We start from the raw sequence: 56287 nt of genomic DNA, 5'->3' as shown, positions 1-56287 counted from the left end.
CGCGTGCTGCCTGGGTGCGGCACACCCAGGCAGCGCACCGGGCCGCCGCCTAGCCTGAACACATGGACGACAACCACCTGGGAGAATTCCTGCGCGCACGCCGCGACGGCCTGCGGCCGGAGGACGTCGGCATGGCGAGCTACGGGGCCCGCAGAGTCGCCGGACTGCGCCGCGAGGAGGTCGCCGTCCTGGCCGGCGTGAACGCCGACTACTACACCCGCCTGGAACAAGGCCGCGAGCGCAACCCCTCACCCCAGGTGGTCGACGCGCTCAGCCGCGCGCTGCGCCTCGACGACGCCCGCAGCCGCTCAACGATCTTCCGCCGAACCCCGGCGCCAGACCGATCACCTGTGCTAGACGCCCATGATCACTGGCTTAGCGTTAACCGCTGTACCGCTGTTCCCCAAGGCCGTCCACCTGCGGCGATCATGTTTCATGAGTTGTTGCAAAAGGCTGGACTCCTGAAACACCCTCATGAAACAGTCCGGGGTCGTGAGCGACGACTTCAAGCGCGTGGAATCGCACGACTGCCCGATGTCCACCTGCGCCGCCCCCGCGGGCTCTCCATGCCGGACCGGGAAGGGCAAGGTGGCCATCCAGTACCACACCGCCCGCTTCCGCCTTCGGCCCCAACTCACCAAGGCCCTGAGCGTGCCGACCCCCGCCGTACGCAAGCCGGGCTCGGCGTGAACCGAGCTGCCCCGGCCCGTGCGCGCCGGCGCCGAACCGGTCGGACACGTCCGCCTCGGCTACGCCCGCGCATCGACCGCCCGGCAGTCCCTCGACGCACAGCTCGACTCGCTCGGCGAGGCCGGGGTCACCCGGGTCTTCTCGGAGAAGATCTCCACCCGCGCCACCAAGCGCCCCGAGTTGGAGGCCGCCGTCAAGCTCGCCGGGGAGATCCGCTCCTCCGGTGTCGCCGTCACCCTCGTCGTCCACGAACACAAGCGGCTCGGCCGCGGCATCGAACTCGCCATGCTCGCAGAGGAGCTGAAGGCGAGCGACGTCGGCCTGGAATTCCTCACTGGAGAACTGAAGGGCTCACATGACCCGTCCGGCATCGTGTTCACCGTGCTCGCGGCGATGTCCGGCATGGAGCGCGAGTACATCCGCGACCGCACTCTCGAAGGCCACGAGTCCGCGCGGAAGCGTGGCAAGACCATCGGCGGCGCCGGGGTCACTGACGACGACATGCTGTCCATGGCCCTTCACCTGCGCCACCAGGAGATGAGCCTGCGCGACATCGCCAAGCGCCTCGTCATCACCACCGGCGCGAACATCATCGCTCAGCTCAACTCCATCGAATCCACCCTCGATCTCGTCGTCTCTGCCTGACCATCACGAGCGGTCCGCCCGGTCTCAGTCCGGGCGGACCGCTCACCAATGAACGGAGGGAGAGCCGCCGCCATGCGTCAGCGCCACTATCCCTCCGACACCACCCATGCCGAATGGGCCCTGATCAAACCGCTGTTGCCCGAGCCAGCATGCGAGACCAGAGCCGGTGGCCGGCCGGAGAAGCACCCTCGCCGCGAGATCGTTGACGCGATCCGATACGTCGTGGACACCGGCTGCAAATGGAGGGCTCTGCCTGCGGATTTCCCGCCCTGGCGGACCGTTTGGGGCTTCATGGCCCGCTGGGCCGCTGCCGGCGTGATCGGACAGATCCGCAATCACCTCTCAGGCCGGATCCGCCGTGAGATGGGCAAAGGCCCACGAGCGGTCGCGACCGTGATCGACTCCCAGAGCGTCAGGGCCGCCGAGACCGTCGGCAGGGACTCGCGCGGCTATGACGCGGGAAAAAAGATCAATGGCCGCAAACGGCACATGGTGGTCGACACCCGCGGCCTGCCCCTGCTGGTCATGGTCACCCCGGCGTCGCTCACCGACCGCGACGCCGCCAAGGAACTCCTCTTCCGCCTTCGCCTGATGCATCCCGAGATCACCATCGTCTGGGCGGACTCCGCCTATGCCGGAAAGCTCGTGACCTGGGCGAAGAAGTACCTCAGCCTCACGATCAAGACTGTGAGCCGCCCCAAGGACGCCTCCGGGTTCATCGTGCTGCCCCGCCGCTGGGTCGTCGAACGAACATGGGCCTGGATGATGCACGCCCGCCGGCACGCCCGCGACTACGAACGCCTCGTCCAACACTCCGAAACCTTGATCACTTGGGCGGCCATCACTCTCATGACCAGGCGCCTCACCCGGAAAAACTCCGCAGCAACCTGCTCGTGACCTCTGGGTGCACTACTTCTCAGCCGGACTGAACGCGCTGCATAAATAGCGCCGCCCGCCTCTCAGCCCAGAAACGGTAGACAGCCCAGCCGGCACCGAGCACAGCGGCCGCCCAGACGATGACCTCGGCGAGAATAATTGCCGGGGTCAAGGTGAGGTGCGGTCGAGGCGGCATCACGACCATCTGCACGGCCGCACCCACCGGAACCGTCAACGCCGCAAGCAAGCCAACCAATCCAGGCTGCCTGATGGCTGCACCTACGACACCAAGGACGAGTCCGAACGGGAGACCCACCATCAACCAGGTGACCATATCCGTGCCGGCTCCCGAGACGAAGACATCCGTCACGTAGTACGCCACCGTGGCAGCGACCAGCGCCAGGGCCCCGACCAGCGCACCTCGGACCCATGTCCCGGCCAGCCAGCCCATAGCCACCGCAAGCGCGGCCCAGGACCAGCCCGCGTCCATCAGCAGGCTGAGCACCTTGGCAGCCTTGGCCCAGACGGTGCCCGTAAACGACATCCCTAGCTCCACATACGGCGACGAAAGCGCGTTGACGAGCGAGGTAACCGCCCCAAAGCCCATCCCGGCAACGACGCCTCCCACCATGATTTTCATACCGAGAGGGTATCCAGTGCGCTGTGACGTCTCTCCGAGCTGTCACTGACCACTCGCAGTGAGCGCTGTCCGGACACGTGACTTCGCCTCAATCTGATTGCTGCCCACGGAGCTGCACCTCTTTTGCCGTTCGGGGAGACGAAACCCGAGTGGTCCAGGGGCACGTCCACCGAGTAGGGATCAGAAACAGGTACTGATGAAGGACTGAGGGCAGCGATGGGTTGCCGGGACGCGGTGAAGTCCGCCTGCTCGCTAGGAGAAGGGGGAGTAGTCGAAGAGGTCCATCACGTCGGTTTTCGGGGGCTCAACATTCAGCGGGGTGTCGAAGTCGCTGAATGTCGTGACGTTGCGGAAGTCGGGGCTCTTGTACACCACCCGGTAGATGTAGGGCTTGCCCTCGGCCGCCACGTGGAAGGTGTAGGTGGCACCCTCGTCCGTCGCGTCGGTGACGATCAGACTGGTCGTCGGCACTCCGTCGATCTTGCCTGCTTTCCCCTTGGCGGCGTTCCCGAACGAGGCGAAGGTGCGGGTGCAGTCGGTGAGTCCGTCCTCGTCGGCAGGTGTGGCCGGATCGACGGTCGTCTTAACCCAGTCCTTCTGATCCTTCCGGCCCTTGGTGTCTATCCCCGACACTTGCATGTGCTTCAGGTTCGGGCGGATGTAATCGGTGTCGCCGATACGGATCTGTTCGAGCTTCTCGCCTGTACTGCCAGCTGACCTGAAGGAACACGTGCCCTTCAGGTCGGTCCTCATCCAGGTGGTACCCCAGCGCCCGTCCTCCTTGGTCAGGCGCGCTGCGATCGTCACCGCCCTGAGGGACTTCATCGTCTTGTTCGCCTCGCCGAGCAACTGCGCAGCCGACAGTTGCCGTGGCTCCGCGCCCTCAGAGCATCCAGAGAGCGCAATGGTCAGCGCGATGCACGCAGCGCCGGACGCCGTAGTGCCAGATGGTATTCGCACGATCGTTCCCCCCAGGTTTGAATCGATCACGATAGCGGCAACGGCGACCCCGCCCGACCAGATGGCCGCAAGGAGCTTAGGCCGGGAAAAACGCCGACGGCGATGAACGGCACTCGCTGGTTGCACGGGACCGGAGTCGATGCCGACCGCCCGTACTGACTGTCGGGGCCTGCATCAGATTGATGCGCCACCACCCAGCCCTGTGGCTGTTCGCCCTACGGTCGGCTGGCGCCGTCACCTACGAGCACGACGCAGCCGGCCGAGTCGTCGTACGGCGCCGGTCCCGCCTCTCGCGCAAGCCGGACGTCTGGCAGTACGCGTATGACGCCGAGGACCGTCTGACGGCCTGCATCACGCCCGACGGCACCCGGTGGACCTACGCCTACGACCCGCTCGGCCGGCGCATCGCGAAGCACCGCATGGCCGCGGACGGCACCACGGTTGTCGAGACGGCCCGTTTCACATGGGACGGGCCGCTCCTCGTCGAGCAGTACGACGAAGGAGCCGGAACAATCCTCACCTGGGAGTACGAGGGCCACCGTCCTCTGTCCCAGTACGAGCGCCGGTCACTGGGAGACGACGAGGTCGACGCCCGGTTCTTCGCAGTCGTCACCGATCTGGTGGGCACGCCCACCGAACTCCTCTCCCCGGAGGGGAAGACGGCTTGGCGCAGCCGCTCCACGTGCTGGGGCACCACCGGGTGGAACACCTCGGCCACCGCCTACACGCCACTTCGCTTCCCAGGACAGTACGCCGACCCTGAGACCGGTCTGCACTACAACTACTTCCGCCATTACGACCCGGACACCGCCCGTTTCACCAGCACGGACCCCATGGGGCTCGCGCCGGCGCCGAACCCCTCCACTTACGTTGTCAACCCTTGGTATGGACCGACCCCCTGGGGCTCGCGCCGAAGCGTTGCCAGATGGATGCCTACGACTGGGGCGGATCCATCCGCTACGGACGTCTGGACCATCTGGGGCGGCCGACAGGCGTCTACGCATGTCTGCGCCCCGAGATCATCGACGCGGACAAGGGGACGCGAGCGGGCAAGCTCAGACCACCGGGCTGGCGTGGTGACGGCAAGGCTTTCAACGAGGCCCGCGGCCACCTCCTCGCCGCCCGTTTGGGTGGCCCGGGCACAGGTCCCCTGGCGTGGCACAACCTCGTCACGGAGACCCAGACCCCCACAAACTCACCGGACCAGCGCGATCAGGTGGAAGACAAGATTTTCGACCAGGTGAAGACGCACAAAGAAGTCGTCCAGTACAGCATCAGGCCGGTCTACGAGGGGGCGAACCCGATCCCGATCAGATTGGAGTTCACGGCTTTCGGAAACAAGGGCTACACCTTCACCCACAGCCTGGAGAACCCCGCCGCTGGTGTCCGGACCGCTGTATAACATCGCCACCGACCGTACCTGGAAGGCTCCCCCATGACCCGCACCACCCCGCCACGTCCCCTCGACGTAGAAGCGGTTTTCCCTGCCCTGGCAGCCCACCGGCGCACAACCACACGGCTCCACCCTCGCCACGGCTCCCCCAGGCCCCAGGAAAGCTCAGTGGCGGGCCCTCTGCTGTGGCCGGCCGACGAACCGTGGCCGGTGTGCACAGCCGTACACCCGAAGGGCACGGGCCACCTTCTCTCCGACGTACGGCTGAGCCGCAGGATTCTGGAGGACTCCCGCGGGCGGGAGTACACCGCCGAGGAACAGCGCCTGATCGATGGAATGACCGAGAGTAATCACCTCCCGGATCTTCAGGACGACGCCCCGCTGCCGATGCTGGCCGTTGCCCAGCTGTACGCACACGAGATTCCCGATCTCGTGGGACCCGAGGACCACGACCTGCTGCAGGTCTTCTGGTGCCCCTTTGAGGTGCACGGCACCGACCGTACGATCGACGTCGTACTGAAGTGGCGACGGTCCACCGATGTCGGCGCCGTACTCATGCCCCAGCCCGAACCTCCCGTGGTCGGCCGGAAGGAATGCGTGCCGAACACGTGCGTCGTACACCCCGAGCGCGTCGTGGAGCACGAGTACCTCGGCCTGTTGGAGGAGGAACTCCAGGAGGCGATCGACGAGTGGGAGGAGGCGCGCCTCGACGAGGACGATGCGGACGACGAATACAACTCCGCTCCACCTGCCAGCTACGCAACGTATGAGGAGTACGAAGAGGCGATGGCCGCAGCCGAAGCTGTCGAGCCCGAGGAGATCAACTACATGAGCGATCTGTCGATCGCCCCTGGCTGGAAGGTCGGCGGCTTTGCTTCATGGCACTTGACCGACCCCGCTCCGGTCGACTGCGAGGTGTGCGGGGCAGCGATGCCGCCCCTGCTCACCGTGGACATGTGGGAATGTGACGGCGCCTCACGCAGCTGGCTGCCGATCGAGGACCAGGACTCCCACGACCCACACGCGACCAACCCGACTGACGTCTACCTCGGCCGCGGCCTGATGCGCGTACACACCTGCCCCTCCGATCCGGCTCACCCTCACCGTCTCAGCTTCCAGTAGCCGGAAAGCCTTCGTCCTTGCCGGCCTCGGTGGCCAACCCAGCGGTGCTGGAGAAATCCTTCCTGTGTGGCCGAAGCCGGCGTCCCGGACAAGGCACCTTGCTTCACGTGCCGTCCCCGGCGTGGAACCGACCACGTCATCTTCCTGGGCGCTGCCTGTTCAACATCAAAGCTAGCGGCCCCGGTCAGGGTCTGCGCCTCCTTCCGGGCTGCGGTCCGCTCGACGTCGGCGGGCAGCACGTAGCGGTCGGTTTGGCCCGGGTGCCAGCGCGGGTCCACGTTACGCATGCGGCGGCGTCGTGCCGGCCCGCGGGCAGTGACGGCCACCAAGCCGCGAGTAGGCACGTCAGACGGATTCACGCGGTGACGGCCGTCGCTGTTCTGCCCGCCAAGGCTGCTATCTGCGCCAGGAGGCCGGGAGGGGGGTTCGTTCAGGTTCAGGGCGTGGGCGGTGATCGTGACGGGGGAACAGCGGATCACGTGGTCGGTGGGGGTCGTGCCTGGGCTGGTCGCCGCGTAGATGAGATGGCCGTGGGTGATGCCCAGGGCGGTGCAGTACGCCAGGAGTTGATAGAGGTGGTCCACGGGTGGGGCCGCGACCTTGAGGAACGTGTACTTCGCGTCCATCACCGAGATTGGACGGCCCCCGCGGTACAGGACCAGGTCGGGGCGGAAAGTGGCCCGGCGCGCCTCGTCCAGGCGGTGGACGTCCTGGGGAGCGCAGCGGATGCCGTGGCGGGCCAGGGCTTCGCCGAGTGTCATCGTCACAAAGCGTTCGAAGACCTTCGGCAGGTCCAGCAGGAAGCCGTCCGCCGGGATCGGGGCGCCTCCTTCCTGACGTTACTCGCGGCGGCCGCCGCGGTGGTGGGGTGGGTGGTCGGCTCGCTGACGAACTGGTAGCTCGGCATGGTCGCCGCGCTGGTCGTGGGCGGGCTCGGCGTACGGCGGCTGTACCGCCGGAGCCACAACAGCTGGGCGGTGGGCGCCGCCGGGGAGGCGCGGACGGCCAAGCTCCTGGCTCCGCTCGTCCGCCGGAGCCACGCCGTGGTGCTCCACGATCGGGCGATCCCCGGGAGTCGCGCGAACCTCGACCATCTCGCCTTCACGGCCGCCGGCGCCCTGTACGTCGATACGAAGAACTGGACGTCGGGCAAGTCCCGGCTGACCGTGCAGGGCGGCATCCTGCGGTTCGGCCGGTATGACCAGACCCGCGCTCTGCAGACGGTGGTGTGGGAGGCGGAACAGGCGGCCCGCGCGCTCGGCGTCCCGGTCCGCCCGGTGGTCGCCGTGCACGGCGCGAAGGTCCCGGCGCCGCGCGGGCGCCTCGAACTGGGCGGCGTGACCGTGGTGGAGGCGAAGCGACTTTCGGGGCCTCCTCCGGAGCCTTCCTCCCGAATCTGGGTGGGACTCGGCTCGGATGTCGGCGGTCGGGCAACTGGCGGAGCGGACGTTGCCCCCGGCTTCCTGACGAGGAAGAGACAGCAGAGCCCGGCCGCCCTGGCCGGGCCCTGCGTCGTTCCCTAGGCGGTGCGCTCGCGTCGGCGCAGGGTCGGCGGCTGGTCTCCGGGTGCCAGTGGTCCCCACGCTTCGGGCGGAGCCCTTCGGTCTCCAGCGCGGCCGCGATCTCGCGCAACGACAGCTCGTCCTCGTCCCGGAGCTGGCGGGCGCGGGCCCGGCCTGCGGAGCGCGGCCGACGCTTCCGCCTGCGCAGAGTGCGGGGCTACGGCCGACCTCGGACCAGTGCTCGCACGGCCCTGAGCTGCGGGTTTATTGGGCAAGTCCTGTTTCTGCCCGTCAAAAGCGCTGTTACGTATATCGCTTATTGATCAGAAACTCATGGGGTTCTCGTTCAGGACGTAGCGGACGTGTGGGCCACCGAAGTAGCCGCGGACGATGTGCGGTTGGCGCTGGCGTCTGCGGAAGAAACGACGGGTCTCCGCGGCGAGTTCGGTCTGATCGCGGGCCCGGTGCTGCTTGGGGAGGCTGTGCTTGAGGTCGGCGTTGACCAGCTCGTCCGGGTTCAGCTCGGGCGAGTAGGCGGGGAGGAAGTGCAGCTCGACGGCGTCGGGGTGGGCGGCGAGCCAGTCGCGGACCTTCTTCGAGCGGTGGGCGGAGTGCCCGTCGACCACGAGGTGGATCTTGTGGTCGAAGTGGCCGGCGAGCCGGTCCAAGAAGCGACACATCACCTCGGCGGTGAAGCTCTCGGTGAAGAACATGAAGTGCATCCGGCCCTTGGTACTGATCGCGGACATCGCGTTCACGGAGAACCGGTTGCCGCTCCGCCGCACGATCGGGGTTCGGCCCTTCTCCCCCCCCAGGTCCGGCCGGTGACCTGGTCGGAGCGGATCCCGACCTGGTCGGCGAAGAGGACCTCACCGCCGTCGGCCCTCGCCCTCGCACGGATCCTTGGCCAGGTCTCGGCATGCCACTGCGCGACGGCCTCGGGGTCCTGCTCTACGGCCCGCTTGTCCGGGCGCTGGAAAGAGAGCCCCCAGCGCTTGAGGCACTTGCCCACTCCAGGCTCGGTGAGCTTCACCCGGTACAGCTCCGCGATCAGCTCACCGATCAGCCGACGCGTCCACAGTTGCCCGCCCAGGCCCACCTCGCTGGGCCGGTGGTCGAGGACGGCCTGCCGCACGGCGGCCTGTTCAGCCTCCCCGAGCACTTGATGCACCCCGACCGGCTTGCCGCGAGGGCGCATCACCAGCGCTTCCCGGCCGCCTGCCTGCCACTTCGCCCACCACTTGTCGACGGTCTTCAGCGACACCCCGAAGACTGCCGCCACGTCCTCACGGTCCCGGCCCGCCGCCAACGCGGCCACCGCCCGCAACCGCAGGGCCTCCTGCGCCGATTTTCGTGGTCCCGCTAGCGTGGGGGGGTGATCACCCTGCTGAGGGCCGGGGCGGCCCACGGCGGCCCGGACTGCCCGTGGCTCCAGCTGGGCGAGGACGGCGAGGAGCACCCCGGGCAGATGCGGCAGGGCTATACCTGCGTGCTCGACTACAACTACCACGGCGGCGATTCGACCGGCACGGCCACGACACGAAGGGCATGCCGTGCCCGATCGTCGTGCGCAGGGTGCGCGTGCCGTCCGACCAGTAGGGGGTGACCGTCCAGTCGGACCAGTCGTCGGCCTTGGTGTCCGGGGAGTTCAGACCGCTGAGGCCGACCGTGAGGTCCGCCTTGTGCGCGTACTCGTACTGGCGGCCCTCGCCCACGACCACGGGCGTGGTCGGGTAGCCGACCTCCAGTCCGCCGGAGGTCGCCTGATAGGTCAGCGGGTGCCCGTACATCGGGGTGGAGTACGGGTTGTCGCCATAGCGTTGGTAAGCGATGGAGGACCACCAGCCGTTGGTCGGCACCGGTTTGTCCTTGGCTGCCGCCGTGAGCTTGGGGGTGACCGGGGCGCCGGTGTTGGTGGTGGGGCCGGAGGTACCGGCGGGGCGGCTGTCGGTGTAGCTGCCGGAACCTGCTGGGATGGTGGCGGCTGCCGCGGGGGACGCGGCAGGTCCCAGACCCCCAGCGGCCAGAGCGAGGGCCAGGACCGTCGTCGCTACGGGTCTGGAGAGGGAGGCTTGCATGGGCAGCACCTCGTCACGTGGGGACAGAGAGTGCGTGAGAGCGCTCTCATGTGTCACGGAACGTAAAACCTTTGAAACGTAAGTGTCAATAGCGCTGACGTACTGGGCGCTGGGTGTCAACCAGCAGCGTCGTACGTTCGAGACTTGACCGGGGGAGGGAGCTTGGAGACTCTCAGCGCACAGGTCGTGAGGGCGCGGGGTACCGGTACGTGCTACCCCTTCGATGAGGTGCGGGGGTGTGACGGCGGGCGCCGGCGTGAGTGGCGTGCACTTCGATCCCTGAGGACCATGGGTACAGGGCTGCCGGTTCCGTCTCGGCTGCATGAGCCCGGCCGGCACGCTTCAGAGCCCTGAGGAGCGTCGATGGTCGTTCTATCGGGCGCGCTCGACGCGTTGCGTGAGCGCGCCGGCGAGCTATTGTTCGAGCGGGTCGCGGGTCCGGAGGGCCCCCGGAACAGGGACGCGATCCACAACACGCCTGGCCCCCGCTGGTTCCCGCAGGACAGTCCGGTACGCCGTGTTCACGGGGACAGCGCCATGTTCATCGGCGGACTGTCCGCACTGCTTCTGCAGTCTCTCCATCCCGCAGCCATGGCCGCGGTGTCCGCCCATTCAGGGTTCAGGGGAGACCCCTGGGGGCGGCTGCAGCGCACCAGTACCTTCCTGGCCACCACGACGTACGGCACGGCCGAGGACGCGCAGTCCGCCTGCGAGCGGGTCAAGGGCGTGCATGCGCGGATCCGGGGCGTCACCGACGAGGGCGTGCCGTACCGCGCCTCCGATCCCCACCTGCTGGAGTGGGTGCACGTGGCCGAGACCGAGAGCTTCCTCAGAGCGCACCAGAGGTTCGGGGCGCGGCCCCTGACGGAAGACGAATGCTCCCGGTACGTCGCGGAAATGGCCCGCGTTGCCGAGGCGCTGGGTGTCATCTCCCCGCCTCGGTCGACCCAGGCTCTGAGCGCACGCCTGGAGGAGTACCGAGCGGAGCTGCGGTGTACGCCGCAGGCGCGGGAGACCAGTCGGTATTTGCTGCTGCGGCCACCGATACCTGTTCTCGCGCTGCCGTTCTACGCAGCCCTGGCGACCAACGCTGTCGCCCTCCTGCCCCGCTGGGCGACCGGCGAACTAGGCCTTCCGCGTTGGGGGCCGGGGGAGCGATGGGTGCTGATGCCGGCAGGGCGAGCAGCTACAGGTCTGATCGGATGGGCGATGCGCGGGCTCGAGGACGGAAAACGGTCCTGAGTGACTCGGAGTCGCCCGAGCGTGCCCTGGCTCCGGGGCCGACCCCTCCGCCGGCCGTCCGTGCAACGCCGGGCAGCAGGAGCCCGGGTCCGTCCGGCCTGCCACGGCACCGAGCTGCCACGTCCACGTTACGGAGAACTCTTCCGGCCCGGGTGAGGCAGGCGCCACCAGTCGGGGCCTTCCCGTGCGTGCGCACTGCCCGCTCGGCCGTAGCGGTTGACGAGGGCGTCCAGGACGAAGCCGGAAACGGCCCGGGCGAGGCCGCGGCCGCGGGCGGACGGGTGGGAGAGCACCCCACCCATGAACCCGCACCCGGCCGCGGACCACGCACCCCCCCGCGACCGCGAGCGGCTCCACCCCGACGCCGCCGTCCATCTCGCCCAGGGCCCGGGCCCAGCGGCGCACGCTCGCGCGCCCCGGCTGCGCATACGGAGTCGGGGAAGGCAGGGACAACCTGCTGCCCTACGGGAACATGGCCTTCGACGTGGCGCGCCGGTCTCGAGTGGCGGCCGGTCATGTCCATCGCATGGACGCCGCGTTGCCTCGCACGCTGCCCGCCACGGCCGGATACGGTCGGTGCTGCCGCTGTCAGTCCATGGCTGCGTGCCCACAACGAGGGAGTTCTCCGATGATTGATGAGCCGATCCTGGTGCTTGCCGCAACCGGCGGACAGGGCAGGGCCGTGACCGACGCGCTGTTGGGTCGCGGGGCCAGGGTGCGGGCGTTGGTTCGTGACCCCGAGCAGAAGGCCGCGCGCCAACTGGCCGATCGGGGCGTCGACGTTGTGGCGGGTTCCCTGAGTGATCGCGGATCCCTCGCCGCAGCGATGGACGGGGTGGCGGGGGTCTTCGCTTTCACCACTCCCTTCGAGGCCGGCGTGGACGCCGAGGTGGCTCAGGGGCAGGCAATCCTGACTGCTGCCCGCGAGAAGCGTGTACCGCATCTGGTGTTCAGCTCGGTGGCCGGGGCCGACCAGGGGAGCGGCGTACCGCATTTCGACAGTAAGGCCCGCGTCGAGGCCGAGCTGGCCTCTGGCGATGTGCCGTATACGGTCCTGGGACCGGCGTATTTCTTCGACAACGCCCTTGGCGGAGCGGAGCGCATCCTCGGCGGGGTGCTCGACCTGCCGCTACCCTCCGACAGGCCGTTGCAGCAGCTTGCCCGACCCGACCTCGGTGTGTTCGCGGCCGGGGTGCTGCTCAACCCCGCCCCTTACGTGGGGCAGCGTATTGAGCTGGCCAGCGATGCACCCACCCCGGCACAGATGGCAGCCGCGCTGAGCGCGGCCCTGGGAAGGGAAGTCCGGCATGAGTACGTACCGCTGAAGGCGATCGGCAATCCGGACATGCAGGCAATGTGGACGTTCCTCGACGGACCTGGTTACCGCGTCGACATCCCGGCGCTGCATGCGGCCCATCCGGACATCGCCTGGACCAGCTTCTCCGAATGGGCGCAACGCGCGTTCGCTGCTTCCCACTGAAGCAGGCTGGAACCGGTCGGCCACGGCCGATGGACAAGCACGCGAAGCCGTGGCAGGCAAGACGCCGCTGATGGTGTTCGCCGCCTCGCTGATGCTGGCCGATACCCGCACTGAGCCCAGGATCATCCTGCGCTCGGACCGGGCCCAGCTCGTGGGCCGGGCCTGCGGGGTGTTCGCTGCTGGGCGACGGCGTGCGCGGCGTTTCACCGCCATCCACAAGCCCACGCCGGAGACGGCTGTGCGTTTCGCGACGTGGCCGAATCGGTCGCGCCGGGCGCCTTTCCGGCCTCGGCCGGCTGACCGGCATCCCGGCGGTACTCCAGAACATGCTTGAGCGTCGGTCACTGTCCGAGGCGTCTGGCCGCCCGACGCTCACGAGCAGGTGATGCCGGCCCGGTTCAGGCGGAACCGGGCCGGCTCGGTCACCTGCGTATGGTGAATCGACCGGTCAGCGGGCCGAGCCCGATGGTGTACGTCCCGGCGGCCTTGCGGCGGACGGTGAACTGCACGCGTACCTCCTCGCCGGTGCGGACCATGACGGAACGCTGCTGCTCGGACTCTCCCGCCACCAACAGGGCAGCAGAGTATGTTCCCGTCTTCTCGCCGACGTTCTTGATACGTGCCGTCACATGGACCGGCGTGCCGGGCCGCGCCCGGGACGGGGTCACAGACAGATCGCTCAGCGCGAAGAGCGGCTCGGGACCGGCGACCATGTCGTGGACGAAGACATCCGAGTGACGGTTGGTGTCGTCACCGACGAGGTTGGCCGAGGTGCTCTCGAAGGCGACGTACCGGCCGTTGCCGCTGAGGGCGGGAAGGTCGGAGATGCCGTCCGCTTCGGCGTCCTCCAGGCCGCCCGAGACCCGGGTCGTGGTGCCGGCGGTCCGGTCGCGTACGAAGACGTCCGGCCTGCCATTGGTGTCGCCGGGGGAGAGGTTGGCCGCGTAGCTGAAGAAGGCGACCTTCGTGCCGTCCGTGCTCAGGGAGGGTGCGAAGGCCCAATCGTCGGCCGTCTCGCCGCCCCCGGTGACGGAGACCTGCTCGTTCTCGCCGGTGCGCAGGTCGTGGGCGTAGAGCTGCCAGCCGTTGCTGAACGTGATCGTGTGACTGTCGCCGCTGATCTGCGGACCGGTGTTCTCGCCGTCGGGGCCGTCGACCAGCGTCGTGGTGCCGGTCACACGGTCGTGCACGAAGACGTCGGTCACGGCGTCGGTGTCGCCCGGCGCGAGGTTGTCGGCCGCGCTCTGGAAGGCCACGTAGCGGCCGTCGGCGCTGATCGACTGTTCACGGGAGGAGCCGTTCGCCGGTGTGCCGTCCTCGGCCTGTGAGATGCGGACGGTCGTGCCCGCCTGACGGTCGTGGAGGAACACGTCCGTGGCGTGGTTGGTGTCGCCGGACACGAGGTTGTCCGCGTCGCTGTTGAACACGGCGTAGCTGCCGTCGGCGCTGAGCGAAGGTGCCGACGACAGGCCGTTGGCCGGTGTGCCGTCCGAGGCCACCGACACCCGTTCCGTGGCGCCGGTCGTCCGGTCGTGGACGAAGGCGTCGGTCTGCCGGTTGGTGTCGCCGGGGACGAGGTTGGCGGCGCCACTGCTGAAGCCGACGTAGCGTCCGTCCGAGCTGAGGGTCGGGGTGAGGGAGAAGTCGTCGCCCTGGGCCCCGTCCGAGGAGACCGACACCCTTTCAGTGGTCTGCGTGCCCCGGTCGGTCACGAAGATGTCGAGGCTACCGTTGGTGTCCTCGGCGACGAGGTTCGATGCGGGGCTGGCGAAGGCGATCACCTGCCCGTCGTCGCTCACCCTGGGCCACCAGGCGTCGTTGTTGGCCTGGCCGCCCTGTGCCGTGAGGGACACGCGATCGGTGGCGGACGGGCGTGGCAGCACCAGGCGGGTGTTCCGGGCCGCGCCGGACCGGCCGTCCACCTTCACGGCCATGGGCTTGGACCGGGAGATGCCGGGCGCGGACGCCCTGACCTGGTATGCGCCCACGGGCACGTCCCGGATGGTGTAGCGGCCGTTGTGGTCCGTCACCGCGGTCAGGTCGTCAGGTACGTCCAGGACGGTGACGGTCGCCCCCGGCACGGTCGTGCCGGTCGGTTCGAACGTCACCGTGCCGGTGACCGTCCCCCGCCGGGTCTGTGCCAGTTTCAGGCGGACGTCGGTGTAGCGGTCGGCGCTGACCCGCTGCCGGGTCTGCGTGTCCACGTACCCGAAACGGGACAGAGTCAGGTCGTGGGCGCCGGGCGCGAGCCGGATCGAGAAGCGCCCCTCCTCGTCCGTGGTCACGTTGCGGCCGGTGTCCGTGTGCGTGACCGAGACACCCGCCAGCGGTTTCCCGGTCCTGCCGTCGGTGACCGTGCCCCGCACGCCGCTGCGCAGGGACGCCTCCTTCACCGCCGCGTAGGCGTCGATGCGACCGTAGCCGAAGCGGGGATTGGGGCGCTCGCCGTAACGGTCGTCGAAGAAGGACGTACCGGTGAGGATGGACAGGGTCTCGTCGACGGAGAGCTCCGGTTGCGCCTGGAGCATGAGGGCGACGGTGCCGGACACGTGCGGAGTGGCCATCGAGGTGCCGTCGAGCGTGCCGTAGCCGCCGTCCGGCATGCTCGACAGGACCTCGACCCCGGGTGCGGAGACGTCGGGTACGACGTAGGAGTCGGGCCACTCGCCGGGCGGGGCGCTCCAACTGCTCTTCCTGACCACCTCTCCGCAGGAGAAGTCCGGAACGTTGTCCGCGGAGTCGGTCGCGCCGACGGAGACGGACTCGTAGACGTTGCCCGGGCTCGCCGACCCCTGGAGGCACTGGTTGCCGATGGCGAAGGACGGGAAGATGCCGGCGCGCAGGATGTTGCGGGCCGGCTCGACGAGTTCGTCGGTGTAGCCGTCGGAGCCGAGTGACATGCTGACGACGTCCGCGGGCTTCCCGGCGGGTTTGCCGTCGGCGGCGTACGGGGCGATGGCCCACTGCATGCCGGCGATCACCTGCGCGAGGCTTCCGCTGCCGCCGGGAATGACCATTCCACCCATCAGGTCCACCTCGGGGGCGACACCGATCTGCGTGCCGGAGGCGTCTCCGCCGGCGATGGTGCCCGCGACGTGGGTGCCGTGGTAACTGCTGTCGTGCGGTACGGAACCCGGTACCGGGTTGCCGTCGGTGTCGAACTCGATCCAGCCGCCGGGATGGGTGGCGTCGTCGGGGTCGTCACCGGCCAGCTTGCCCGCCAGGTCCGGGTGGTTGATGTCGATGCCGGTGTCGAGGACGGCCACGCGGACACCGTCGCCGGTGATCTTCTCTTCACTGTGCACCTTGTCGGCGCCGATCTTGGCCAGACCCCAGGTGGTCGCCTGCGTGGTGGCGCGGGCGAGGGCCGACTTGCTCTTGTCCACGGTTTCGCCGGGCGGCGCCTTGAGGGTGAAATTGGGGATGACGCGGTCGACCGGGGCCAACGAGGTCAGTTCGGCCAAGGTGTCCGGAGTGGCTTCGACCAGAACCATGTTCTTGAGCCAGAACGTGTTGAGCACGCGGTCGCCGCGGGCCTCCACCAGGTCCACGATCGGGGCCTGGCCGGACTCTGCGTCGTCGGCCAGTTCGCGGTGGACCTCCGCCGTGGTGTCACCCGGCGCCGGGTCTCCGGCGCTCTGCTGGAGGACGACGGCCGCCTCGATGCGGCCGTCACCGCGTGCCTCGGCGGTGTCCATCCGCTTGAGTAGACTGGGGTCGATCTTTGATCGTACGGCCGTCGATGAGGACGGACCGGGTCCGGTGCCCTGCGCCATCGCAGGAGCGGCTGTCAGCAGGGTGGTGCATATGCCCAGGGCGGACAACAAGGCTCTGTAGCGATGTTGCCCGCGCGGCGGACGGGCCGGGAGCGGCATGGGGCACTCCTTCTGCGACGTGTGTCCACGTCGTGTTGTCGAGCCGATCTTGTAGCTGGTTGAACGCTGACATCCGCTGCGAGCTCCTGACAAGATCAACCGGCGGCGACTTCCCGTCAACTGGCATGAAGACGACAGGCGCACACACCATGGGACTGAGGTGACACTCCATGCTGGAAGCGATCGGCCTGGACGAGCGCGACGAAGCCGTATACGACGCCCTGATACGAAGAACACAAGCCACCACCGCGGAACTCGCCGATGACTGCCTCCTCACCGCACAGGCGACCAGCCGTTCACTGCGGTCACTGGTCGACCTCGGGCTGGCCTCGCTGGTGCCCGGACGGCCCGTCACTTACGCCGCGGTCCCACCCGACAGTGCTCTGGAGGCCGTACTGCGTGAACGGGAGAGGGCGTTGAACGGCGTGCGCTCCCATCTCTCGACCCTGATGGCCCTCTATCGCGCGGGCAGCCGCTTCGCGCATCCCGGGGAGCTCGTCGAGGTCATCTCGGGCAGGGACGAGGTCAACCGGAACTGGGTGCAGATGCAGCGGGCCAGCCAGACCCAGGTGCGGGGCTTCGACTGCCCACCGTATGCCGCGGCCGCCGGCCACTCCCAGCCCAATGGGATCGAACTCGAACTGCTCGAACGAGGTGTCAAGTACCGCGTGCTCTATGACAGCTCGGTGCTCGAACTGCCAGGGTGGCTGGAGGACGTGACGACGGGGATCCGCCTCGGAGAACAGGCCCGGATCGCCACCGGTCTGCCGACCAAGCTGGCGATATCCGACGACCGGATCGCCATGCTCCCTCTGCTGCGTCCGGGTGACAACGCCGTGACCGCCTCCTATGTCATCCACCCCTCGCCCCTGCTCGACGCGCTGGTGGCACTGTTCGAGTCGATGTGGGAGCGAAGTGTCCAGATAAGGCCCTCGAAGCCGCTCACGAACGAGGACGGTCCTGAGCGGCTGTCACAGGAGGAGGAGAAGCTGCTGACGCTGCTGGCGTCGGGAGCAACCGACAAGTCAGCGGGCAGAGCCCTCGTATGGAGCGAACGCACCGTCCAGCGCCACATCACCAAACTCATGCGTCGTTTCGGCGCCCAGACGCGCTTCCAGCTCGCCATGGAAGCCACCCGGCGAGGCTGGCTCTGACCGGCAAACTCGACGCAGGGAGCTGGCGGGTACTGACGCCGAGCAGGGTGCGGGTGCGTACGGTGCCGTCGGCCTCTACGGCGGCGGTTCCTCCGACGACCTTCTACCGCCCGGGCGGTACACCGTCCACGCCGACTTCCGTCGAGGGTACGCCCGGAGAGCCATCGTCCTGAGACGCGTGCTTGGCCCTCCCGCAGGTGGACATCGCCGGCGACACCGACCTGTTGCTCGACGGCACGAAGCTGCGGCAGGTCACCGCGGTCACTCCTCGGAAGACGGAGAACGTCGCCCGGCGCCTCGACTGCCACCGCGAGTTCGGCGACCGGAGCTCGATGACCGACAGCGTCGAGATCGGCGACGGCTACGACGGCATCTGGACGGCACCGGTGGCGCCGGGCAACGACGGCGAGCAGTCCCTGACGCCCGCTGGTGGATCCAGGAGCCGTTGCTGTCGGTGACGGCGGGCTCGCAGGAGTTCGACGACCTGTGGATCCAGCCCGGCTCGGCGAAGCTCAGGGAGGGCGACCACGAGTCCCGTGGCCGTTCGGGTCAGACACCTCTGCGTCTCGCGGACCTCCCCCCGGACGGCCACCACCGACACCCCGCGCCGACCGGCCCACTTCAAACGCCTCGCCGTCCGACCGGAACGCCGCACCGAACTCCACGAGGCCTTCGCCTCCCTCGCCTGCGTCCTGCGCGGCTTCAAGGGCTTCAAGAGGCGAACAGTGCACTGGGGGACTTCCCCGGGTGCAGTGAGCGGCAAGCGCCGCGCGCAGTCGTCGTTACGGTGCTGATGGGGCTGCAAACGGACGACCATGACTACGACGTCGACCAAGGAGACTGCCCGTGAACGTCATGCAGTTGCTGCGTACCCGCGACGCAGGGCTGGCAGCACTGCGCCGGGCGTGCCGCGCCGGATTGGTGGCGCCCGGCCTGTTCGCCCTCGGTGTCGAGGGCATCGGCAATGTGACGACGGCGACCTTCGCGGCGTTCGGCTCGATTGCGCTGTTGATCTTTGTCGACTTCGGAGGTCCGCTGCGCGAAAGGCTCGCTGCACAGGGCTCGCTCGTGTTCGCGGGGGCGGTGCTGGTCTGCCTGGGGACGCTGGTCGCCGGATCGGGTTGGCCGGCCGCCGTGGTCACGGTGCTGGTCGGGTTCGGAGTGCTGTTCTCGGGTGTCGTCAGCTCGGTCATCGCCAGCTCGTCAACTTCCCTGCTGGCCAGCTTTCTTCTGGCGGTGACGCTGCCCGGGCCCGTGGGTTCGATCCCGGACCGTCTGGCTGGATACCTCATGGCGGGTGCGGCTTCCCTGATCGTGATCACCATGCTGTGGCCGGCGCCCGTCCGCGAGCCGCTGCGGCTTGCGACTGCGCGGTCCTGCTCCCTGCTGGCAGAGCGGCTGCGCGCGGAAGCCGACTGCGTGCACGCCAACTTCACCGTCGACCGACGAACGGCACTGGACGAACTGGTGGCCGAGGCATCCGCGGCAGTGGCTGCGCTGCGCACGTCGTTCTTCGACGCCCCCTACCGGCCGACCGGGCTGACCACAGAGGCGCGCACGCTCGTCCGGCTGGTCGACGAGGTGGTGTGGCTGGAGGAGATCCTGGAGCGCATGCCCCTCGGCGGTCCTGCCGCGCCCTCCGACGCGGCGGTGTACGAGGTCATGCTCGTGGCGGCGGACCTGCTTGAGCGGGGGGCCGACCGACTGGAAGCAGGTGACGGCGACCCCGCCGGGCTACGGCTGGATCAGAAGCGGCTTCGGGACGCACGCACGGCCATGGAGCGTGCGGCGACGTCTGCCCTGCCCGTGACTGTGTCCACGCACGGGCGGTCGCAGCGGTCCGTCGTCGCAGGGTTCATCAGCTCGCTGGAACCCAGCTTCCGCGCACAGGAGGTAAGCATCGCCGTCAGTTCGATCGCCGAGAACATCGAACTCGGCATCGCCGCACGCAACCGCCGGTGGTGGGAGCGTGCGCTCGGTCGACGGCCCGCCGGCGTTTCCTCCCCGCTGTCGTCGGTGCAGGAGAGGGCCGGCGCCCATATCGAGCCCCACTCCGTCTGGCTGCACAACAGCCTCCGCGGCGCGTTCGCCCTCGGCCTGGCCGTTCTCGTAGCCGAATTCACCGGCGTACAGCACTCGTTCTGGGTGGTGTTCGGCACCATGGCCGTTCTGCGCTCCAACGCCCTACTCACCGGTCAGCACGCTCTACGGGCGTTGGTGGGCACCGTCGTCGGCATCATCGTGGGCAGCGGACTGATCTTTGTCCTGGGCTCCAACACCACAGTGTTCTGGATTCTGCTCCCACCGGCCATCATGTTCACCGGACTCGCCCCGACCGCCATCTCGTTCGCCGCGGGCCAGGCCGGCTTCACCGCCGCCCTGCTCATCATGTTCAATATCATCGACCCGGCCGGCTGGACGATCGGGCTGGTGCGATTCGAGGACATCGCGATCGGCTGCGCGGTCAGCGCCTGCATCGGCATACTGTTCTGGCACCGCGGAGCCGGAGCGGCCCTCGGCCAGGCGACGGCCGAGGCGTTCGCGGAGAGCGCCGGCTATCTGCGCTCTGCCATCGAGAACGGGGTGGCCCGGTCCGACGCGCTCGCGCCGGACACCCCCACGCTGGAGGACGAGCGGCGCAACGCCGCGGCAGCGGCCCGGCGGCTCGACGACGCCTTCCGCTGCTTCCTCGCCGAACGGGGCACCAAGTACATCGCGTTGGCGGACGTGACGGTGCTGATGACCACGGTCGCCGTGCTGCGACTGACCGCGGACGCCATCGTCGATCTCTGGGAGCAGGACGACGACGGGGCGGCGGGTGAGCACACGACGGCGCGTGCCGACATCGTCCGGTCCGGGCTGCAGGTCTGCAAGTGGTACGAGGAGGCTGCACGGGCACTGTCCGGTTACGGCGAGGTGCCCGAGCGGCTGACGCGGGACGAGACCGCGGACGACCGACTGATCAACGCGGTACGCCGGGACCTCACCGACGGCGGCGGGCAGGGCACCAGCACGGCGATCAGGATGATCTGGACCGCGGACCACATCGATGTGGCGAAGCAGCTCCAGAGGTCGGTGGTGGGGCCGACACGGGCGGCAGCCGCGCTGCAGCACAGGATGAACATGGTGGCGGGCCGCGCCGGCGCCCGGCGGCAGCCGCCGCACACCGCAAGTGCCTGACGCGCTCCTGGTCACGAGGAGCGCCGGCCGGTGGCGGACCGGGGGCCGGCAGGTCAGGCCCCAGTTGCCGTGTGGCGGAATGCGATGGCGGTGAGGTGAGCGGTCGCCGCACCCCAACCGGATCGGAGGGAGTGCGGCGCGTGGATGTCGGTCCGCTTGCCGGGCAGGAGGCCAACTCCTTGTCGGCCTCGCATCGTGGCGGCCCTGGCATCGGGGCAGGCCCGCCCACCCGGCCGGCGACCCGCGGGAACGGGGCAGAACCGTGCAGGGCGGCGGCCCCGAAAGAGCGCTGTGGTCGGATCAGGCCAGAAATTCCAGCAGTTCGGCGTTGACCTCGGCGGCGTGCGTCCAGATCAGGCCGTGCGGAGCGTCAGGGATCACCACCAGCTTCGCGCCGTCGATCTGCTGCGAGAGCGGGATCGCCGTCGCGTCCAGCGGTAGCGTCCGGTCGGCGTCGCCGTGAATGATCAGCGTAGGCACCTCGATCTTGGGCAGGTCTTCTCGGAAGTCCGTCAGCCATGCGGCGACGCAGGCCAGCGTGGCCCGGGCGGAGGCGGCGGTAGCGACGTTCCAGCTGTACTGGACCACCTGGTCGCTGACCCGTTCACCGCCCAACACGTCCACGTTGTAGAAGTCGTGCAGGAACCCGGCCAGGAAGGCGGGGCGGTCAGCCACGATCGCCTGCTGGATCCCCTCGAAGACAGCGCCGTCCACCCCCGACGGGTTGTCCTCGGTCTTGAGCAGGAACGGCGGGACGACACCGATCATCACGGCCCTGTGGATCCGATCGGAGCCATGGGTCCCGAGGTGGCGGGTGACCTCCCCGCTGCCCATCGAGAACCCGACCAGTGAGACGTCCGACAGGTCCAGCTGCACGATCAGCTGGTGCAGGTCCGCCGCGAAGGTGTCGTAGTCGTAGCCGGTGTCGGGCTGGTCCGAGCGGCCGAAACCGCGGCGGTCGTAGGTGATGACCCGGTGGCCGGCATCCAACAGGGCGGCGGCCTGCTTCTCCCAGGAGGCGGCGTTCAGCGGCCAGCCGTGTACCAGCACCACCGGTCGGCCCGAGCCGTGGTCCTCGTAATAGAGCCGGATGGGCGCGGAGTTCTCTTCGCCCACGCTGATGAAAGGCATGACATTCCCCATTCCAGGAGTACAGCTGGCACATTGATTTCGGCAGGGACGATCAGGTTCTCGTCGGAGCCTGCCCCGTCAATGTAGGTGCCCGGCGGCGCATGTGTGATCCGAGGGCGCACACAAGCTTGTCGCCGAGGGCACGGCCGCCGAGGGCGGCCGGAATTGAGGGTGCGGGACTTGACCCACCGCGCACAGCACTGCCCTTATCGCGGACAGCCCGTTCCGCTGTCCCCGCGGGGCCCTGCGGCCGACAGCGCAAGGTTGCGTCCCGGCCCTGCGCTTGCAGGGAGTCACGGTGTTGCTTCCCCTTTCGAACAGCCGGCGGTTCACCGTGCGGGCCGTGAGAAGGCGCTGACGGGCAAGCCCCCTTGCACGCACAGGCACGACGGCCGTCCGACCGGTGCCTATATTTCCGGAGTTCACACGGTCGCTGGAACGAGGAGCGCGCATGCAGTTCGGAATTTTCTCGGTGGGGGACGTGACCCCTGATCCGACCAACAGCCGTACCCCGTCAGAACGCGAACGCATCAAGGCGATGGTCGCCATCGCGCTGAAGGCGGAGGAGGTCGGACTGGATGTCTTCGCGACCGGTGAGCACCACAATCCGCCGTTCGTGCCGTCGTCGCCGACCACGATGCTCGGCTACATCGCCGCTCGTACCGAGAAGCTGATCCTCTCCACTGCCACGACGCTGATCACCACCAACGACCCGGTGAAGATCGCCGAGGACTACGCGATGCTGCAGCACCTGGCCGACGGTCGGGTCGACCTGATGCTGGGGCGCGGCAATACCGGCCCGGTGTATCCGTGGTTCGGCCAGGACATCCGGAGAGGCCTCGACCTCGCCAAGGAGAACTACGCGCTGCTGCGCCGGCTGTGGCGGGAGGACGTGGTGGACTGGGAGGGCACATTCCGCACGCCCCTGCAGGGATTCACGTCCACGCCCCGGCCGATGGACGGCGTACCGCCCTTCGTATGGCACGGCTCGATCCGCTCGCCCGAGATCGCTGAGCAGGCGGCTTACTACGGCGACGGCTTTTTCCACAACAACATCTTCTGGCCCATCGAGCACACGAGGCGGATGGTCCAGCTGTACCGGCGACGCTACGACCACCACGGCCACGGCCGTCCCGAGGAGGCCATCGTCGGCCTCGGCGGACAGGTGTTCATGCGGAAGAACTCGCAGGACGCCGTACGAGAGTTCCGCCCGTACTTCGACAACGCGCCCGTCTACGGGCACGGGCCCTCGCTGGAGGAGTTCACCGAGCAGACTCCGCTGACGGTGGGCTCTCCCCAACAGGTCATCGAGCGGACACTCTCCTTCCGTGAGACCGTCGGCGACTACCAGCGGCAGCTGTACCTGATGGACCACGCAGGTCTGCCCCTGAAGACCGTACTGGAGCAGATCGACATCCTCGGCGAGGAGGTGGTGCCTGTGCTGCGGAAGGAGTTCGCGGCCGGCCGCCCGGCCGACGTGCCGGACGCTCCCACCCACGAGTCGCTGCGGACGGTTCAGGAGGTGTCCGTCGCATGAACCTCGTCGTCGTGTCGGCAGGGCTGAGCACCCCGTCCTCCACACGCCTGCTCGCCGACCGACTCGCCGAGTCGGCCCGCGCCGACCTCACCGAGCAGGGTCACGACGTGCGGGTCGACGTCATCGAGTTGCGGGAACTGGGCGTCGCCGTGGCCAACAACCTTCTGACGGGCTTCCCGTCGCCCCCACTGGCCGCCGCGATCGACGCGGTGACGGGTGCACACGGCCTGATCGCCGTGACCCCCGTGTTCACCGCCTCCTACAGCGGACTGTTCAAGTCCTTCTTCGATCTGATCGACCCGGACGCTCTCACCGGGAAGCCAGTCCTCGTCGCGGCGACGGGGGGCACGGCGCGCCACTCCCTGGTTCTCGAGCACGCCCTGCGCCCGCTCTTCGCCTACCTGCGCGCCGTCGTCGTATCCACCGCGGTGTACGCGGCGTCCGAGGACTGGGGATCCGGCGGTGACGACTACAGCGAAGGACTGCCCGTACGCATACGGCGGGCGGCCGGCGAGCTGGCCGCCCTGATGACCGCCCGCCCGGTCGGGGAGGCACCCCAGGACGACATCACCGCGCTCGAACGGCAGCTCTCCGACCTGCGCTTCGACTGAGTCGGAATGACGCTGCATTTGTTTGCGCCGGAGCTCTCCCCCCAACTTTTCCGATGGCGATATCTGCCTCCTACTGAAAGTGAAAGCCCATCATGAGAATCACCATGTGGACGCGAACCGGCCTCCTGGCCATGACTGCCGCGACGATGATCACCGTGACTACCGCAGGCTCAGCGCCCGCCGCCGCCGTGTCGGTCGCAGACAGCCGCTTCGTGTGGCATCTGGACATGGCTGCCGGACAGCGGCCGGAGAACATCATTTTGGAACCCGGGGGCGGCGCGGACGTCACCTTCGCTTACAGCCGTCAGGTCGCTCGTATCAGCCCCAACGGCCGGGTGCACATCCTCGCGACTCTGCCGGAGCCTCCGGCGGGCGCCATCACCCCCGCGTTGTCGTCGCCGTTCCTCGGCGGAATCGTCCGTGCTCACGACGGGGCGCTGTACTTCCTGTACGCGACCGGCAGCAGCGACCTGACCGGTCTGTGGCGGCTGCGCCCGGGGGGCACCCCGAAGCGCATCGCCGCGCTGCCGGCCGAGGGACTGCCGAACGGCCTGGCCCTCGACGAGAAGAACGGTCTGCTCTACGCGGCCGACTCGGTGCTGGGCACCGTCTGGCGCATTCCGATGACCGGGGGCAGGCCCACCGCATGGGCCACGGCGCCCGAGTTGGCCCCCGCAGGGTTCCTGGGTGCCAATGGCATCAAGATCCACAAGGGGGCGGCCTGGGTGTCCAACCTGGACAAGGGCACTGTGCTGCGCATCCCGATCGCCCGGAACCGTACTGCCGGCCCGATAGATACCCGGGCCACAGGCCTCGTCAACATCGACGACTTCGCGTTCACGGGCGGCGGCAACTCGCTGCTGGCCGCGATCAACGCGGACAACGAAGTGGCCCTGGTCAGGCCGGACGGTAGCCACACCGTAGTGATGACCGGCGCCGACGGACTGGAGAACCCCACATCTCTCGCCGTACGAGGCAGCACGGCCTACATCGCCAGCGGCGCCTACTTCACCAATAGCGACCCCAACATCCTGGCCGCCCGGATCACCCCCGGCCAATAGGAGCGGCGGCGGCAGCGGTTCGCCCCGGCACAAGTTGCCCGCCGCACACCCGATGTCCGCAGCCGTGGCTAAGAGCTCCCGTAATCCCTGGCGGGCGCACGACGACAGCTACGGCACCTCGCTGCGTTGTCGGAACGAGTTCGCTCAAGGCGGCGCTGCCTCGGGCGCTGCCCTGAGCCCATTGCGGACGCCGCTCCGCACGAGCAAGGTCTTGCCCTGCCGGATCGGACGTCGACGGCTGCTCTGCGGCTCGGCCGGGCCGCAGACCGGCTGTACAGCATGCACACGCTGCCGGCAGGGCAGAGTGACCCGTTCCCGGCAGCGTGTACGACCGTGACGGTCCACCCGTCCATCACACTCCGAGAGGCTGCGTGAGCCATGTCCGACGTCTACCCGCTGCACGGTGAACCGGAGGACCGGAGGGCCGTGCATCCAGACGCCGACGCCGACGCAGTCCTCGGGCCGCCCACTCGCCCAGGGGCGTCGCGACATCCTCCGGCAGCCATCCTCCCTGCGCCCCTCATGCGTGCCACTGGCTTCCTCTCCTTCTACGACCGGTTCGCGACCGCGCCGATGCTCGTACTGATCGTCAAGGACGAGAGGGTGTCGCTCTACAGCGCAGTGCAATTGGTGACGGTCTATGTCCTGCTGTATGCGTTGGGGCAGCCGATATGGGGTCTGCTCAGTGATCGTCTCGGCCGCCTGAGGGTCCTGCGGCTGGCTCTGGTGGGCACCCTGCTCGGCAGCGCCGCCAGCGTCGCCGCCCCGGGCTTCAACGAACTTCTGGTGGCCCGAGCCGTGACGGGCCTTTTCGTCGGGTCACTGTTCCCGAGCATGCTGACCATCGTCGGCGACACCTTCGCCGGCCCGGCCAGGGCCCGCGAGATATCCAATCTCCAGACCTTCACCGCTCTGGGGACGACGGTTGCGACACTGGCAGCCGGGGCCCTGGCCGTCTGGGTGGACTGGCGTGTCGTCTTCGCTGTGACTGCTGTGGGGGCCGCAGCCTTCCTGGTGCTGCTGCGACGTGTCCGGCTTCCCGTCGGAGGCGGCGTACGCCACGATGTCCGTAGTGCTTTCACCGCCTGGCCCCTGTGGACCTACGGGCTCGGGATGCTCGAGGGGGCGATCCTGCTCGGCATTCTCACCTACATCGTCCCTGCGCTGGAGCGGGACGGTTTGTCCACCGAACTGGCAGGGGCCCTTGGCGCTACGTACGGTGTGGGGATCATCGGCGGCGCCTATCTGGCCAGAAGAACAGTGGCGCGCGTCGGGCGGACCGTGATGATCGCCATGGGCAGCACCACACTCTTCGTCGCCTTTCTCCTGGCGAGCCTTTCTCAGGCTGTTGTGGTTCTGACGTTCACCGCAGTGCTCATCGGCGCGTCCAATGCCTTCCTTCACTCGTCGCTTCAGGGATGGGCCACCGATGTCGCGCCGACTGCGCGGGCGACGGCAGTATCGGTGTTCGTCTGTTCCGTTTTCCTCGGAAGTTCCGCCGCGACCGGTCTCACCGCGGGGCTGACTCGCCACGGCTATGGACCGGTCTTCGGGGCGACATGTGTGGCCACTGTGGTGCTCGCCGTCCTCGCGGTTGGCAGCCATGCCGTGTGGTCCCGCCGCCTCACCGAGTTGAGGGGTAAGCCCTGAGCGCAGGTGTAACTGCCCCTACCTCAATGCCCTCTCCGAAAGGCAGGCGAATCCGTCCCCGGCAAGCCAGAGCGGTTCTGAGCTGCCGGGCATCTGGGTCGCCCCGCGCCAGCTGCTGCCCGCGGCTGCCGCCACGCTTCGTACACGCCCGGGCAATCGCCTGGACACGTGAACCCCCACGCGCCGTGCAGTCGAGCCGGGTTGAGGAGTCGGCCATCTGAGAGCCCGACGACAACCTGTCCGCCACAGCTGCATGCCGGCACTTGGGGCGCAGCCAGGTGTGGCGGCAGTACACCAGGGGACCAGGGGCCTGACTGTCGTGCAGGTTGGCCCCTGAGATTCCGATGAGATGACTTCCAAATCCCTGAAAGGGCCGGAGATTGACCACCAGTTCACGGGTGCCGACCTGACAGCGCAGGGGAATGGGGGCCAGTGCGCTGTCGGTGACAGCGCAGTGCGCTGTCGGGCCACAAAGGTTCTTCGGCCCCAAATAGCCTGGCGGCGAAGCAGTTTCGGGGTGCCCCGGTCCGGGTTTGTGCATCGAAACGGATCGCTTGCCGGGAACGCAGCCCGAATGACCGGGGGCAGAGCGATCCGATGCTCTCCGGTTCGGTCCCGCCCGCTGCTGTCGCTTCCGTCCCTATCGAAGTTCTCATCCCGCAGGAGGTTGTCGAAAGGTGTCCTCGATGCCGGTCGGTGGGCTGATACCCAGCGCCACGGACAATGCTGCAGACCTGATCGTCCGCAACGCGAAGATCCATACGGGAGAACCTCGCCGCCCGCAGGCCGAGGCGATCGCCGTCCGCGACGGCGTCATCACGGTGGTCGGTGACGACAAGGACGTGGCGGCCCATGTCGGCGCGGCCACGAAGGTGGTCGATGCTCTCGGCGGCCGGGTGATCCCCGGCCTCAACGATTCCTACCTGCACGTCATCCGGGGTGGCCTTCAACTACGTGCTGGAGCTGCGCTGGGACGGCGTCCGCACGCTACGCCAAGGCCTGGCGATGCTGCGTGAACAGGTGGCCCGTACGCCGAAGGGCCAGTGGGTTCGGGTGGTGGGGAGTTGGTCGGCCGAGCAGTTCGTCGAACGGCGGCTACCGTCCGTCGCCGAGTTGAATGCCGCCGCGCCGGAGACCCCGGTGTTCGTGCTGCACCTGTACCAGTCGGCGGTGCTCAACCGAGCCGCTCAAAGCCGCCGGATACACCAAGGACGCCCCCGACCCGTACCGAGGCAGGGACGGTGAGCCCACGGGCATGCTGCTCGCCGCCCCGAGCGCTCTGATCCTCTACTCGACTCTGGCCAGTGCCCCGGTGCTCCAGGACGAGGACAAGAAGATCTCCACCCGCCATTTCCTGCGGGAGTTGAACAGGTTCGGGATCACGTCGGCGATCGACGCGGCCGGCGGATTATGGAGAACGGCTGGGAGTTTCGGCTGCATGCCACCTACGACGACACCATCCGCCGCGATCTTGCGGTGTTCGAGAAGCTGGCTGCGGCCGAATCGCTCGGACAGGCCGCAGCGGAGTCCGAGCAGCACCGACAGTGGCGCGTCCGACGCGGCATGGCTCCGCCCACCGAGAGCGCGGTCTTCGACCCCTGCTTCTCGCTCTGAACTCCCGGGGGAGGCCCGGCCACGAGCCGCCTCTCCCGGGATACCACCCTCGCGCCGTCCGACGGACGGCCGCGCTCAGCAGCGGACGAACGTCCGCGATCACATCACGCATGGAAAGGCACTCTCATGGTCAACATCTCCGAGGTCACCGCAGCCCCCAGCCCCGACCTGCTGACCCCCGAAAACTGCGCTGTGCTGTTCGTGGACCACCAGCCGCAGATGTTCTTCGGTACCGGGAGCGGCGACCGGACCGCCATCATCAACTCGACGTTGGGCCTGGCCAAGTCGGCCAGGGTGTTCGGCGTTCCGGTGGTTCTGAGCACCGTTGCCGCCGAGTCCTTCTCCGGTCCGATCATGCCGCAGCTGGCCGATGTCTTCCCCGGCCAGGAGATCATCGACCGCAGCACGATGAACGCCTGGGAGGACGTCGACTTCGTCGAGGCCGTCAAGGCGACCGGCCGCAAGAAGCTCGTCATCGCCGGGCTGTGGACCGAGGTCTGCGTCGTACTGCCCGCACTGTCCGCCATCTCCCAGGGGTACGAGGTCTACGTCGTCACGGACGCGTCCGGCGGCGTCAGCCCGCAGGCGCACGAGCACGCCATCCAGCGCATGGTGCAGGGAGGCGCCATTCCCGTGACCTGGGTGCAGGTGCTCCTTGAGCTCCAGCGTGACTGGGCGCGGACGGAGACGTACGTCCCCGTGACCGAAGTGGTGAAGGAGCACGGCGGTGCCTATGGCCTTGGCCTCGTCTACGCGCAGGCCGTCATCGGCGCCCACGCAGCCGGCTGACCTCTTCACCTGAGTACCGACGACACGCCAGGAACAGGCAGGAACACGATGGACACCGGACTGTTGGTCCTCCGGCTGGTGGCGGGCCTCCTCATCGCCGGCCACGGAGTGCAAAAAGTCAGCTTCCGGCTCGGCGGCAACGGCTTGGCGGGTGGATCCGAGGAGTTCCGCCACGACGGCTTCCGTGGTGGCAGACTCACCGCGCTCGCCGCGGGCAGCAGCCAGATCGGTGCCGGCCTGTTCCTGGCGGTCGGCCTGCTCACGCCCATGGCGCCCATGGCGGCCATGGCCGCCATGGGCGTGATGACAGTGGCCGGCACCGTCAAATGGCACAGAGGGCTCTGGGTCCAGAACGACGGCTACGAGTACCCGATGGTCCTCGTCGCCATCTCAACGGTGCTGGCACTCACCGGCCCCGGCCGCCGGTCGCTCGACCACGCGCTCGGGCTGCCCTCCTGGCCCCTGTGGGTGTCCGTCATGGCCATCGTGCTCGGCCCGGCCAGCGGACTGCTCACCCGCGCTGTGCTGCAACGCCCCTCTGTCTGAGTAAGGAACAACTCCGTATGCACAAACTGCTGACTGACGCCGCCCACACGCTGGCCCCGCCCAAGGGGGACAGACACGGCCCACTGCCACCACTCATGCTGGTGCTGACGGTGGCGACCGGTCTGGTCGACGCCGTCAGCTATCTGGGCCTCGGGCACGTCTTCGTCGCCAACATGACCGGCAACGTGGTCTTCCTGGGGTTCGCTCTGGCAGGCGCCGACGGCCTGTCCGCACTCGCTTCCATCGTCTCCATGGCCGCGTTCCTGGCCGGCGCGCTGGTCGGAGGGCGGTTCACCAACCGGTGCGCGGTACACCGCGGGCGGCTGCTGGCCATCACCGCGGCACTGGAGACGGTGCTCGTCGCTGCGGCCGCCATCACGGCAGCGGCCTCGCACGGCGAGGTGAACGCGGGAGTCCGATACACCCTGATCGTGCTCCTCGGCCTCGCGATGGGTCTGCAGAACGCGGCCGCCCGGCGCCTAGGCGTCCCGGACCTGACCACGACCGTACTGACCCTGACCCTGACGGGACTGGCTGCGGACTCCACCGCGGCCGGCGGGTCGGCACCGCGGCCGGGTCGGCGGATCCTCTCCGTACTGGCCATATTCCTCGGAGCCCTGGTCGGTGCCGAGCTCCTGCTGGGCAGCAGACTCGCCCTCACCCTGGGCCTCGTGGTGGCGTTGCTCGCGGCGACGTCCCTGACCGCGTACCGCCTCTCGGTGTCGAACGCCGACTGGACGAAGCCGCAGTCCTGAACTCGACGCTCGCTCGGAGTGGCTCGGGGTGAGAGCCCTGCGCTCTCACCCGGACGCGCCGCCATCACGGATACCTCCCGTTCCCCTGAGGCCCCCGGGGCAGTGATGGTGGCTCGGGAGGTGGGGGAGCGATGGGGATCGAGTCGATCCGAATTCTGCCGGTTCGAGCTGAACGGACTGGAGCCACAGGTCCTCGTCGGAGGACAGCCGGCCCCGAAGCCCCGCCGGCCGTCGGCCAACCGCCTCCGAAACGGTCCCCATTCGTGAACAGACCCAACCGAGTCTCCGAGTTGGATTCGCAGGCTCACGGCAGACGCGTCCAGCGCGGGTCATGCGCGACTGCCGCCCTATACGCCCGTGCGGATAGTGCGGAGCCCGACCGAATCGGTGAGGGCGTAACCGCGTTGGCCTCCTCCGGACCAGCGGATGGTGCAGCCACCAGGTAACAGCCGGGCGCCGCCACCACCGATGCCGCTCAGTCGCGAAACCGTCGGACACAACCCGTAACCGCGCTGGAGTGCTGGGTCTCCCAGAGATCTTGGTCCGCGAATCAACCGTGGCCGACTTGTGTACCGCAGAGCGCGGTGTCCCGCCATTCGCGGGGAGACACACCATAAGCTGCCCGGAAAACCCGGCTGAAGTGGGTGGCACTCGTGAAGCCCCAGCGACCGGCTACCGCCGCGATGGTCCGGTTCCCCCGAGCACGAAGCGTCAGGTCGCGTCTGCATTCCTCCAGGCGGCGGTGCCGGATACATTGGCCGACCGTTCTGCCTTCGTTCTTGAAGATCTTGTGCAGGTACCGCACCGAAATATGGTGGGCTTTGGCGATCACTTGGGGAGTCAGATCTGTGTCGGCCAGATGCAGATCAATGAACTCCAGGATCCTCGGTACCAACGGCGACTGTGCGTCGGGCGTTACCGTCGCCTCGCTGATCAGTTGCTCCGTCGCGAGGGTGGCCAGCAGGTTCACGGCATACAGGGCGAGCTTCGCACCGAGCGGCGGCTGGGCCGCCGAAGCAGTGTCCGCCAGGTCGGACAGGAGGGGCGACAACAATGTGCCCAGCGAGGAGGTACGCGTGACAGGAGACCTCGCGAGCTGGTGCACGTCGGACTCCTCGAGCCTGAGCAGTTCACGCGGGACGAGGAACACCTTCGCGCGGCAGCGCTCGGGAAAGTCCAGCGCCGGCGGATGGTGTGCGTCGTAGAAGCAGAGATCTCCCGGGCTGAGGAAGATATCCGCGGCATCCTGCACGAAGGGTGCGCCACGGCCTCCTCGGACACCCACGAAGAGATAGTCGCCGCTGTCACGGGCGATGAACCGCTGGGGGCATTGCTGGGGGCCTGGACCACCGCCCAGCGCGCCCTGCTCCGGGTGCGGCCGCCTCTCCTGAAGCAACTGTGCAGGCGCCTCGTCCGTTACGACGATGTCGAGGCCCATGGGCATCCGGCACACTTGGTCCTGCCGCAGCGGCGGCTGTGGTGAACCCGTCGCGCCGCCCAGGGCCTCGGGGGTGCTGGTACTGAACAGCATCTGTTGTCGCCTCCGAACTTGTCATGTGAAGCGGCGACAGGGTCGAGCGTGGGGAATCCCCTGCGTCGCGGATTTCCGCGGTCGGCCCGAACAGATGGCCATCCACTTCGCCGGGAGCGTAGGTCGGCAGGTGTGTAAAAGAAGTGAAAAATGAGTGACGGAGCTTCGCTGCCTCGGGCTCCGAGGACGGCTGACGGCGTCGGCAGCAGCGGCGGGCGATGATCTCGTGGGCTGCTTCGGCTCGGTGGCCACACGCTCGGAGCCGAGCGCAGGGCGAGCGAGGCTTGGGCGGCCGGGGCGGCAGTTCCAGGGGCAACGGCTCGGTTCCCGAAGCGATCAGGCGCGGAGTGGGTTGCGGCTGGAGACCAGCGCCGCGCTGCCCGGCGAGACAGGCAGCACGGTGACCTGCTCGGTGTCGGCGAAGTCGTCGAGGAGTACGAGAACTCGTCGGCCGGTCGTCAGACTGCGGTACGGGCCGGCGAGCGCGTCCACAGCGCCACTGCCTGACTGCTTGAGGACCATTCGGTCCTCAAGCAGCGCGCGCAAGGCGATCAGTAAGCTACGCAGCGCTGATTCGGCCCGCGGGCGCGTCTGTCGCCAGGCACATCCACATCCCACCAGCCCAGTCCGGCATGCAGCGGCGCGGCCCGGCCGTGCGAATCGACAAACTCACCATCGCCTACATGCGGCACTGCACTTCGCCGTCATCCTCATCGTGGCCCGAAGTCGGCCAAGGGACAGAGTTGGCATCTTGCGTCGGCGGTCGACCCCGTGCCTTCGGCCCGGAGTCGGCCGCAGTGGCTGCGAGGGTGGTTCAGGTGGTGTGCAGGGCGGTGCGCAGGATGCCGGTGGCGAGTGTGATGGCGGCCTGGGCGGCGTGGGTGGGGCGCAGGGCGTTGAGCATCACGAAGTCGTGGATGATTCCCTGGAAGCGGACGGCGGTGACGGGGACGCCGGCCTGGCGGAGCTTGTTGGCGTAGGCCTCGCCCTCGTCGCGCAGGACGTCGGCCTCGCCGGTGATGACCAGCGCCGGGGGCAGCCCGGTGAGCTGCTCGCTGGTGGCGCGCAGGGGGGAGGCGGTGATCTGGGCGCGCTCGGCCTCATCGGTCGTGTACTGGTCCCAGAACCACTGCATCCCGTCGCGGCGCAGGAAGTAGCCCTCGGCGAACTGGTGGTAGGAGCTGGTGCCGAAGTTCGCGTCGGTGACCGGGTAGAACAGCACCTGTTGGACCAAGGGGACATCGCCGCGCTCCTTGGCCATCAGAGTCAAGGCGGCGGTCATGTTGCCGCCGACCGAGTCACCGGCCACCGCGAGGCGCGTGGCGTCGAGGCCCCTGGACGCGCCCTGCTCGACGATCCACTCGGCGACCGCGTAGTTCTGCTCGATGGCGACGGGGTACCGGGCCTCGGGCGAGAGATCGTACTCGGGGAAGACGACGGCCGTGTCGGCGCCGACGGCGATCTCGCGGACCAGGCGGTCGTGGGTGCGGGCGCTGCCGAACACCCAGCCGGTGCCATGGATGTAGAGGACGACCGGCAGGGTGCCCTCAGCGCCGGCGGGACGAACGATCCGCGCCCGGACGCCGCCCGTGGGGCCGCCAGTAACAGAGACCCACTCCTCGTCCACCGCCAACTCGCGGACGTCATCACCCGACTGAGCCTCCTCGATCGCCAAGCGCCCTTCGGAGGGCGACAGCTCGAACAGGAACGGCGAGTTTGCCGTCGCCCTGGCGAACAGGGCTGCCACGGCCTCAAGGACTGGAGCGACGAGACAGCCGGATACGTCAGACATCTGATGTGCTCCTTGGTTGCGTGGGGGCGGCAACTCCGGCGGTCAGCCAGCCCTGGCGGGGCGCGGGAGTGCCGCGCACACGCTAGGGCCGCACAGAGCTGGAGACATAGTCCGAGAGTGCACACATGTGGTTTCTTGGTGCACTGGGATTCCAAGCCGAATCGGCGTACGCCTGCTTTCCGCCGCTCACGCCAAGTCGTTCTGTCCACTCGTCGTAGATCCGTCCAGTTTGGCCTTGAGGCGATCTGCCTCTTCCGGTCGTTCGAGCTGTTCATGCAAGGTTGCCGACTGCTGCCACGCGGAGCGGGCGGCGGGATGATCGCCAGCGCCTTCGTATGCATCGCCCAGGCGCTCCCGGACAGTTGCTTGGTGAAAGTGTTCCCCGTAGGGAAGCGCTTTCAGAGCCCGATGGCAGCAGCTGATCGCTTGATGGAAATCGCCCAGCCCCAGGTAGGCCAATGCCATGGTGTCCCAAGCCCCGGCTTCCCTCGCGGGCTGACCGAACCTTTGCGCCAAGCCGATAGTGCGATGGGACCACTTGATTGCCTCTGCATGGTTCCCGAGACTGGCATGGATCCAGGCTATAGCACTGAGCTGGCCTGTTTCCGCAGAACGGAGGCCGGTCTGACGGAACAGGTGTATCGCCGCCTCGGCATGACTGAGTGCGTCGTAGTGGCTGCCCTGTGCCTGAAGGAGAAAGCTCATCGCTGAATGAGTGAGCGCCTGCTCGTTCCGATCACCCAGTGCTCGGGTGGCAACAAAGGCCAGGTCAAGATTCTTACGAGCCTCGTCGAACTGTTTCATTTCTGCGAGGGCTTGGGCCAGTTTGCGAAGAGTGGTTATCTGCCCGATCAGGCTGCCGTCCAGGCGTGCGGCCTCGACGGCAGTGCGCTGAGTTGCTGCCCATAGCTCCAAGCGCCCTTGACTGTACAGGAATGTTTGCAAACAGCAGGGAAGTTGCCAGGCGTGGGTGAAGAAATCGGCGTCCACGGCGTGTGGGATCACCGCTGCCAGTACGTCGCGCTCGCCGGTGAACCAAGCCAAGGCAGTGGGGCGGTCGGTGAAATGCCCCGGAACGGAGTCGGGCTGGGCCGGAGACAAGTCCAGACGGTTCTGCTGCGATCCAAGTACTCGGTCTGCGGAATAGGCGGTATGGAGATAGTGATCGAGCATCCGCAACTGCGCGGCCTGGCGTTCGGCCGGAGTGTCGTGTGTGGCGGTGAGTTCGATGCCAAATGTGCGCAGGAGATGGTGCAGCGCGTAGCGGCCTGGCATTACTTCGTTGAGGAGGTGTGCGTCGGCGAGTTCGGCGAGCATGAGGCGGGCCCTGCCGACGGGGAGGGCTGTCAGAGCGGCGGCAGCCCGTGCCTCGATGCTGGGTCCCGGGTGCAGGGACAGAAACCGGAACAATCGGGCGCCGTCGGGCGGCAGGAGCTGATAGGAGCAGGTGAAGGCCGCACGGGCATCAGTCGTGGGATCGCTGCTGGAAAGCGCGTCCAGGCTGCTCTGAGTGTCCCGCAGTTCGGCAGCGATGGCCGCCAGCGGGAAATGCTGATGCCTTTGGGCCCGAGCCGCCACGATGGCCAGGGCCAGCGGCAGGCGTCCGCACTGCGTGATGATCTCGGCAGCGGCTTGCGGGTCGGAGGCCAGCCGCTCGGCGCCGGCGCGCAGAACCAACGACGCGTGGGCATCTACGAACGAGGGCAGATCCAACGGCAGCGGAAGGACGCCCGCGGTGGTCAGCCCCGGCAGTGCGCTACGGCTGGTGATGAGCGTGAGGCAACCCGCTGACGAGGCCAGCAAGGGGCGTACCTGGCCGGTCTCCCAAGCGTTGTCCAGGACAACGAGGACCCGCCGGCCGTTCAGCAGGCTGCGGAACAAACCCGCTCGCGCGTCGATGCCCCTGGGTATGCGCTCCGCCGGGATGCCCAGCCCTTCCAGCATGTGGCGCAGCGCTTCCAGGGGCGGCATCGGATTTCTGGCAGGATCGAAGCCCCGCAGGTCCACGTAGAACTGGCCGTCCGGGAACTGATCCGCCACCTGACCGGCCCACTTCACCGCCAGAGTGGTCTTCCCGACGCCGGCCATGCCGCTGATCAGAACCGCGACAGGTGCACCCGGCCCGGCCGACACCTTGTGGGTGATCTCCCCCAGACGGCTGAGCTCCGCCCGTCTCCCCACGAAGGCACCCAGATCGGCAGGCAGCTGCGCCGGACGCACCACGACCTCCGCCACTTCCTTGCCGGCCTCTGGCGCCTCTGGTGCTTCCGAAGCATGCTCACCGGACGGTGGCCGCTGCTGACGGAGTACCTGCAGGTGGGCGTCGCTCAGCTCAGGACCCGGGGAGACACCCAGTTCCGCGAGCAGACGATGCCTGATCTCCTCGAACGCCACCAGCGCCTCTGCCTGGAACCCGGCGGCTGCCAGCGTCATGACGACTCTGGCGTGCAACGGCTCGTTCAGCGGATCCAGGGCGACGGCCCGACGCAACCAGGGCAGGACGTCGTCCGCCCGGTCGCACAGCAGTGCCGCGTCGGCAGCCAACTGTGCCGTGCGCACGAGTTCGCGCTCGATGGAGCTGAAGACGGCATGGGCCCGCACCGAAGCAGGAATCCCCATGGCCACCTCTCCCTGCCACAGGCGCAGCGCCTTGATGAAGTGGCTGACCGCCTCCTCGGTCCTGCCCGTGGCCACCGCTCGTGTGCCACGTTCGGTGAGACCTCGGAACTCCAAGAGGTCGAATTCCTCCTGCTCCACCTGCAGCACGTAGCCGCCCGCGCGACGGTTGAGCCGCCGTCCGGGCGCCCGGGGCACAAGCCCGGGCTCCAGCAGGCGCCGCAGCTCACCGACGTAGCGACGCACCATGTTCACCGCGCTGTCCGGCGGGTCCTCTCCCCAGAGCGCGTCGATGATCGTGCTCGTGCCTACGGGCCGTCCCGCTTGAGCGAGCAGCATGCTCAGCAGGGCACGCTGCTGAGGAAAACCCAGGTCAAGTTCCCTGTCCCCGTCCCAGGCGCGCAAGGGACCCAGAACCTCGAACCGCATCACCACATCCAGCTCCGTATCGCTTCGTGCTGCCACAGACCCGGGAACCGCTTAAGGCGCCGACACACGCAGCACGGCCAGGCCTGCCGCTGGCGTGGCCGTGACAGTGGGCGACCAGGGGGTCAGTAGAACGTCTCCACCTTCATAACGTCCAGTTCGTTCCGCACCTTGGTCATGTCCGGTCCGGTCCCCAGTTCGTCGAGCATGTCCAGCACGAGCTGCCGGCCGGTGATGCTCCCCCTCGGGAACCCGGCAGAGGCCCCGCGGTACCCCGCCGGCGGCTTCCCCCGGGCCCGGTGGGATTCCCCGCCTGCCGCAGCCAAAGGCCGATCGCCCGTCTCCTCCGGAGAGTGGTCGCCGAAGACGTCGATGATCTCAAGGCCGCAGTGAAGCCTGTGGGGGCCGCCCTCCGCTTCGGGCCGCAACGGCACCACATGCGGTCCGTGTTCCTGTAACACCTTCCTGCGATCGCACCCGCCCACAGCGTGCTGCCCTTGGCGGTGAGATCCATGGAGTCGGCACGACGGGCGCCCTGCGCTTCGCAGAACTTCAGGCTCAGTCGGTGTTCCGCTGGTCCGCGCCCCATTCCTCGGCCGGTCTGGCCATGTCGGATGTGCCGAGGCTCATGCGGCAGGGTTCCCCGTCAGCGGCCCTGGATGACCTGGCCGTAGGCCGCGCGGGTCGCTGCGTAGGCGTTGATGGCGTCGTGAGGTACACCTCCACGGTCGGATCCCCAGCGGCGTACCAGCAGCGGGTCTGTTCTCGCAGTTCGTCGATGATGCCGGGGGTGACGACGTATCCGCCGATGGCGGCGTACTCGGACGGCGCGTCTGCCGGCCTGGGCTTCTCCACCAGCCCGGTGATCCGCAGCGTCCCGTCCCCCATGTCCTCCTTGACGACCGGGACGCCGTCGGTGTTGAGGACCGTGGCGGTCTGTCCGGCGGTGGCGGGCAGCTGCACCTGAAGGTGACAGAGGGGTGGCGCAGGGTGATGTGGACTACGTCACTTGGATCCGGCCAAATTGATTCGCCTACCCCGCTTCTGTGAAATAACACCCAATCTTTCGAGTCAATCAAATGTTCGGGTCAGTTGACGGTGTACGTTCTAGCGGAACCTGTGAAGTATGTGTCCCACATGGGGTTGCAGGGTGACGGAACAAGGGGTGGGGCTGCGTGAAGCGGCATCGGATATGGGGCACAGCTGCCGCCGTGGTGACGGGGCTGACCGGGGTCCTGCTTTTCCAAGGGGCAACCGGCGGCGCGGATGTCGGCGTTGACACGAAGGACGAATCGAAGCCGGTCATGGCTCACGCGTCCACCGCGGGGATGCGAACTGCTGAGGACGGGACCCGTGCTTCGCTGGCACGCCGCGACGCGAAGCAGTTCAGCGTCCTGGGGGTGACGTGGACGGACCCCGGCGCCCGTGTGACGGGCACGGTGGAAATCCGTACCCGCAGTCAGAAGACGGGCAAGTGGTCGCCGTGGCTGCGGCTGGACGGCGACAGCGGACAAGGGGAGAACGGTGCTGCCCGCGGGGGCACGGAACCCGCCTGGGTGGGGCCGTCGGACGGGGTCGAGGCCCGGGTGGTCTCGAACGGGGAAACATCCGCCGTGCTGCCTGCTGGGCTACGGCTGGACATGATCGATCCGGGAGCCGGCGATGCGAATGGCATCGAGCCCGCTGCCTTCGCCGTCGATGAGACAGGCGGTCCGACCAGCGCGCCGGCGGATCCCACTGAGCCGCAGTCCAGCGCCTCCCCGAGCCCTCAGGACACCGCCGGCCAGGAGCCGTCCGCGGAGCCGTCGGTAAGCGATTCGCCCTCCGTCTCCGAACCTACCCCCACCGAGCCGGGCACACCGTCCGCGTCGACGTCCTCGTCCGCCACCGCAACTCCCACTCCGACCGACACGGGTCCCCCGGCCCCGCCCAGCACCATGCCCCGGCCGCCCATCACCTCGCGCGCCGGCTGGGGTGCTGATGAATCGATCAGCCCGGAGGAACCGGGCTATCTGCCTGGCGGCAAGATCAAGGCGGTGGTGGTCCACCACACCGCTGAGTCCAACACCTACACGTGCGCACAGGCGCCGGCAGTGGTGCGCGGCATCTACGCCTACCACGTCAAGCAACTCGGCTGGAAAGACGTCGGATACAACTTCCTCGTCGACAAGTGCGGCACCATCTACGAGGGCCGCAAGGGTGGTGTGGACCGCCCCGTCCAGGGAGCCCACGCCTACGGCTTCAATGCCGAGACCGTCGGAATCTCCGTACTCGGCACCTATACCGACACCGCGCCCGCGCAGGCCGCGCTGCTCTCCGTCGCCCGGATCGCCGCATGGAAACTGGGACAGTACGGCGTGAACCCCGCGGGCACCACCACGCTGACCGCAGGTGACGCGGGCACCAACTACTTCCGCAAGAGCTGGGCCAAGGGCGCGCAGCTCTCATTCCCGGTCATCCATGGTCACCGGGACGGATACAACACGCAGTGCCCCGGCAATGCGTTCTACAACCAGCTCGCTACCATCCGCACCTTGGCAGCCGGGCCGGTCACCGGCCTGACCGTCAAGTCCCTCACCGGCACCGGCGCCTCGGGCGGGAAGTACTACACCAAGTCGGCAATCACTGTGAACTGGTCCACCACCACCCCGGCCGTACTGGTCAAGCAGTACGCGTTGCTGGTCGACGGGAAACCGGTGGTCACCATCGCCGGCACGGCCACCTCGGCCACCACTGCACTCGGCCTCGGAACCCACACCGTGGCCGTACGCGCCACCCACCTCTCCGGCAGCACAACGACCAGCGCAGCGGCAACCGTTGTAGCAGAGACCACCGCCCCCACCTTCACCACCAAGCCCACCCTGAGCCTCCGAAGCGGCACCGTGAACACCGCCGCCGTTCCCGTGAAGCTGAGCTGGAAGGCCACCGACAGCGCAGCCCTCAAAGAAGTGCGGCTGACTTCCCCGCTGGCCAAGACCTACGGACCGACCACGACCAGCGCCTCACACACGGCGAAGTCCGCCACCGCCACGGCATGGAAGCTGACGGCCCACGACTACGCCGGGAACACCACCTCAGCCGCCGGCTCCGCCACCCCGGTGATCCTTCAGGAGAGCGCGGCCACCAAGTCCGGTACATGGACGATCAAGTCGTCGAGCAGCTACTTGGGCGGGAAATCCTACGGCAGCTCCTCCAAGAACGCCTCGCTGACCTGGACGTTCACCGGCCGGTCAGCCGCCTGGGTCGTCTCGCGCGCCTCGACGTCCGGACAGGCGTACATCTACGTCGACGGCGCCAAGGCAGCGACCGTCGATCTCAAGTCGGCCACCACCAAGTACCGCGACGCACTGTGGACCAAGACATGGACCAGCAGTGCGAAGCACACCATCAAGATCACCGTGGTCGGTACTTCCGGCCGCCCGGCCATCACGACCGACGGCCTCGTCTATCTCAAGTAGGCCCAGTACTCCGCTGCGCAGGTGAGGGCCCCGCGGCCGACGCCGGAAGGCGCAGGCTGGGGGCCCGGCGCACGGGTTACGACGAGTGACCTCCGGCTCGAAGGCACCGCCATGTGTGCTCAGGCGCTCGCCCGTCCGGTGGAGTGATACAGCGTGGCCATGCAGTCTCTGCAGGCTCGTCAGGATGCGGCCGTGTGCCGCACTATGAATGGGGTGGGAATTTGTCCAGTCACCGGCTGTCCAAGAAGGGCCGCTACGTTGCTTGGGCGACGGCGGGCGCTGCCGTCGTCGCAGGTGCTGGAATCGCCGCACAGACATCAATGGCGGCCACCGCCTGGCCCGCACAGAAGACCTACACCGGCCGCGCCTTCGACACGTGCACGGCACCCTCGCTTGCTGCGATGAAAGCCTGGAACACGGGATTCTACGGCGGCGTCGCGGTCTACATCGGTGGCAAGAACCGCGGCTGTGCCCAGCCGAACCTGACCAAACCGTGGGTGAAATCGGTCAGCTCCAGTGGTTGGAAGATCATCCCGCTCTACGTCGGTGCCCAGCCGCCCTGCCAGAAGAGCGCGAACCCGGAGAGGTTCACCGCTTCCACGGCTGCCTCCGTCGGTGCGAGTAACGCGAAGGACGCGGTGGCCAAGGCGTCAGCCCTCGGGATGAAAGCCGGCAGCCCGATCTACCTGAACATGGAGTCGTACGACATCACCGACAAGGCGTGCAACGACGCCACCCTGACCTACGTGCGCTCCTTCACCAAGACGCTGCGCAACGCGACCTACCGTGGCGGCTTGTACGGCTTCAGCAGCTCCAGCGCCAAGGCCATCGCCACCGCCACGAACAAGACGGACCTGCCCGGAAACCTCTGGTACGCACTGTGGGACAAGAAAAACACCACCACCACGGACTGGCCGTGGAACCCCGCCCAGTACACCAACCACAGCCGCGCCCACCAGTACATGGTCAACAGCAAGGAAAAGCGAGGCGCCTACACCATCACCGTCGACCGCAACGCCTGGGACGCCCCAGTCGCGATCATCGGCTGAGACGCTGGGAAGGCCCGTCGGCGACAGATCACCGCACACACTGGTGAAGATCCAAACTGACGGGTCCGCCGACAGGGGTGCGTTGCCCTGTGCGCCCCTTCAGCACCCCGGGGAGCCGCCACGAGTTCCGGCGTCCCAGCGACGCGTGATCATGTGGCCTCCCTGGTGCAGGGCCTACCCGGCGAAGGAGGGGAACGCGGCGCAGCGTGTTTTCAGCGCCCAGGAGAACCCATGCGCCGCCGTCCGTCCAGCCGGCGTCATCCCAGTTGTCAGGTGGGGACGATGCGCCCGTCCCGCATCTCGATCACGCGGTCCGCGAAGTGCCGTACGACCGACCGGTCATGGCAGATGAACAAGTAGCCGAGGCTCAGCTCGTCCTGGAGGTCGGCGAGCAGGTTCAGCACGCCGGCCCGCACGGAGGCGTCGAGTGCCGACACCGGTTCGTCGAGGACGAGCAGTCGCGGTCCGGAGGCGAGGGCGCGGGCGATTCCGGCCCGCTGGCACTGGCCGCCGGAGAGTTCGTGCGGGCGCCGGTCCCCGCACGACGGGTCGAGCCCGACCCGGTCGAGCAGCTCGGCCACACGGGCGGGCCCTTCGGCCGGGTCCCACTTGCCGTGCACCTTCAGCGGCTCGGCCACCGCGTCGCGGACGCGGTGGCGTGGGCTGAGGGAGCCGTAGGGGTCCTGGAAGACCGGTTGCATGCATGGGCGCAGCGGGCGCAGTTCGCGTTCCGTCAGGGGTGTCAGTTCCCGCCCCTCGAAGCGGACCGTCCCGGCGTCGGGCCGGCGTAGCTGGAGTACAGCGAGGGCCGTGGAGGACTTGCCGCATCCTGAGGGGCCGTTGAGGGCGAGGGTCTCGCCGGCGTCCAGTGCGAACGAGACGTGGTCCACGGCGGTCACCGGGCCGTAGCGGACGACGAGGTCGTGGACGTCCAGCAGGGGGTGGTTCACACGAACTCCCGGAGAGGGTCGGGCACGTCGGCGGCGCGATGACAGGCGACCAGGCGTCCGTCCACGGGGACTGGTTCGGGTTCGCGGCTGCGGCACAGGTCCGTTGCGAGGGGACAGCGTGGCGCGAAGGCGCAGCCCGGCCCCAGGGCGTCCGGCGCGGGCGGGATGCCGGGGAGCACCGGCAGCCGGCGGCGCCGGGGACCGTCCTGCGGGAGCGAGGCCAGCAGGCCCGCGGTGTACGGGGCGCGCGGACGGCCCAGGACCTGTTGGACCTGGCCCAGTTCGGCCGCCCGGCCCGCGTACATCACCAGTACGCGGTCCGCGTGGGCCCGTACGACGTCCAGGTCGTGGGTGACGAGGACCAGTGCGGCACCGACCGCCTCCCGTTGTTCGGCGAGCACCCGCAGCACCTGTTCGCGGCGCTCCTCGTCCAGCGCGGTGGTCGGCTCGTCCGCGACGACGACGTCGGGCTCGTTGACCGTCGCCATGGCGATCACCGCGCGTTGCCGCATTCCGCCCGAGTATTCATGGGGGTAGGCCCGTGCCCGGCGTGCGGCGTCCGGGATGCCGACCCGGTCCAGTGCCGCCACGGCCAGGGCGCGCGCCTCCCTGCGGGACAGGTGCCGCACCGACCGTACGGCGGCGGCGATCTGGTCGCCGACAGGGTGGGCGGGGGAGAGGGCGGACAGGGCGTCCTGGGGGACGAGGGTGATCCGGCGTCCGCGTTCGGCGGCGAGATCCGCGGAGTCCCGCAACCGGACGCTGCCGCCGACGGTCGCGCCGCGCGGCCCCATGCCGAGCAGCGCCCGGGCGGTGAGGGACTTGCCCGCGCCGGACTCCCCGACGAGGGCGAACACCTCGCGCGGGCGGACGTCGAAGGTCAGTCCGCGCACCGCCTCAACCGCGCCGAACGCGATCCGTAGATCACGGACCAGCAGCAGCGCTTCAGACGGCATGGACCGTCTCCTTTCGTGTAGCGGTGCCGGCTGCGCGCCGGACTCCCCGGCCCTGCGCGTATGCCGCGCCCGTCACGGCCAACCCCGCCAGCAGGGCCAGTGCGGCGGCCGGGGCGAGGGCCGCCCAGGGGGCGCGTTCCACGTAGGCGCGGGACTCGTCGAGGAGCAGACCCCACTCGGGGGCGGGTGGCTGGGCGCCGAGGCCGAGGAATCCCAGGGAGGCCAGGGCGAGGGCGATGCCGGGCAGCCGGAGCAGGGCGTGGCGGGCGACCGGGGCGGCGACGGACGGCAGGACGTGCCGGGTGAGGATCCACAGCGGTGGTGCGCCTATGGCGCGTTGGGCGGTCAGGAACGCCGACGCCCGTACCTCCTGCACCAGCGCCGCCGCATGTGCAGCCAGGGGTGGCCAGGAGATCAGCGCGACCGCGAGGGCCGCTCCGCCGGTGCCGGGGCCGGCCGCCGCGGCGACCAGGATGCCGACGATCACGGGCGGCAGCGCGTTGGCGATGTCGGCCGCGCCCGCCGCGATGCCGGGCAGGAAGCCGAGGGCCAGTGCGATCACTAGGCTCAGCAGGCACACGGCCGCCGCCGTGCCGACTGTTGAGGCGGCTCCGTGGCCGAGCCGGGCCAGCACGTCGCGGCCGAGCCCGTCGGTGCCCATCGGGTTCGCCCAGGAGGGCGGGGCCAGCCGAGCCGTGGTGTCGACAGCGTACGGGTCGCGGAGCAGACCCCAGCCGATCGCGGTCAGCAGCAGGATCCCGAGGAGAGCCGGGATCGCCGGGTGCGCCCGGACAGGGCGGGCCGGCGGCAGCGAGAGCCCGGCGTCGCGCAGGGCGGGGCCCAGCAGCCGGCGTCGTATGAGGGCGGCCAGCGCGCCGGTGACCAGGCCCAGGGCGAGCAGGGCGAGGACGGCTCCCTGGAGCAGCGGCAGGTCCTGCGACTTGGCCGCACCCAGCGCGGTACGTCCGATGCCGGGAACCGCGAAGACGGTTTCCACCGCGACCGCACCGCCCGTCAGGCCGACGGCGACCATCCCGAACTGTGGTATCAGCGGCGGCAGTACGCGACGGAGCGCGGCGAGCGAGACACGGGTGCGGCTCACTCCCGCTCCCTGCCACAGCTCCACCCATCGTTCGTCCAGTACGGCGGGCAGCGCGTCCGCGACGAGCCGCCCGAGCAGGCCGCCCGCGGGGACGCCGAGCGCGAGGGCGGGCAGGACCAGGTGCTCGGGCCCCTGCCAGCCGGACGTAGGCAGCCACCCCAGCCATACTCCGCACACCAGCAGCGCCACGGTGGCCAGGAGAAACTCCGGCACGGCGGCGGCCATGGCGGCGAACGCCCCCGCCGACCCCCGCCCCCGCACCAGTACGGGCGCTACCAGGGCCACAGCCAGCAGCACCGCCACGGACAGCGCGGCGGCCATCAGGCCCAGCGACACCTGGAGCCCGGAGACGACGGACGGCAGGATGTCCGTCCCCGACACCCAGGAGGTCCCGAAGTCGCCGCGCAGCAGCCCGGTGGCCCAGTCGCCGAGCAAGGAGAGCGGTCCTGCGTCCAGACCGAGGTCGCGGCGGATCGCGGACAGAGCCTCCTCGGTCGGCTCCTGTTCGGCGGACCGGGCGCGCAGTACCGTCAGGGCGGGGTCCCGGCCGGAGAGCCAGGGCAGCAGACCGACGGCGGCCAGTGCGGCGACGAGGCAGACAGCGCGGGTCACCCCCGCCGAGGCCCGCCTCACCTGACGTGGGTGTCGAGCGTGACCAGTTCCCGCTCGCGCGGGTCGTGGGCCGCGCCGACCACGTCGGCGGCGTCGCCCTGGATCACGCGCTCGTGGAGCAACGGCACGGCTGCGTCAGTGGCGAGCACGGCGGCTTCGGCGTCGACGACGGCTCGGCGGCGGGCGTCACCGGTCGGCGTCGAGCCCGCCTTCTTCAGGGCCTTGTCGACGGCCGGGTCGGCGAGTTGGGGGATGTTGAACGAACCGTCGGAGGCGAAGTCGCTGTACAGGTACGCGGCCGGGTCGCCGGAATCGAGGACAGTGGCCCGGGAGAGGATGAACGCGTCGAACGCGCCCGCCAGGGCGTCGGACTCGATGTTGGCGTACTCGCGGACCTCCAGCTTCACCTGGAACCCCGCCTTCGTCAGTTGCTGTTGCAGCGCGGCGGCCACCTCGGGCAGTTCCGCCCGGTCGGTGAACGTACCGATGGTGATGCTCTTGCCCGCCGGATCCCCCGCCTTCGCCCGCCGCGCCGGCTCGCGCAGGTCGGCCGCCCACGGCAGAGCGGGCCCGAGCAGCCCCTCGGCCACGTCGGCCCTCCCCTCGTACACGCCCTTCACGATCGACTCGGCATCGATCGCCTCCCTGGCCGCCGCCCGCAGAGTCGGGTCCTTGAAGGCACCCTTCGCCGTGTTGAGGTACAGCGTGTTGGTGCGCGGCATCGGGACCTCGGTGATCAGGCCCTCGTCCAGCAGCGCGGCCTGCGAGACAGGCACCGCCTCGACGATGTCGGCCTCGCCGCTGCGCAGGGCGGCTGCGCGCGCGGTTCCGTCGGGCACGAACGTCACGTCGATGCCGGAAGCCTTGGCCGTACCGCCCCAGTAGTCGTCGTAGCGGTTAAGCGCGGCGGAGGAGGTGCCGTTGACCTTGGTCAGCTCGAAGGGACCGGTGCCGGCGCCGACCGGATTCACCGTCTTCCCTCCGTACGCCTTCGCCGAGAGGATCGACAACTGCGGGGAGCTGAGCCGCTGCGGGACCAAAGGGTCCTCCTCGGCGGTCGTGACGATTACGGTTCCGGTGCCCCCTTCCTCCACGGTCAGCTCGACGCCGTCAAGTATGCGGGGCTTGGGGGAGGCACCAGCGGCCGTGGTGAGGGAACGGACGACGGCCTCAGCGGTCAGCCCGGTGCCGTCGTGGAAAGTGACGTCCTCGCGGAGGGCGAAGGTCCAGCTCCGGCCGGACTGCTTCCACCCGGTGGCCAGCGCGGGCACGGCGTCACCGTCCGCGTTCAGCCTCACGAGCGTCTCCGCCGTGGACCAACGGGACAGTTTGAACGCGTCGTCGGAGAGCGGAGACAAGCCCGAGCGGGGCGGCTGCATCATCGCGACACGGAGGCGCTCGCCCGAGTCGGTGCCGGTGGCTTCCGTGGACGCGAAGCAGCCGGTGAGCAGGGCAGAGGCGGCGAGAACCGCGGGGAAGAGCAGGGGGCGGGACGGAACGCGCACGGGGTCACTCCGAGTAAAAGACAGGTCAAAGGTTGAGCGTGCGACGACCGTAGCACGATGATAATCATTTTCAGAGACGGTCCGTCTGCCGGTGCGGAGGCGGCGGCTCGCAGGGCGCCACCTTCAGGGGGGGCTCACAGTCGATGGCGGCCCTTGCCGTGGTCGCATCTGCGGTCTCGTCGAGGCGGCGGACTACGTCAACCCCAACCACTTGTTCCCAAGGACCACCAGTCGGCCTCAAACACCGCTACCGGCCTGATCGTGAACCGATTGGTCGCCGGGACGCCATCCTGCTTCCAGGGCGCAGCACCGCGCGATCGAGCGCGCAGCGTTCCCAAGAGGCGGCATTGCGAGAGAAGACGCTCTGCGGCTGTGCGGACCTCAGGAGGGGCGAGGAGCTCCAGTGATGCGTATCGGGTTTCCACCGAGATGGCGTGCTTGGCCACGAGCGCCTGGCGTTCATCGTGATCGAGGCTCGGGAGTCGCTTCACCACACCCATCAGGGTCTCGGAGATGCTCAGGAACTCCGTGCACGCGCTGCCAAGTACCGCCGAGATGGCCGTGTCGGCCTGGATACGCCCGACGAGGAGCGCGGCAGATGTTGCACTTTCTGCGCTGCGCTTGGTCCACCATGCTGCGACTAAGACCGTGTCCTATGTGGTGAGTCGGAGGAGTCGCTCGTAGCAGCAGAGGGCGGCGGCGAGGCCGAGAAAGGCCGGGTAGTTGCGGGGTCGGCGTTCGTGGCGGTGGTTGAGTCTGCGGTAGCCGGTCAGCCAGGACATCGTGCGCTCGATGACCCATCGTCGGCGTCCTAACCGTTCACTGGACTCGACTCCCTTGCGGGCGATGCGTACGCCGATGTGCTTGCCCCATAGCCATTTCCGCAGGTGAGGAACATCGTAGGCTTTGTCCGCGTGAAGGCGCTGGGGCTTGAAGTACCGGCCGCGGTGGGGGTCGTGTCTCGTTTGGTGACCCGTGATCATGGGCTTCAGCGCGAGGCTGTCGTGGGTGTTCGCCGCGGAGAGGCCGACGAGCAGGGGCAGTCCGTTCGCGTCGGACAGGACGTGCATCTTGGAACCTGGCCTGCCTCGGTCCACGGGGCTCGGGCCTGTGAGTTCGCCCATTTTTTAGCCCTCACGTGTGCGGAGTCCAGGACCGCGCGGGAGAGGCCGAGCAGGCCGGCGTCGTCCAAGTGGTGCAGGATCTCCTCGTGGAGCCGGCCCCAGAGACCGGCTCTGGACCAGATCAGGAACCTGCGGTGGGCCCTCGACTTCGATATCCCGAAGCAGGGCGGCAGTGCCCGCCAGGCGCATCCGCTGACCAGGACGTAGATGATCGTGGCGAACAGCGTCTCATCAGGCGTGTCCTGCGTCCCGCCGCCCTGCGGTCGCACCTTGGGCGGCGGGATCAGCGGCTCCGCGATCTCCCACAGCCCGTCCGGAACAATCCAACTCCACGTACCGCCCCCATGCGCAGACCAACGAGCGGCCTCCACATAGGACTGCGTGAGAGGGGTAAGCCGAACACCCGGCGCGGTGTCACCATGCTGTGCATGTGGTCCCTGCGCGAGCGGAGGTGAACCGCTCGGCATGGTCGGTGTGGAGGCCCGGCCGCAGCCGGGGACGGCTCTCGGTGGCCGGGCTGCCAGCCGCGCGTTCTCGACGGAGTCTGACGCGCTCGTAATTCCGTTGCCGGGACACCAGCATCTGCGATCGAATGCCTCCATGACTCATGACGGCCCTGCGGACCATCTGGAGCAGAACCGACGCTATTGGGATGACGAGGCGGCTGCGTGGCACGGACCGCTCGCCCGCGATCACTGGTCGCAGGTGGAACCGCGCTGGGGTCTGTGGGCAACCCCTGAGTCGCACGTCTCCGTACTTCCCGACGGCATAGCCGGGATGCGCACCATTGAGCTGGGCTGCGGTACTGCCTACGTGTCGGCTTGGCTGGCCAGAGCGGGAGCCCACCCGGTCGGTATCGACATCTCGGAGAAGCAGCTCGCCACTGCTCGCGCGATGCAGGCGGAGTTCGGCATCGACTTCCCTCTTGTCCTAGGCAATGCCGAAAAGGTGCCATACGAGGACAACACGTTCGGCCTGGCGATCAGCGAATACGGCGCCTCGTTGTGGTGCGACCCCTACCAGTGGATCCCGGAGGCTGCCCGGCTTCTGGTTCCTGGCGGCCAGCTGGTGTTCATGCGCTATTCACCGCTGTTCGCGCTGTGCGTACCGTCCGAGGGGCCGGCGTCCACCACCCTGTCCCGCGGTCAATTTGGCCTGACTGGGCTGGACAGGGGGAATCACGTGGAGTTCATCCTGCCGCATGGTGAGATGCTTCGTCTGCTTCGGTCCTGCGGCTTCGTCGTTGAAGATCTGATTGAGATTCAAGCCCCTCAGCCTGCACCGCGGGAGTACGCAGAGGTTCCCGCCCGTTGGGCCCAACAATGGCCCAGCGAGGAGATCTGGAAAGCTCGACTGACAGGCTGACAGCTCCTCAACTTGGCGTCTGACCTCGCCGGGCCACCCAACTTGGTGATCTCGCCTCCTTCGTGAGACAGGAGAGCGGCCGTTCTTCACGCTTCGACGTGTCGAGCAACGTCGTACGAAGGGACGGCCGCTATGAAGCGTCTGGCCCTGTCGGTCCCGTAGACGTCGCGCCCAGCGCGTTGTCCCACTTTCGTGTCGAGTTCCGACTGTCTCTGCTCCCGGGCGGACGCGCTCTTCGAGCTGACCGACGCGGTGTTGTGCGCCCGATGGTCCTCTGACGTCGCTGGTCGAGCTGACGTTGACGCTGAGTAGCGGAGCGGGCACGCGGCGATGTACGACGCGGTCAGCCACGGCTGGCTGGAACCAGGGCGCTTGCGCAGGCTCCTCGCCGCCACGCCACTGCCAGGGTGAACACCATCATCACGATGGCACCCAGGAAGAGTGTGACCTGCACCGGCCGGTGACGGCGCACGGTGGTCAGGTGATCGTCCCGGCCCGGACTGCCCCGTCTGCCGGGCTCGGCGGCGTGGATAGCCGCCGAGGTTGACGACTACGTCGTCGCCTGGGATCACACCGTCCTGTTGTTCCCCACGCCGTCACCGCCGAGCCGGGAGCGGGGCACCTGAGCCCTCTCACGTATCACCAACGCTCCTTCGGCACCCACACGCCGCTGGGCTGCTGACCTCAGAGAACGTATTCACCGACATACCGCGAGCGGAACGACCAGGCCCGGTCGACCAGTCGCCATCCGCGCAGTCATCACGCCGCGCCGCCGTTCGACGGTGGCCCGACCACAGTCGGCGTCACCCCGGCCGAACGGCCGCCGCCTCCTGATCGGAACGCGCCCCGCCTGCAGTGCGACGCCCCCGCCTACCGGCGTTCCAGCGCACCGTCGGCGTATTCCGGGTCACCTTGTACAGCGGGGAGGGAAATCGAGGATTTCCCGGCCGTCGGTATCGAAGCCGTGAGCTCGTGGGACACCAGCGAACCCTGCCGCCTGCAGGTGATCAAGCAGAGCGTGGACCGTGTGCGTCCAAGGTCCCGCAGGCCGTCGAACTGTCGATCCGATCCGCACGGCATGGTTGACCCCGCCTCCGGCCAACACTTCTTCGTCCCTCCGCTTGGGCGCTGTCATGAAGACTCCTTCTGGTTCCGACTGGGTTGACGATCATCGTCGGCCCGGGCTGCGAGGTACTCGGCCCAGTCGCGCCGGGCGTAGGCGACCCAGCGCAGTGCGGTGTGGCGGTGCATGCCGGTCCCGTCGGCGAGGATCGGGCTGGGGAGGTCAGCGGAGAGGGCAGCCAGCGCCGCGTTGCGCGCGGTGCGAACCGGGATGCCGTGCAGGTTGAGTTTCTGGGTCATGCCGTGTGTGGAGATCGGCTTTCCGGGGACCATGCCCGGGAAGAGCCATCGAGGGCCTGGGTGTACTCGCGAGAGCTGGGGCCGCCTGGGGAAAGCTGACCGGACCTGCGACTCGTTGTAAGGTAGGGAAACAGCACTTGACCTGCAAAAACGCAGGCAGGAAGCCTAGCCCGGGAGTAGCTCCATGATGCGTACCATGTTCAAGTCCAAGATTCACCGAGCGACCGTGACCCAAGCCGACCTGCACTACGTCGGCTCCGTCACCGTCGACGCCGACCTGATGGACGCCGCGGACCTGCTGCCCGGCGAGCTCGTGCACATCGTGGACATCGACAACGGCGCACGCCTGGAGACGTACGTCATCGAGGGCGAGCGCGGCTCAGGCGTCATCGGGATCAACGGCGCAGCCGCCCACCTCGTACACCCCGGTGACCTGGTCATCCTCATCAGCTACGCCCAGGTCGACGACGCCGAGGCCCGCGCCCTCGTGCCGAGCGTCGTGCACGTGGACACGGGGAACCGCATCGTCGCCCTCGGCGCCGACGCCTCGGCCCCCGTGCCGGGTACGCGCACCGAGCGCAGCCCGCAGGCCGTCGCCCCCGCCGGGCGCTGAGCCGCACGGGGACTCTCCCGGGCCGGCCCTGAAAGCGGGCCGGGGGACGTCCCGGGCCAGGAGTCACGGTGCGTACGTGTGGACTCGGCAGGCGAGGGAAGCCGCACGGGGAGACGGTGGAGGAGATCCACTCGTCCCGTCCGTCGCACTTGGAGGACCGAGATGACGCACCCCAGTCCCGACCCCGTGCCGCCCGCGCCGACACCCCCGCCCGTGCCCGGACCGCCGACGCCGGTGCCCTCCCCGCCACCCGTGCCGCCTGGCCCCGTGCCGCCCGGGCCCGCGCCCGACCCGATTCCGCAGCCGCCGAACCCGAACCCCGAGCCGGTACCCGAGCCGGAGCCCTCGCCCCAGCCGGCGGGATGAGCCGGGGCTGCTAGGGCCTCTCGCGGAGTCCCGCCAGCGCGTCCGCGTGGCGCAGCCCGCTCTCCGCCGCCACCGAGTCGAGTGACTGCGCCTCGCGCACCGGGGCGAAGCGCAGGCTGCCGGACTCCCCGGCGAAGCCGTACACGGCCGGCCGGGGCAGGCTGTTGTAGGCCCAGGGAGCGGAGAAGTAGTACGCCCCGGTGTCGTAGAGGGCGACGAAGTCGCCTTCCCGCAGCTCGGGCAGCTCGCGGCCGTGGGCCACGACGTCCCCGGCGAAGCAGCATGGCCCGGCGATGTCCTGGACCATCGGCGGCCCGCTCCGGGGGCGGCCCTCCCCGTCGAACGCGCCGACCCTGAGCGGCCAGGCGTCGGGCATGAAGACGGTGCGGGTGGCGATCTGAGCCCCCGCGTGGGTGAGCGCGATGCGGCGGCCCCCCGCGTCCTTCGTGTACTCCACACGCGCCCCGATGAAGCCGTTCTTGGCCAGCAGGGACCTGCCGAATTCGGTGACCAGGTCGTAGTGCCCGTCGAAGATTCCCGGGACCGCGGCCCGGAGCGCAGCCACGTACTCCGCGAAGGCGGGGCGGGTCTCGTCGTCGTCGAAGTTGACCGGCAGCCCTCCGCCGATGTCGATCCCGGTGACCTGGCGCGTGCCCAGCGCCTCGTTGATCTCCTCGGCGAGGCGGTACGTCTCGGCGATGCCGGCGGCGATGAGCTCCAGCGGGCAGCCCTGCGAGCCGACGTGGGCGTGCAGCCGGGTCAGCCAGCGATGCTCCGCGAAGGTCTGGACGACCCGCTCACGGGCGCCGGGGTCCCGCAGGGCCACCCCGAACTTCGAGGTGGCCGTCGCCGTGCTCATGGCACCGATCGAGCCGCCCCCCACCTGCGGGTTCACCCGCAGCCCCAGGACGGATGCCGACCCGGGGGAGCGGATCCCCTCGATCCGGCGGATCTCGCCGAAGCTGTCCGCGTTCACGGCGATACCGAGCGCCAGCGCCAGCCGGAGCTCGTCGCGGGTCTTGGCGGGTGAGTCCAGGACGATCCGGGCCGGGGCGAAACCGGCCTCCACCGCGAGCCTCAGTTCGCCCGGGCCCGCCACCTCGCAGCCCATGCCGCAGCCGGCGAGCAGCCGCAGCACCGGGATCAGCGACGCGGCCTTCGCGGCGAAGGTGTGCTGCACCCGTACGCCCGGCTCGGCGGCGAAGGCCTCGCGCAGCGCGTCGACAGAGTCGACTATCCCGTCCGCGTCGAGGAACCCCGCGAGGGGCCGCTGCTCGCCGAGCAGCCCTTCCGCCACCGCGAGGCGTAGCGCCTCCGCGAATCTGGCGGAGCGCGGCGCGGGGGAGGGCGCGGTCACGGATTCCGGCGGTGGCGTACGGCGGGTGGCGTTGATGGGAGCCTCGCAGGTCGGTGTCTTCAGGCGATGAGCGGGACCACGGCCTCGGGCGTCAGCATCCGGAAGGTGAACGCCTGGTGGAAGTAGAGCCGGATGCTCGTCGCGTCGTGGTCCAGATACCCGATGGACAGGTCCTGGCCCAGACACAGCTCGAAGTCACCCCCGCGGGTGGACAGCAGGACCCCGCCGGCGACAGCGGGCGCCCAGAGGATGGGTTCGTCGAGCTGTCGCGCCAGATGGGTGGTCACGGGATAGCCGTGGTCGGACGTCTCGGACGCCTCGGTGAACGCGTCGGCGCCGAGCAGCAGCCGGTACGGCCCGTCGACCCCCGCGAGCCGCAGCCGGGTCAGGGCCTGGCTCACCGTCGCCGGATAGTCCCGGGCGTCCGCGGGCAGCGGCAGCGGTGTGTGCGAGGAGCCGTCACGCAGGCCCGTGATGCCGGCCGCCGCGTACCCGTCGATGACGGCCATGTCCTCGGCGAACGCACAGGTGCGGGCCGCGTCCTTGACCGGCTGCCAGTCGCTGTCCTCGGAGCCGCGTTCCACGTCGTCGACAGCCGCCCTGGACACGGTGAAGGGCACCCGCCACTCGATGACCGGAGTCGCCGTCCGCGCACGGGCGAACACGTCGGGGGTGGGCGGGTCGATGTCCCGCAGATGTCCGTCGCCGATCGCGGCCAGCCCCGGTCCCTGCGGCTCGCTGACGTCGACGACCCGGCGGCCCGCCACATGACGGCTGAAGGTGCGTCTGGCCTCTTCCTCGATCTGGCTCCAGGCGGAGTCGGTGACGGGGGCGAGCTCGCGGTGCAGATTGTTCATCACGGGGCGCTTTCTTGCAGGCTGCCGATGCGCAGCGAACCGTCGCGGACCACCGGCGTCGCCGGGGAGCCCCGCTCCGCGGGCTGCGGCTCCGGGGCGGCTGTGGTCCCGGTGGGGGAGGGCGGCGGAGGAGGAGCGTCGAGGAAGTCGGCGCTGGGGGCGTGGAAGAGCGTGCCGGTGACCGCGGTGGAGAAGTCGAGGATGCGGTCGTGGGTGCCGGGCGGACTGCCCAGGAACATGTTGCGGAGCATCTGCTCGGTGACCCCGGGATCGGCCGCGTACCCGATGAAGTACGTTCCGAACTCGCCCTCCCGGAAGCTGCCGAAGGGCATGTTGGCGCGCAGGATGTCGCGTTCGGTGCCGTCGTCCTCGGTGATGGTGTTCAGGGCGACGTGCGAATCGGCCGGCTTGACGTCGTCGGTGAGCTCCATGTCGGTGAACTTCGTACGGCCGATGACCCGTTCCTGCTCCTCGGTGCTCAGCCCGTTCCAGCCGGCCAGGTCGTGCAGGTACTTCTGCACGACGACGTAGCTGCCGCCCTCGAAGTCCGGGTCCTCCGTGCCGACCATGGCCGCGACTCTCGCCTCGTCGCCCACCGGGTTCTCCGTACCGTCGACGAAGCCGAGCAGGTCGCGGTGGTCGAAGTAGCGGAAGGCCTGGACCTCGTCGACGACCCTCACCGCACCGCCGAGCCGTCCGAGGAGCTGAGAGGCCCACTCGTAGCAGACGTCCATCTGCTCGGCGCGGACGTGGAACAGCAGATCGCCCGGTGTCGCCGGAGCACGGTGGACGGGCCCCCGCAACTCCTGGAACGGGTGGAGATGCGCAGGCCTGGGGCCGGCGAACAGCCGGTCCCAGGCGTCGGATCCGAAGCCCGTCACGCATGCGAGTCCGGCGCTCGGCACCCGGAACCCGATCGACCGCGCGAACGCCGCGAGATCGGGCAGCACGTCGCGTACGGCGGACTCGCCGCCCGGTTCGATCGTGGCGACCAGCACCACCGCGGCACTGGTCAGCGGTGCCACGACGGGCTGGACCACGACGGGTTCCGGTACGGCGTCGGACATGCGCGCACTCCGTGGGTGGTGGACAGGGCTCCCTGCCACTTATCCACACCACGCTCCGGGCCGCACGCCGGGCCGGACCGGCCGGGCGACGTGCCGGGCCGGCCCGGCCAGGGTCTCCGGCCTGTCGCCCGAGGCCCTGCCGCTACGATGGGAGCCGCTTGCCCGCAGGGAGTTGCATATGCCGAGCCGTCGCCCGGAGGGGGCTGCCTCCGGCACGCCCTGGAACCAGACGTTCAGCCACTCCATGTGGCGGGCGAACAACTCCGTGCACCGCGCCCTGAACGAGCGGCTGCGCCCCCTGGACGTCACGATGACGCAGCTCGGGATCGTGATGACGCTCGACCAGCACGGGCCGCTGTCCGGGGCGGATCTGGCCCGGGTGCAGAACATCACGCCGCAGAGCGTGACGACGGCGCTCTCGCATCTGGAGCGGATCGGGTGGATCGAGCGGCATCCGCACGCCGTGCACAGGCGGGTCGTGCTGGTCGAGCCGACCGAGGCCGGGTTCAGGGGCATGACCGAGGGTCGGCGGCTCGTCGAAGCGGTCGTGGAACGGCTCTGCGACGTGGTCGGCGGGCCCGAGGAGCTGGAACGTCTGACGCTCGGCATGCGTCGCATCGCCATCGCTCTCGACGGCCCCGATTCCCCTGTGGCCCGCATGTGGCCGGACCCGCCCAGGACCGACTGAGACCGTTCCGCCACCGTGCCGTCCGGCCGGATCCGGTTACCGGTGGAATCACCGGTAACCGGACGGTGCCTGCGCGCCTGTACTCACGCCCGCACCCGCTGATCTCAGTCATTTGGGACTATGACAGGCAACTGATAACTTGGCCGCCGCGTTCGATCCGGAGGTCCGTCTCAAATGTCCGCGATATCACCCCCCCACCGCGCCGTCGCGCGCCCGGCGCTGACCACTGTGCTGGCCTGCCTCGGGATGTTTGCCGCATACGTGCCCATCGGCAGTGTCTCGGTGTCCCTGTCGCGCATCCAGCAGGGACTCGGCGCTTCCACATCCGACCTGCAATGGGTCTCCGACGCGTTCATCCTGCCGATGGCAGCGCTGATCCTCACCTTCGGCCTGATCGGCGACCTCTACGGCCGCAAGAAGGCCTATCTCGCGGGCATGCTCCTGTTCGCCGCCGGTTCCGTGACCTCCCTGACCGCGCACGGCGTCGAACAGGTCTGGGTGGGCCAGGCCATCGCCGGCGCGGGCGCCGCAGCCCTCGCCTCCTCCACGCTGGCCCTGATCAGCCACGCCTACCCGGACTTCCGGGCCCGCGCCAAGGCCATCGCCGCCTGGGCCGCGTCCCTGAGCATCGGCATGGCCCTCGGCCCGCTGATCAGCGGTGTCATCCTGGAGCACACCACCTGGCGCTGGATCTTCCTGCCGGCCGCCGTCATCACCGCTGTCACCGGTCTGGTGGCCGTGCGGATGCTGGAGGACTCGCGCTCCGCGCACGGCCGTGCCATCGACGTCCCCGGCCAGATCGCCGCGATCGTCTTCATCATCGGCCTGATCTACGGCGTGATCGAAGGCGGCGGGGCCGACGGCTGGGGCCAGACCAAGGTCGTCGTCGCGTTCGCCGCCGCCGCGCTCGGCCTGATCGCCTTCATCGTCGCCGAGCTGCGCTCCGCCTCGCCGATGCTC

At 68.8% G+C, this 56287-nt stretch carries 45 protein-coding genes and 5 pseudogenes (1 of these 50 cut by a window edge); 27 read left to right on the top strand and 23 right to left on the bottom strand.

Annotated elements, in window-relative coordinates; genetic code table 11:
- Window positions 1-62: 62 nt before the first annotated feature.
- From ACIBCU_RS24370 to ACIBCU_RS24355, 4 genes and pseudogenes are all read left to right on the top strand, one after another.
- Window positions 63-305 (top strand): annotated as a pseudogene (locus ACIBCU_RS24370) (helix-turn-helix domain-containing protein); the annotation flags it as partial.
- Between the two features lie 187 nt (window positions 306-492).
- The gene (locus tag ACIBCU_RS24365) at window positions 493-690 is read left to right on the top strand and encodes a hypothetical protein (protein WP_399233879.1); all 198 of its coding nucleotides are present in this window, start codon (window positions 493-495) and stop codon (window positions 688-690) included.
- 18 nt (window positions 691-708) lie between these two features.
- Complete coding sequence (locus tag ACIBCU_RS24360; protein WP_399233877.1) at window positions 709-1335, top strand: recombinase family protein; 627 nt, start codon at window positions 709-711, stop codon at window positions 1333-1335.
- A gap of 72 nt (window positions 1336-1407) precedes the next feature.
- Entirely contained in the window at window positions 1408-2232 is an 825-nt protein-coding gene (locus tag ACIBCU_RS24355; RefSeq protein ID WP_399233873.1) for an IS5 family transposase, read from the top strand.
- A 19-nt stretch (window positions 2233-2251) separates the two neighbouring features.
- On the opposite strand, the gene ACIBCU_RS24350 is transcribed toward ACIBCU_RS24355, so the two are convergent.
- Window positions 2252-2851 carry a hypothetical protein gene (locus ACIBCU_RS24350; RefSeq protein WP_399233871.1) on the bottom strand — a complete coding sequence of 200 codons (600 nt, stop codon included), beginning with the start codon at window positions 2849-2851 and terminating at the stop codon, window positions 2252-2254.
- 252 nt (window positions 2852-3103) lie between these two features.
- Entirely contained in the window at window positions 3104-3937 is an 834-nt protein-coding gene (locus ACIBCU_RS24345; RefSeq protein WP_399233869.1) for a hypothetical protein, read from the bottom strand.
- 98 nt (window positions 3938-4035) lie between these two features.
- On the opposite strand from ACIBCU_RS24345, the pseudogene ACIBCU_RS24340 reads away from it, so the two are divergent.
- The 3 genes and pseudogenes from ACIBCU_RS24340 to ACIBCU_RS24330 all read left to right on the top strand — a co-directional run.
- Window positions 4036-4724, top strand: a pseudogene (locus ACIBCU_RS24340) (RHS repeat-associated core domain-containing protein); the annotation flags it as partial.
- A 12-nt stretch (window positions 4725-4736) separates the two neighbouring features.
- Window positions 4737-5213, top strand: coding sequence for a DNA/RNA non-specific endonuclease (locus ACIBCU_RS24335; RefSeq protein WP_362940510.1), 477 nt, complete (start codon window positions 4737-4739; stop codon window positions 5211-5213).
- Between the two features lie 159 nt (window positions 5214-5372).
- The gene (locus ACIBCU_RS24330) at window positions 5373-6326 is read left to right on the top strand and encodes a hypothetical protein (protein WP_362940432.1); all 954 of its coding nucleotides are present in this window, start codon (window positions 5373-5375) and stop codon (window positions 6324-6326) included.
- Here ACIBCU_RS24330 and ACIBCU_RS24325 read toward each other — a convergent pair.
- Complete coding sequence (locus ACIBCU_RS24325) at window positions 6305-7087, bottom strand: hypothetical protein (protein WP_399233867.1); 783 nt, start codon at window positions 7085-7087, stop codon at window positions 6305-6307. The genes ACIBCU_RS24330 and ACIBCU_RS24325 overlap by 22 nt on opposite strands.
- 144 nt (window positions 7088-7231) lie before the next feature.
- Between ACIBCU_RS24325 and ACIBCU_RS24320 the strand changes: the two genes are divergently transcribed.
- Window positions 7232-7849, top strand: coding sequence for a nuclease-related domain-containing protein (locus tag ACIBCU_RS24320; protein WP_399233865.1), 618 nt, complete (start codon window positions 7232-7234; stop codon window positions 7847-7849).
- 302 nt (window positions 7850-8151) lie between these two features.
- On the opposite strand, the gene ACIBCU_RS24315 is transcribed toward ACIBCU_RS24320, so the two are convergent.
- The 3 genes and pseudogenes from ACIBCU_RS24315 to ACIBCU_RS24305 all read right to left on the bottom strand — a co-directional run.
- On the bottom strand, window positions 8152-8613 hold the full coding sequence (locus ACIBCU_RS24315; protein ID WP_399233863.1) for an IS630 family transposase: 462 nt from the start codon (window positions 8611-8613) through the stop codon (window positions 8152-8154).
- On the bottom strand, window positions 8583-9146 hold the full coding sequence (locus ACIBCU_RS24310; protein WP_399233861.1) for an IS630 family transposase: 564 nt from the start codon (window positions 9144-9146) through the stop codon (window positions 8583-8585). Before ACIBCU_RS24310 ends, ACIBCU_RS24315 begins: the two co-directional genes overlap by 31 nt.
- Window positions 9147-9366: 220 nt before the next feature.
- A pseudogene (locus tag ACIBCU_RS24305) lies at window positions 9367-9906 on the bottom strand (glycoside hydrolase); the annotation flags it as partial.
- A 363-nt stretch (window positions 9907-10269) separates the two neighbouring features.
- Here ACIBCU_RS24305 and ACIBCU_RS24300 point away from each other — a divergent pair.
- Window positions 10270-11148, top strand: a complete 879-nt coding sequence (locus ACIBCU_RS24300; RefSeq protein WP_362940444.1) for an oxygenase MpaB family protein — start codon at window positions 10270-10272, stop codon at window positions 11146-11148.
- 628 nt (window positions 11149-11776) lie between these two features.
- A complete protein-coding gene (locus ACIBCU_RS24295; protein WP_399233858.1) occupies window positions 11777-12628 on the top strand; it encodes an NmrA/HSCARG family protein in 852 nt (283 codons plus the stop codon).
- Window positions 12629-13050: 422 nt separating this feature from the next.
- On the opposite strand, the gene ACIBCU_RS24290 is transcribed toward ACIBCU_RS24295, so the two are convergent.
- The gene (locus tag ACIBCU_RS24290; RefSeq protein WP_399233856.1) at window positions 13051-16326 is read right to left on the bottom strand and encodes a S8 family serine peptidase; all 3276 of its coding nucleotides are present in this window, start codon (window positions 16324-16326) and stop codon (window positions 13051-13053) included.
- Between the two features lie 347 nt (window positions 16327-16673).
- On the opposite strand from ACIBCU_RS24290, the gene ACIBCU_RS24285 reads away from it, so the two are divergent.
- The 3 genes from ACIBCU_RS24285 to ACIBCU_RS24275 all read left to right on the top strand — a co-directional run bounded on the left by ACIBCU_RS24285 (window position 16674) and on the right by ACIBCU_RS24275 (window position 20837).
- Window positions 16674-17657, top strand: coding sequence for a helix-turn-helix domain-containing protein (locus ACIBCU_RS24285; protein WP_399233854.1), 984 nt, complete (start codon window positions 16674-16676; stop codon window positions 17655-17657).
- A gap of 182 nt (window positions 17658-17839) precedes the next feature.
- The gene (locus tag ACIBCU_RS24280; RefSeq protein WP_399233851.1) at window positions 17840-18115 is read left to right on the top strand and encodes a hypothetical protein; all 276 of its coding nucleotides are present in this window, start codon (window positions 17840-17842) and stop codon (window positions 18113-18115) included.
- Between the two features lie 397 nt (window positions 18116-18512).
- Complete coding sequence (locus tag ACIBCU_RS24275; protein ID WP_399233936.1) at window positions 18513-20837, top strand: FUSC family protein; 2325 nt, start codon at window positions 18513-18515, stop codon at window positions 20835-20837.
- Window positions 20838-21137: 300 nt separating this feature from the next.
- On the opposite strand, the gene ACIBCU_RS24270 is transcribed toward ACIBCU_RS24275, so the two are convergent.
- A complete protein-coding gene (locus ACIBCU_RS24270) occupies window positions 21138-21968 on the bottom strand; it encodes an alpha/beta fold hydrolase (RefSeq protein WP_399233849.1) in 831 nt (276 codons plus the stop codon).
- A 451-nt stretch (window positions 21969-22419) separates the two neighbouring features.
- Here ACIBCU_RS24270 and ACIBCU_RS24265 point away from each other — a divergent pair, with 451 nt between their 5' ends.
- The 8 genes and pseudogenes from ACIBCU_RS24265 to ACIBCU_RS24230 all read left to right on the top strand — a co-directional run bounded on the left by ACIBCU_RS24265 (window position 22420) and on the right by ACIBCU_RS24230 (window position 30531).
- Entirely contained in the window at window positions 22420-23505 is a 1086-nt protein-coding gene (locus ACIBCU_RS24265; RefSeq protein WP_362938891.1) for an LLM class flavin-dependent oxidoreductase, read from the top strand.
- Window positions 23502-24116: an FMN reductase gene (locus ACIBCU_RS24260; protein ID WP_399233846.1), complete on the top strand. Its 615-nt coding sequence runs from the start codon at window positions 23502-23504 to the stop codon at window positions 24114-24116. Before ACIBCU_RS24265 ends, ACIBCU_RS24260 begins: the two co-directional genes overlap by 4 nt.
- A 146-nt stretch (window positions 24117-24262) precedes the next feature.
- Window positions 24263-25177 carry a hypothetical protein gene (locus tag ACIBCU_RS24255; protein WP_399233933.1) on the top strand — a complete coding sequence of 305 codons (915 nt, stop codon included), beginning with the start codon at window positions 24263-24265 and terminating at the stop codon, window positions 25175-25177.
- Window positions 25178-25699: 522 nt separating this feature from the next.
- Window positions 25700-26827 (top strand): MFS transporter, encoded by a 1128-nt coding sequence (locus ACIBCU_RS24250; protein ID WP_362938897.1) that lies wholly within the window; start codon window positions 25700-25702, stop codon window positions 26825-26827.
- A gap of 686 nt (window positions 26828-27513) precedes the next feature.
- Window positions 27514-28324, top strand: a pseudogene (locus ACIBCU_RS24245) (amidohydrolase family protein); the annotation flags it as partial.
- Window positions 28325-28567: 243 nt separating this feature from the next.
- Complete coding sequence (locus tag ACIBCU_RS24240) at window positions 28568-29230, top strand: hydrolase (protein ID WP_362938900.1); 663 nt, start codon at window positions 28568-28570, stop codon at window positions 29228-29230.
- A 48-nt stretch (window positions 29231-29278) separates the two neighbouring features.
- The gene (locus tag ACIBCU_RS24235; protein WP_399233843.1) at window positions 29279-29776 is read left to right on the top strand and encodes a DoxX family protein; all 498 of its coding nucleotides are present in this window, start codon (window positions 29279-29281) and stop codon (window positions 29774-29776) included.
- 17 nt (window positions 29777-29793) lie between these two features.
- Window positions 29794-30531 (top strand): YoaK family protein, encoded by a 738-nt coding sequence (locus tag ACIBCU_RS24230; RefSeq protein ID WP_362938905.1) that lies wholly within the window; start codon window positions 29794-29796, stop codon window positions 30529-30531.
- A 550-nt stretch (window positions 30532-31081) separates the two neighbouring features.
- Here ACIBCU_RS24230 and ACIBCU_RS24225 read toward each other — a convergent pair.
- From ACIBCU_RS24225 to ACIBCU_RS24200, 6 genes and pseudogenes are all read right to left on the bottom strand, one after another.
- Complete coding sequence (locus tag ACIBCU_RS24225; protein WP_399233839.1) at window positions 31082-32062, bottom strand: helix-turn-helix domain-containing protein; 981 nt, start codon at window positions 32060-32062, stop codon at window positions 31082-31084.
- 336 nt (window positions 32063-32398) lie between these two features.
- Entirely contained in the window at window positions 32399-32608 is a 210-nt protein-coding gene (locus tag ACIBCU_RS24220) for a hypothetical protein (protein WP_399233837.1), read from the bottom strand.
- Window positions 32609-32876: 268 nt separating this feature from the next.
- On the bottom strand, window positions 32877-33854 hold the full coding sequence (locus ACIBCU_RS24215) for an alpha/beta hydrolase (RefSeq protein ID WP_362938909.1): 978 nt from the start codon (window positions 33852-33854) through the stop codon (window positions 32877-32879).
- A 186-nt stretch (window positions 33855-34040) separates the two neighbouring features.
- Complete coding sequence (locus ACIBCU_RS24210; protein WP_399233834.1) at window positions 34041-36935, bottom strand: AfsR/SARP family transcriptional regulator; 2895 nt, start codon at window positions 36933-36935, stop codon at window positions 34041-34043.
- An 86-nt stretch (window positions 36936-37021) separates the two neighbouring features.
- Window positions 37022-37333, bottom strand: coding sequence for a hypothetical protein (locus ACIBCU_RS24205; RefSeq protein ID WP_399233832.1), 312 nt, complete (start codon window positions 37331-37333; stop codon window positions 37022-37024).
- Window positions 37334-37545: 212 nt separating this feature from the next.
- Window positions 37546-37808 (bottom strand): annotated as a pseudogene (locus ACIBCU_RS24200) (sugar phosphate nucleotidyltransferase); the annotation flags it as partial.
- A gap of 416 nt (window positions 37809-38224) precedes the next feature.
- Here ACIBCU_RS24200 and ACIBCU_RS24195 point away from each other — a divergent pair.
- Together ACIBCU_RS24195 and ACIBCU_RS24190 are read left to right on the top strand one after the other, a co-directional pair.
- Window positions 38225-40354 carry an N-acetylmuramoyl-L-alanine amidase gene (locus ACIBCU_RS24195; RefSeq protein ID WP_362938918.1) on the top strand — a complete coding sequence of 710 codons (2130 nt, stop codon included), beginning with the start codon at window positions 38225-38227 and terminating at the stop codon, window positions 40352-40354.
- Window positions 40355-40575: 221 nt separating this feature from the next.
- Complete coding sequence (locus ACIBCU_RS24190) at window positions 40576-41403, top strand: glycoside hydrolase domain-containing protein (protein WP_362938921.1); 828 nt, start codon at window positions 40576-40578, stop codon at window positions 41401-41403.
- 269 nt (window positions 41404-41672) lie between these two features.
- Here the strand turns inward: ACIBCU_RS24190 and ACIBCU_RS24185 are convergent, their stop codons facing one another.
- The 5 genes from ACIBCU_RS24185 to ACIBCU_RS24165 all read right to left on the bottom strand — a co-directional run bounded on the left by ACIBCU_RS24185 (window position 41673) and on the right by ACIBCU_RS24165 (window position 48023).
- Window positions 41673-42353 (bottom strand): dipeptide/oligopeptide/nickel ABC transporter ATP-binding protein, encoded by a 681-nt coding sequence (locus ACIBCU_RS24185; protein WP_362938924.1) that lies wholly within the window; start codon window positions 42351-42353, stop codon window positions 41673-41675.
- A complete protein-coding gene (locus tag ACIBCU_RS24180; RefSeq protein WP_362938927.1) occupies window positions 42350-43309 on the bottom strand; it encodes an ABC transporter ATP-binding protein in 960 nt (319 codons plus the stop codon). The genes ACIBCU_RS24185 and ACIBCU_RS24180 overlap by 4 nt, the downstream gene beginning before the upstream one ends.
- Window positions 43299-45044 carry an ABC transporter permease subunit gene (locus ACIBCU_RS24175; RefSeq protein WP_362938930.1) on the bottom strand — a complete coding sequence of 582 codons (1746 nt, stop codon included), beginning with the start codon at window positions 45042-45044 and terminating at the stop codon, window positions 43299-43301. The genes ACIBCU_RS24180 and ACIBCU_RS24175 overlap by 11 nt, the downstream gene beginning before the upstream one ends.
- Window positions 45041-46528, bottom strand: coding sequence for an ABC transporter substrate-binding protein (locus ACIBCU_RS24170; protein WP_399233829.1), 1488 nt, complete (start codon window positions 46526-46528; stop codon window positions 45041-45043). The genes ACIBCU_RS24175 and ACIBCU_RS24170 overlap by 4 nt, the downstream gene beginning before the upstream one ends.
- Before the next feature lie 653 nt (window positions 46529-47181).
- Window positions 47182-48023 (bottom strand): IS5 family transposase gene (locus ACIBCU_RS24165; protein ID WP_399233827.1). Its coding sequence is split into 2 segments (ribosomal slippage): window positions 47182-47651 and window positions 47651-48023, totalling 843 coding nucleotides; the frame shifts between segments, so codons are not numbered across the junction.
- Window positions 48024-48252: 229 nt separating this feature from the next.
- Here ACIBCU_RS24165 and ACIBCU_RS24160 point away from each other — a divergent pair.
- A complete protein-coding gene (locus ACIBCU_RS24160; RefSeq protein WP_362938939.1) occupies window positions 48253-49017 on the top strand; it encodes a methyltransferase domain-containing protein in 765 nt (254 codons plus the stop codon).
- A 1131-nt stretch (window positions 49018-50148) separates the two neighbouring features.
- Here ACIBCU_RS24160 and ACIBCU_RS24155 read toward each other — a convergent pair.
- Window positions 50149-50379, bottom strand: coding sequence for a hypothetical protein (locus ACIBCU_RS24155; RefSeq protein WP_399233824.1), 231 nt, complete (start codon window positions 50377-50379; stop codon window positions 50149-50151).
- A 184-nt stretch (window positions 50380-50563) separates the two neighbouring features.
- Between ACIBCU_RS24155 and panD the strand changes: the two genes are divergently transcribed.
- On the top strand, window positions 50564-50992 hold the full coding sequence (panD, locus tag ACIBCU_RS24150) for an aspartate 1-decarboxylase (RefSeq protein ID WP_362938733.1): 429 nt from the start codon (window positions 50564-50566) through the stop codon (window positions 50990-50992).
- A 376-nt stretch (window positions 50993-51368) separates the two neighbouring features.
- Here panD and ACIBCU_RS24145 read toward each other — a convergent pair whose 3' ends face one another.
- Genes ACIBCU_RS24145 through ACIBCU_RS24135 form a run of 3 tightly spaced genes read right to left on the bottom strand, consistent with a single transcriptional unit; the run spans window position 51369 to window position 54639 of the window.
- The gene (locus ACIBCU_RS24145) at window positions 51369-52715 is read right to left on the bottom strand and encodes a diaminopimelate decarboxylase (RefSeq protein WP_399233822.1); all 1347 of its coding nucleotides are present in this window, start codon (window positions 52713-52715) and stop codon (window positions 51369-51371) included.
- A 59-nt stretch (window positions 52716-52774) separates the two neighbouring features.
- Window positions 52775-53572: a family 1 encapsulin nanocompartment shell protein gene (locus ACIBCU_RS24140; RefSeq protein ID WP_362938727.1), complete on the bottom strand. Its 798-nt coding sequence runs from the start codon at window positions 53570-53572 to the stop codon at window positions 52775-52777.
- Entirely contained in the window at window positions 53572-54639 is a 1068-nt protein-coding gene (locus ACIBCU_RS24135; protein ID WP_399233820.1) for a Dyp-type peroxidase, read from the bottom strand. Before ACIBCU_RS24135 ends, ACIBCU_RS24140 begins: the two co-directional genes overlap by 1 nt.
- Window positions 54640-54817: 178 nt before the next feature.
- Here ACIBCU_RS24135 and ACIBCU_RS24130 point away from each other — a divergent pair, with 178 nt between their 5' ends.
- On the top strand, window positions 54818-55327 hold the full coding sequence (locus tag ACIBCU_RS24130; protein ID WP_362938721.1) for a MarR family transcriptional regulator: 510 nt from the start codon (window positions 54818-54820) through the stop codon (window positions 55325-55327).
- A gap of 174 nt (window positions 55328-55501) precedes the next feature.
- Window positions 55502-56287: the beginning of an MFS transporter gene (locus ACIBCU_RS24125; protein WP_399233818.1), read on the top strand. The gene runs 1608 nt beyond the window's last position; the window shows 786 of its 2394 coding nt (coding positions 1-786); it begins with the start codon at window positions 55502-55504; the stop codon falls past the right edge of the window.

This window comes from Streptomyces sp. NPDC051064 (assembly GCF_044455985.1).
GTDB lineage: Bacteria > Actinomycetota > Actinomycetes > Streptomycetales > Streptomycetaceae > Streptomyces.
This window is presented reverse-complemented; position numbering and strand designations above follow the sequence as displayed.

Excerpts from the sequence above, each read along its gene's own strand:
- ACIBCU_RS24355 (WP_399233873.1), top strand. The coding sequence starts at position 1,408 with ATGCGTCAGCGCCACTATCCCTCCGACACCACCCATGCCGAATGGGCC.
- ACIBCU_RS24350 (WP_399233871.1), bottom strand. The coding sequence starts at position 2,851 with ATGAAAATCATGGTGGGAGGCGTCGTTGCCGGGATGGGCTTTGGGGCG.
- ACIBCU_RS24335 (WP_362940510.1), top strand. The coding sequence starts at position 4,737 with ATGGATGCCTACGACTGGGGCGGATCCATCCGCTACGGACGTCTGGAC.
- ACIBCU_RS24325 (WP_399233867.1), bottom strand. The coding sequence starts at position 7,087 with ATGACACTCGGCGAAGCCCTGGCCCGCCACGGCATCCGCTGCGCTCCC.
- ACIBCU_RS24320 (WP_399233865.1), top strand. The coding sequence starts at position 7,232 with ATGGTCGCCGCGCTGGTCGTGGGCGGGCTCGGCGTACGGCGGCTGTAC.
- ACIBCU_RS24300 (WP_362940444.1), top strand. The coding sequence starts at position 10,270 with ATGGTCGTTCTATCGGGCGCGCTCGACGCGTTGCGTGAGCGCGCCGGC.
- ACIBCU_RS24295 (WP_399233858.1), top strand. The coding sequence starts at position 11,777 with ATGATTGATGAGCCGATCCTGGTGCTTGCCGCAACCGGCGGACAGGGC.
- ACIBCU_RS24290 (WP_399233856.1), bottom strand. The coding sequence starts at position 16,326 with ATGGACACCGCCGAGGCACGCGGTGACGGCCGCATCGAGGCGGCCGTC.
- ACIBCU_RS24285 (WP_399233854.1), top strand. The coding sequence starts at position 16,674 with ATGCTGGAAGCGATCGGCCTGGACGAGCGCGACGAAGCCGTATACGAC.
- ACIBCU_RS24275 (WP_399233936.1), top strand. The coding sequence starts at position 18,513 with ATGCAGTTGCTGCGTACCCGCGACGCAGGGCTGGCAGCACTGCGCCGG.
- ACIBCU_RS24270 (WP_399233849.1), bottom strand. The coding sequence starts at position 21,968 with ATGCCTTTCATCAGCGTGGGCGAAGAGAACTCCGCGCCCATCCGGCTC.
- ACIBCU_RS24265 (WP_362938891.1), top strand. The coding sequence starts at position 22,420 with ATGCAGTTCGGAATTTTCTCGGTGGGGGACGTGACCCCTGATCCGACC.
- ACIBCU_RS24260 (WP_399233846.1), top strand. The coding sequence starts at position 23,502 with ATGAACCTCGTCGTCGTGTCGGCAGGGCTGAGCACCCCGTCCTCCACA.
- ACIBCU_RS24255 (WP_399233933.1), top strand. The coding sequence starts at position 24,263 with ATGATCACCGTGACTACCGCAGGCTCAGCGCCCGCCGCCGCCGTGTCG.
- ACIBCU_RS24250 (WP_362938897.1), top strand. The coding sequence starts at position 25,700 with ATGCGTGCCACTGGCTTCCTCTCCTTCTACGACCGGTTCGCGACCGCG.
- ACIBCU_RS24240 (WP_362938900.1), top strand. The coding sequence starts at position 28,568 with ATGGTCAACATCTCCGAGGTCACCGCAGCCCCCAGCCCCGACCTGCTG.
- ACIBCU_RS24235 (WP_399233843.1), top strand. The coding sequence starts at position 29,279 with ATGGACACCGGACTGTTGGTCCTCCGGCTGGTGGCGGGCCTCCTCATC.
- ACIBCU_RS24230 (WP_362938905.1), top strand. The coding sequence starts at position 29,794 with ATGCACAAACTGCTGACTGACGCCGCCCACACGCTGGCCCCGCCCAAG.
- ACIBCU_RS24225 (WP_399233839.1), bottom strand. The coding sequence starts at position 32,062 with ATGCTGTTCAGTACCAGCACCCCCGAGGCCCTGGGCGGCGCGACGGGT.
- ACIBCU_RS24215 (WP_362938909.1), bottom strand. The coding sequence starts at position 33,854 with ATGTCTGACGTATCCGGCTGTCTCGTCGCTCCAGTCCTTGAGGCCGTG.
- ACIBCU_RS24195 (WP_362938918.1), top strand. The coding sequence starts at position 38,225 with ATGCGAACTGCTGAGGACGGGACCCGTGCTTCGCTGGCACGCCGCGAC.
- ACIBCU_RS24180 (WP_362938927.1), bottom strand. The coding sequence starts at position 43,309 with ATGCCGTCTGAAGCGCTGCTGCTGGTCCGTGATCTACGGATCGCGTTC.
- ACIBCU_RS24160 (WP_362938939.1), top strand. The coding sequence starts at position 48,253 with ATGACTCATGACGGCCCTGCGGACCATCTGGAGCAGAACCGACGCTAT.
- ACIBCU_RS24155 (WP_399233824.1), bottom strand. The coding sequence starts at position 50,379 with ATGACCCAGAAACTCAACCTGCACGGCATCCCGGTTCGCACCGCGCGC.
- panD (WP_362938733.1), top strand. The coding sequence starts at position 50,564 with ATGATGCGTACCATGTTCAAGTCCAAGATTCACCGAGCGACCGTGACC.
- ACIBCU_RS24140 (WP_362938727.1), bottom strand. The coding sequence starts at position 53,572 with ATGAACAATCTGCACCGCGAGCTCGCCCCCGTCACCGACTCCGCCTGG.
- ACIBCU_RS24135 (WP_399233820.1), bottom strand. The coding sequence starts at position 54,639 with ATGTCCGACGCCGTACCGGAACCCGTCGTGGTCCAGCCCGTCGTGGCA.
- ACIBCU_RS24130 (WP_362938721.1), top strand. The coding sequence starts at position 54,818 with ATGCCGAGCCGTCGCCCGGAGGGGGCTGCCTCCGGCACGCCCTGGAAC.